This is a genomic window from Marinobacterium alkalitolerans, from assembly GCF_017776525.1.
In the GTDB taxonomy this organism is placed as follows: Bacteria; Pseudomonadota; Gammaproteobacteria; order Pseudomonadales; family Balneatricaceae; genus Marinobacterium; species Marinobacterium alkalitolerans.
Window position 1 is genome coordinate 1 of sequence record NZ_JACVEW010000010.1, and the last position, 57,671, is coordinate 57,671.

Here is a 57,671-nt window from a genome sequence, read left to right on the forward strand (position 1 = left end):
CCTCCTCCACTAAAGCCACAAAAAAGGGACCCTCAAATGAGGATCCCTTTATGATCGAAAACTATGGGACAGCAGTGAGCCTTGAGCTCCTTTTTTTGTGGCCGTTATGCAAAGTCGGCCGGGGATTCGAAATACAGCTTATCGCCATGAACAGGGTGGTTCACAGCCAGTTGTTCGGCATGCAGCATCATTCTGGGGTAGCGATGTGCACTTGCCGCTGGAGCGTAAAAACGGTCACCCAGAATGGGGTGGCCCAGCGCCATCATATGAACACGCAACTGGTGTGAACGCCCTGTAATCGGGGTTAGCAGCATCAGGCTGGTATTTTCATCCTCATCGCGCTCAATGCACTGCCAAAGGGTGAGAGCTGGCTTGCCCTTGTCGTGATCGACCATCTGTCTGGGTCGACGCTCCCAGTCACAGCGCAAGGGCAGCTCAACACTCCCTTGGTCATCAATCGGCAGGCCGTGCACCCGAGCACGGTAACGCTTTTCGGTGTCGCGGTTCTGAAATTGAAGGCTCAGGTTGCGGTGGCTGTCGGCATTCAGGGCCAGAACCATAAGGCCAGATGTGGCCTGATCGAGTCGGTGAACGATACGCGCGGTGGGATACTGCTCCTGCACACGACGCCAGAGGCAGTCCTGCTTCTCAGGGCCTCGCCCGGGAACGGAGAGCAGACCGGCCGGTTTGCTTACAACCACCAGTTGGTCATCCGCGAATATGATTTCAGGCATTGGCACGTTCCAGCAACAGCATGGACTCGACATGGGCGGTTTGCGGGAACATGTCCATGATACCGAACTTGCTGATGTGATAGCCGCGCTCAAGCAGTGGTGAGAGATCGGCTACCAGCGCAGACGGGTTGCATGAGATATACAGGATGCGCTTGGCACCGTAACGGGCCAGCTGGTGGACGGTTTCGCGCGCGCCGGTGCGGGGAGGGTCCAGCAGGATGAGGTCAAAGCCTTCCCGGAACCAGGGGGCATGTACAAAGCTTTCGGACAGGTCGGCGCGATAGAACTGGGCGTTTTTCAGTCCCGCTGTTGCAGCATTATCACGCGCACGCGCCACCATCGCCTCTGAACCTTCGACCCCTACGGCTTGCCGGGCAAGCTGTGCCAACGGCAGGGTAAAATTGCCCAGTCCGGAAAACAGGTCAAGCACGCGGTCCTCGGGCCCGGGGGCAAGCCAGGCAAGGGCCTGATTAACCATTTTGCGGTTGATATCGCCGTTAACCTGTATGAAGTCAGTGCTGGCAAAGCGCAGTGCAAGAGACTGCTCAGGCAGGGTATAGATGGCAGATGGATCACCCGTTTGCCCCTGTTCCGCGGCGATTTCCAATTGAAGGCCCAGCTGGTCCGCGACCTGCTCAAGGCGCTTTATAAGCGTTTCATCGGGGCGGCGTGTACATCTCAGTCGCAGATAACCGCCAGAGTCCCCCCGGCTGATATCGATATGTGTCAGTCGTCTGATATCGGCCTGGCCCTTGAGCGCTTCGCGCATCAGCCGAAATACAGGCTGCAGCTCCGGCTGCATTACCGGGCAGGTATCGATATCAAGCAGCTTTTTGCTGCCGCGGCGCCTGAATCCGATCAACACCTGGCCATCACGCTGGCGCTGATTGATGCCGATCCGGGCTGCACGGCGATAGCCGGCGCTCTCGCCAATAATGGGCGGGTAAACCTTGTCTGGCTGTGTGTCGGCGAAACGTTTCAATTGGTCCAGCACCTGCTGTTCCTTGTGCTGACGCTGCGCGTCTACATTCAGGTGCTGCAGATCGCAGCCGCCGCACTCGCCATAATGGGCGCACAGAGGCGGGACTCTGTCCGTACTGTCGTTATGGCGCGTTATCACGCGTGCAGTGTTGTAGCGTTTATGCACCTCTTCAAGGCGCACGTCGACCTGCTCCCCGGGTAAGGCATCCGGTATGAAAGTGGTTTTGCCGTCAATCAGGCCGACTCCTCGACCTTCATGACTGAGGCGGTCAATCAGCACGCTGTGCTGGCTATCGGCTCCCTGACTGGTTTTCTGCCTGCGAGCAGGGCCACCAAATCGAATTCGTGTCTTTCGCATAGGATATGTTTGCCTTAATGGTTGTAACCGGTCATCAGGGGACGCATGTAAGCGGGTAAGGCGTTATTGTACTGAGTTTTCAGCTCCTTGTAGATGTGTGGCCGCTTGACTCGCGCCTGAATTAAAACCGGATACCTGTCATAATTTGCGCCATATCACTGACCTGAATTTTGATGGATGAACGTGAAATGTCTCAGGAACACCCCTTTGCGCCCTTTGTGCGCATACTGGGAAAAGGAAAAAACGGCAGTCGCTCGTTAACACGGGATGAGGCAAGGACTGCCATGGGCATGATTCTGGATGAGCAGGTCGAGCCTGAGCAGCTGGGAGCCTTTCTGATGTTGATCAGGATGAAGGAGGAGGCGCCCGAAGAGCTGCAGGGTTTTGCAGAAGCGGTCCGGGAACGGTTGCGGATACCCGCGGGCATCGAGGTCAGTCTGGACTGGTCATCCTATGCCGGCAAGAAGCGTCGTTTGCCCTGGTTCCTGCTGGCAGCACTGGCTCTGGCCAATCAGGGAGTACGCATATTCATGCACGGGGCGCGAGGGCATACCCCGGGCCGGATCTACACTGAAGATGTGCTGGCAGAGTTTGGCATACTGCCTGAACGTGATTGGCAGGGCGTAGAGCGCTCACTCGAAGCGCGTCACTTTGCGTTCATGTCGATTGACACCCTGGTGCCCCGGCTGGGAAACATTATCCAGTTGAGGCCGGTTCTGGGCCTGCGCTCACCGGTTCATACCCTGTGTCGGCTTTTGAATCCGCTTGCTGCCGCTTGCTGTATCGACGGTGTTTTTCATCCTCCCTACGCCCCCATGCATCAGAAAACAGCGCAGCTGCTGGGCACCCGTTACAGCCTTACAATTCGTGGTGATGGCGGGGAAGCCGAGATGAAGCCAGATTCGGATACCGAGTTGCACTGGGTGCGGGGAGCCAACCTGGATCATGAGTACTGGCCTCGCCTGTATAATCAGCGGATGGTGCGTGAGGAACAGCTGGGCCCTGCCGACCTGCGCCGTTTCTGGCGTGGTGAAATCGATCATGCCTATGGGGAAGGGGCTGTCATCAGCACGCTTGCAGCGGCCTTGAGACTGTTGTCACAAGAAGATCATGCCAGGTCTACAACCGAGTGGATTGACCAGGCCCGCGAATGCTGGAATGCGCGGGACATTGATCGATACTGACTAATATCCGATCAATTTACTCAAGAATAATTTGGGTGTATGCTGACGCCACAGCCCAACGATGCACAAAGGTAGTTTATGACCATTACTGTAACCAAACCTGCCGAGCGCTATCTGGCAGAATTGCTTGAAAAACAGAATGTCGAAGGTATTGCAGTACGTCTTTTCGTGACCCAGCCGGGGACAGCCTATGCGGAAACCTGTCTGGCTTACTGTCGTCCGGAAGAGGTCAACCCGGAAGACGAAATCATGGATCTGGAGCTGCTCCGATTCTATATCGAGCGCAACAGCCTTCCGTATCTGGAAGAAGCTCATGTCGACTTCGCGGAAGACCGTATGGGTGGACAGCTGACGATCAAGGCACCTAACGCGAAAGTACCCAAGGTGTCGCCGGACAGCCCCATGGATGAGCAGATCAATTATGTACTCTATGCGGATATCAACCCGGGTCTGGCGTCACATGGTGGTGAAGTCAAGCTTGAAGAGTTGATTGAAGAAGAGGATGGCGCCATCGCAGTCCTGCGTTTTGGTGGCGGCTGTCAGGGGTGCAGTGCCGTTGATATGACACTCAAGGATGGTGTCGAGAAAACACTGATTGAGCGTGTGCCTGGCCTCAAGGCTGTGCGCGACGCAACCGACCACAGCGTTCGCGACAACGCCTACTTCAAGTAATCTATACTGTTCTGCAACGGGGAAGATTTTTACTTCCCCGTCCTTTCTACACGGACAGCCATCATTAAATTGGTCTTAAGTGGTTGTATTCACCGTAAAGATCCCCATTGAATGATTAACCGTTTTTTACCAAGTAGCGCCAACCCCTATGGCGCCCTGCAAAGAGGCACTCATCATGGATCAATTTGAAGCAAACGATGACGCGGTGACCGTCGAGCTTCCCGTACTGCCCCTGAGGGATGTGGTTGTGTATCCCAATATGGTGATCCCGCTGTTCGTGGGTCGTGAAAAGTCGATCCATGCCCTTGAGTTGGCAATGGCAGGTGACAAGCAGATTCTACTGGTGGCACAAAAGAGTGCATCCGAGGATGAACCTCGGGCAGGCGACCTCTTTGGTATCGGCTGCGTTGCCAATGTGTTGCAGATGCTCAAGCTGCCCGATGGCACCGTGAAAGTGCTGGTTGAAGGTGAATACCGCGCCAGTGTGGAACAGTTGAACGAAGAGCCGGAGCATTTCAGTGCTCAGGTGAAAGTGCTGCCGGTGGATACTGTCAGCAGTGCAGAGGCAGAGGTCTACCGCAAAACGGCACTGGATCAGTTCGAGCGCTTTGCTCAGGTTAACAAGAAGATCCCGACGGAAGTGCACAGCTCACTTCAGGGAATCGATGATATCGGGCGCCTGGCTGACACCATTGCGGCGCATATGGCGCTCAAGCTGGAAGAGAAGCAATCCATCCTGGAAATGCTGGGAGCACGCCAGCGTCTTGAGCACTTGATGTCGCTGATGGAAGCCGAGATTGATCTGGTGGAAGTCGAAAAGCGCATCCGTGGCCGCGTCAAAAAGCAGATGGAAAAAAGCCAGCGTGAGTACTATCTGAATGAGCAGATGAAAGCCATTCAGAAAGAGCTGGGTGACATGGATGAGACCGGTGCTTCCGATATCGAAGAGCTGAAAAACCGGATCGAAGCATCCGGCATGCCCAAGGAAGCGCTGGACAAGACCCTGAGCGAATACAACAAGCTCAAGATGATGTCGCCCATGAGCGCCGAAGCAACGGTTGTACGCGGTTATATCGACTGGATGCTGCAGATTCCCTGGACCAAGCGCTCCCGTGTACGCCTGGATATGCGCCATGCGGAGAAAATCCTCAATGAGGATCACTATGGCCTTGAAGAGGTCAAGGACCGCATTCTGGAGTATCTGGCGGTTCAGAAGCGCGTGAAGAAAATCAAGGGCCCGATTCTGTGTCTGGTCGGGCCTCCGGGCGTCGGCAAGACATCTCTGGGGCGCTCCATTGCGCGCGCTACTAACCGCAAATACGTCCGTATGGCGCTGGGTGGCGTGCGTGATGAGGCCGAGATTCGCGGCCATCGTCGTACATACATCGGTTCCATGCCGGGTAAACTGATCCAGAAGATGTCACGTGTGGGGGTTAAAAACCCGCTGTTCCTGCTCGACGAGATCGACAAGATGGGTATGGACCACCGTGGCGATCCGGCTTCTGCGCTGCTGGAAGTACTGGATCCGGAGCAGAACAGCACGTTCAATGATCACTATCTGGAAGTGGACTACGACCTGTCCGACGTGATGTTCGTGTGCACTTCAAACTCCATGAATATTCCGGGCCCATTGCTGGATCGCATGGAGATCATTCGTATCCCCGGCTATACCGAGGACGAGAAGCTCAACATCGCCAAGCGCTACCTGATTCCGAAGCAGCTCAAGAACAACGGCATCAAGCCCAAGGAGCTGGAAATTACGGATGAAGCGGTGCTGGGGCTGGTGCGCTATTACACCCGTGAGGCCGGTGTGCGTGGGCTGGAGCGTGAGATCGCAAAGGTTGCGCGTAAAGTCGTGCGTGAGCTGGCACTGGAGAAGAAGGGCTACACCGTCAAGGTAACCGGTGAAGAGCTCGAAGACTACAGCGGCGTGAAGAAATATAAATTCGGCATGGCCGAGGAAGAGGACCAGGTGGGTCAGGTGACCGGTCTGGCCTGGACATCCGTGGGCGGGGATATCCTCACCATCGAATCGGCTGTCGTGCCCGGCAAGGGGCGTCAGATCAACACCGGTTCACTCGGTGATGTGATGAAAGAGTCCATCCAGGCTGCCATGACCGTGGTGCGTAATCGAGCACGTCTGCTGGGTATTCAGCCTGATTTCCATGAGAAGCGTGATATTCATATTCACGTACCTGAGGGGGCAACACCCAAGGATGGTCCCAGTGCCGGTATCGGCATGTGTACGGCGGTCGTATCGGCATTGACCGGTATTCCGGTTCGTGCCGATGTGGCGATGACGGGCGAAATTACCCTGCGTGGACAGGTTCTGGCCATCGGCGGGTTGAAAGAAAAGCTGCTTGCGGCACACCGTGGCGGTATTCGCACTGTGGTGATTCCGGAGGAAAATACCCGCGATCTCAAGGAAATTCCCGACAATATCAAGGCAGATCTTGATATCCGTCCGGTCAAGTGGATCGATGAAGTGCTGGACATTGCACTGACTCATCAGCCAAAACCCTTGACAGATGATGAAATTGAGGCTGCTGCAAAAGAGAAAAACGGCAGCCGCAGCGAGCCAGGTCAACTGAGCACGCATTAACGCAAAGCCCCAGCATAAAAGGGCTGCAGCCAGTTGACACCTGTTTCGGGCAGTTGGTATAAAGTTGCAGACTATGCGCTGGGCAATGACAACGGATAGAAAAAGACAACGATTCTAAAAGGGGAACAATGTGAATAAATCTGAACTGATCGACGCGATTGCTGCATCTGCCGATATCCCGAAAGCAGCGGCCGGTCGTGCGCTGGATGCCACACTGGAATCTGTCACTGAAGCGCTGCAGCGTGGTGAATCAGTCGCACTGGTTGGTTTCGGCACCTTTGCCACTAAAGAGCGTGCGGCTCGAACCGGCCGTAACCCGCAGACTGGCAAGCCGATCGAAATCGCAGCCGCTACTCTGCCGACTTTCAAGCCTGGCAAGGCTCTGAAAGACGCGGTAAACAAGTAATCGGATCTGAAGTCCTGATTGCGACGGAGCGGTAGTTCAGTTGGTTAGAATACCTGCCTGTCACGCAGGGGGTCGCGGGTTCGAGTCCCGTCCGTTCCGCCAACTTTCGATCATGTCCGAATCACTTTCGGACCTCTAAAATGATCTGAAAAAGCGCATTCGGTCCGAATGCGCTTTTTTTATAAATCAGAGTGTACGCCTACAATGCTTCAAACCATCAGGGAAAATTCACAGGGGATCATTGCCAAGGTGATCGTCGGCCTGATCATCGTGACGTTCGCGCTGTTTGGTGTTGAGTCACTGATTGGTCTGGCTAACAGCGAAAAGGCGCCGGCTGAAGTGAATGGTGAAGAGATCAGCGCCGTTGACCTGCAGCGAGAGACCGAATTGCAGCGCCGCCAGATTCTGGCTCAGATGGGTGAAAATGCCGATCCAGCCGCTATTGATGAAAACCTGCTGCGCCGTCAGGTGCTGGATGCACTGGTCAGCCAGGAAATCCGCCTGCAGTCGGCTGAAGAGCAGGGGCTGTATCTGTCCGAGTCCATGATTGATCAAATGATTGTTGCCACGCCCGAATTTCAGGTGGATGGCCAGTTTGATCCGGCACAGTTCGAATCAGCCCTGCGTGCCGTTGGCATGACACCGCTGATGTATCGCGAGCTGCTGCGCAAGGAACAACTGATTGGTCAGGAGCGCATGGCCTATCAGTTGTCAGCTTTCTCAACGCCGACTCAGGTCCGTCAACTGCTGGCACTGGATCGTCAAACACGTGACATCGCCTGGGTGCAGCTCTCACTGGAAGAGGTTGAGGCAGGGCTGGAGATCAGCGACGCGGATGTCAAGGCTCGCTACGATGAGGATATGGAACGCTTCATGACAGAGCCACAGGTGGTCCTGTCATACATCGAGCTGAACCAGAATGACTTTGCGGATGCCGAGGCGGTTGATGAAGCCGATGTGCGTGCAGCTTACGAGCAGGAGCTGGTGAGGTTTGAGGCTGACGAAGAGCGTTCCGCCGCACACATTCTGCTGGAAGCCGGCGAAGGCGATGAGGCAGAGTTGCGTCAGCAGGCTGAATCTCTGCGTGAGCGCATTTTGTCCGGCGAGCTGACCTTTGCAGAGGCTGCCCGGGAATACTCGGCAGACCCGGGTTCTGCCCCTCAGGGCGGGGAGCTTGGGTATAACGCCCGAGGTGTGTTTGTCGGACCCTTTGAAGATGCGCTCTTCTCGATGGAAGCGGGTGAGCTGTCTGAGCCGGTGCGTACCGAGTTTGGTTACCATCTGATCAAGCTGAAAGATATCCGTGCAACCGAGCCGCCCAGCTTTGCAGAGCGTGAAAATGAAATTCGCGCCGAGCTGGCCAGTGAGCAGGCTGAAGCCAATTATGTGGCGGCACTTGAGCAACTGGCTGACTTGAGCTTTTCCTCTGCGGACTTGGAAGTGCCCTCTGAAGAGTTGGGTCTGGAGATTCAGCAGACTGAGCCTTTCTCCAGGGCAGGTGGCAATTCTGAGCTCACATCCAATGCCAAGATCCTGCGCGCTGCCTTCAGTGCTGAGCTTCAGGATGAGGCGCTGAACAGTGAGCCGCTTGAGCTGAGCCGTGAGCGCGCCGTTGTTGTTCGCGTGAAAGAGCAGATTCCGTCGCGCCAGCTTGCCTTTGAAGAGGTGAAAGAGCGCCTTGAAGCTGAATTGCGTCGTGAGCGGGCCGCAGCAGCGCTGGAAGCGAAAGCGGATGAGCTGCTGACTGCGCTTGAGTCAGGCCAGGCCCTGAATGAAGTGTCAGCGCTTAACTGGTCAGAAGTGGCGAATATGGGCCGCGAAGCCGAAAGCGCACCGCTGGAAATCAATCGCTATGCGTTTGAGCTGCCTCGCCCCGAGGGTGAAGCATCCAGCTTTGGCCGCGTGAGTCTGCGCAATGGTGATCTTGCCATTGTAGAGCTCAAGGCGGTGCATGCCGCTGATGTCAGCGATCTGGATGACAACCTGGTCAAGCAGATGGGGGGCTTTATCGCCAACCGCAATGGCCAGCTGACCTATCAGGCGCGTGTTGAAGCGCTTGAGGAAGCGGCCGAGGTCGAACGCAACTGATGCGTTGACCCTGCTGCCAGAAAAAAGACCGCCCATGCAGGCGGTCTTTTTTTATGTGGCTTTCAGTATAAGTTGCCGGCTAAAGGACGGCTGAGGCCTGGAGCAGCTTTTGTGTGTACTCGGCCTGAGGGGATTTGAACAGGGTTTCCGTGTCGCCTTCTTCAACCACCTGTCCATGGCGCATGACCATCACCCGGTGGCTCATGGCGCGTACGACGGCAAGGTCATGGCTGATGAACAGATAGCTGAAGCCATGGCGCTGCTGAAGGTCGCGCAGCAGCGTGATGATTTGCTTCTGCACGGTGCGGTCTAGTGCGGAGGTAGGCTCATCCAGAATGATCACGGATGGCTTGAGCGCCAGCGCACGCGCAATGGCAATCCGCTGGCGCTGCCCGCCCGAAAACTCGTGCGGGTAACGGTTTCGCATTGCCGGGCTCAGGCCGACTTCCTGTAATGCTTCGTCCACAATACGGGTTCGGTCTTCAGGGGATTCTATACCCTGTACTTCAAGCCCCTCGGCGATGATTTCCGCAATGCTCATGCGGGGGCTGAGGCTGCCAAACGGATCCTGAAATACGATCTGCAGTTCGCGCCGAAGCGGTCGCATCTGTTTCTGCTTGAGCGGATGCAGCGGCTGCTGTTTGAAATAGATATCACCGCGGCTGCTGATCAGTCGCAGTATCGCCAGTGCAAGTGTGCTCTTGCCAGAGCCGGACTCTCCTACGATGCCCAGCGTTTCGCCCGGTGACAGCTGCAGGTCGATTTCGTTAACCGCCTTGTGGTATCCCGTGACGCGCTGTAACAGCCCCTTGCGCTGAGCAAACCAGACCTTGAGTGCGTGCGTCTCGAGTATGGTCGAGCCGGCATCCGTTACCGGCGGGGGAGAGCCTTCGGGCTCCGCGGCCAGCAACTTGCGGGTGTAGGGATGTTGCGGCTGATCGAACAGCGCCAGGCAGTGGCCAGACTCCACGATCTTGCCCTCATGCATGACGTAGACACGATCAGCAACCCGCCTGACAATATTCAGGTCATGCGAGATCATCAGGATCGCCATGCCCAGTCGCTCCTGCAGGGACTGCAGCAGCTCCAGTATCTGCTGCTGGACCGTGACGTCCAGCGCGGTTGTCGGTTCATCCGCAATCAGCAGTTCCGGCTCATTGGCCAGTGCCATGGCAATCATGACCCGCTGGCGTTGACCACCCGAGAGCTGATGCGGGTAGTGGGAAAGGCGTTCTTCCGGGCTGTCGATCCCTACCAGTTCAAGCAGTTCGATGGCACGGTTTCGGCACGACTCGCGGTCAAGCCCCAGATGCAAACGCAGTGTTTCGCTGATTTGCTTTTCAAGCGTGTGGAGGGGGTTAAGCGAGGTCATCGGCTCCTGAAACACGTAACCCACCTTGTGCCCACGGACCTTCCGTAACTCTGATTCCGGTGCTGATAGCAGATTCTGGCCGGCGTACCGAACGTCTCCCTCAGGATACTCAACCTGGTGAGCGGGCAGGAGTTTCAATAACGACAGGGCAGTCACAGACTTGCCGGAGCCTGACTCGCCAACGATTGCCAGTGTCTCGCCCGTATTGATGTCGAAACTGACATGGCTGACAACCGGTTCAGGGTTGCCAACAAAACGAACCGAAAGGTCACGAACGGAAATGAGCGTCTTCGACATGGTTATAGTTTCCTTGGGTCGAAGGCATCACGGACGGCTTCACCAATGAAGATCAGCAGGGTCAGCATGATGGACAGTGTCAGGAATGCAGTAATGCCGAGCCAGGGCGCGTGCAGGTTTTCCTTGCCTTGTGCGACCAGTTCACCGAGCGACGGTGAGCCCGGTGGCAGGCCAAAGCCAAGAAAATCCAGTGCGGTCAGTGTGACGATTGCGCCATTGAATACAAAGGGCATGAATGTCAGGGTGGCCACCATGGCATTTGGCAGTACATGGCGGTACATGATGCGTCCATCCGAAAGCCCCAGTGCGCGGGCGGCCCGAACATATTCGAGGTTGCGGCCGCGCAGGAACTCTGCACGGACTACATCCACCAGGTTCATCCACGAAAACAGCAACATAATCCCCAGTAGCCACCAGAAATTGGGCTTGATCAGGCTGGCCAGAATAATGAGCAGAAACAGTACGGGCAGGCCTGACCAGATTTCGATGAAGCGCTGAAACAGCAGGTCGATTTTGCCACCGTAATAGCCCTGTACGGCACCGGCGCAGACACCAATCACGGAGCTGGCCAGCGTCAGTACAACGGCAAACAGCACCGACAGCCTGAAGCCGTAGATCACCCGTGCCATGACATCCCGCCCCTGGTCGTCGGTACCGAGCCAATTGGTTGACGTGGGCGGGGAGGGTGCCGGCTGGTCCAGCTCGTAATTGATGGTGTCATAGCTGAAGCGGATCAGCGGCCAGAGCATCCAGCCGCCGTCATCCGTGATCAGCTCCTGCAGATAAGGGTCGCGGTAATCAGCGGGCAGTTCGAACTCCCCTCCGAAGTCGGCCTCGGTGTATTCAGCCAATACGGGCCAGTAATACTGCTGTTGATGCTGCACCAGAATGGGCTGGTCATTGGCGATCAGCTCGGCAATCAGGCTGAGTGCGAACAGAATGGAAAAAATCCATAGCGACCAGTAACCGCGGCGATTGCGTTTGAAACTGTGCCAGCGTCGCTGCTGTAGAGGTGTCATGGCCACAGTTACACCTCCCGGCTCTCGAAGTCGATGCGCGGATCGACCAGAGTGTAGGTGATATCGCTGACCAGCTTCAGCAACAGCCCCACCAGTGTGAAGATGTAGAGTGTGCCGAAGATAACCGGGTAATCACGGTTGATGACAGCCTCGTAGCCCAAAAGTCCCAGTCCATCCAGCGAGAAGATCACTTCAATCAGCATGGAGCCGGTGAAGAAAATGCCGATCAGTGCAGCGGGCATGCCCGCGATAATCAGCAGCATGGCGTTGCGGAACACGTGACGGTACAGCACGGCATTTTCACTCAAGCCCTTGGCGCGAGCGGTCAATACATATTGTTTGTGGATTTCATCCAGAAAGGAGTTTTTGGTCAGCATGGTCAGGGTGGCAAAGCTCGACACCACGGATGCCAGAACCGGCAGTGTAATATGCCAGAAATAGTCACCCACCTGTTGCCACCAGGTCATCTGGTCAAAGTCGGGTGATGTCAGGCCGCGAAGGGGGAACCATTCAAAATAGGTGCCACCGGCGAACAGTACGATCAGCAGGATGGCGAACAGAAAGTTGGGAATGGCATAGCCGACGATTATCAGGCTGCTGCTCCAGACATCAAAGGGTGTGCCGTCACGCACGGCTTTGCGAATCCCCAGTGGGACGGACACCAGATAGGTGAGCAGAGTGGTCCAGAGTCCGAGTGAAATGGACACCGGCAGTTTCTCGATAATCAGGTCGACCACCTGCTTGTCACTGTAAAAGCTTTTGCCGAAGTCGAACTGCAGATAGTTGCCGAGCATCTGCAAAAACCGTTCATGGGCCGGTTTGTCAAACCCGTACAGTTGCTCGATCTCTTTAACCAGCGCGGGGTCCAGCCCCTGGGCACCCCTGTAACCGCTTTCTCCCGTGGCTGTGGTGTCGCTCTGAGGGCCGCTGCCCATGCGGTTGGTTGCACCCACGCCCATGCCTTCCAGATGAGCGATCGTCTGCTCGACAGGGCCGCCGGGGGCAAACTGCACCAACACAAAATTGAGCAGCAGTATGCCAAGCAGAGTTGGCACAATCAGTAGCAGACGGCGCAGTATATAGGCTGCCATCAGGGTTGGGCCCACCAGGTATCCAGCCCGATATCATATTTGGGGCTGGTGTCAGGGTGCTGCAGATGGTGCCAGTAGGCGATGCGCCAGGCGCTGATGTGGTAATGCGGAATCACGTAGTGGTTCCACTGCAGTACACGGTCCAGCGCGCGGGCACGCAGTACCAGTTGTTCACGGTCCGGTGCTGCAATCAGCTGCTCCACCAGATGGTCAACAGCCGGGTTGTGAATGCCGATCAGGTTGCGGCTGCCCGGCCTGTCGGCGCTGTCGGAGTGCCAGTAGTCGCGCTGCTCGTTACCGGGAGAGCTGGACTGGCCAAAGCCGTACACGATCATGTCAAAATTGAACTGGCGCAACAGGTTGATGTACTGGGACACGTCGACGATGCGGATATCTGCTTCGATGCCCAGGCGCTCAAGATTCCGGATAAAGGGAGAAACAACCCGCTCAAATTCCTTCTGTACCAGCAGAATTTCAAACCTGAAGGGCTCGCCGTTGGCATTGACCAGAGTGCCGTTTTCAAGCGTCCAGCCATCCTGTTGCAGCAGGCGCAGGGCCTGGCGCAGCTGGCGTCGATTGCGGCCACTGCCGTCGGTTTCCGGTGCACGGTAAACCTGGGTAAAGACCTCCGGTGGTACTTGACCGCGAACGGGCTCCAGAATCTCCAGTTCTTCAGGTGTTGGCAGGCTGTCCGCCGCCATTTCGGAGTTGGAGAAGTAGCTGTGCGTGCGCTTGTAGGCGTTATAGAACAGGTTCTTGTTGGTCCATTCAAAATCAAAGGCGTATGTCAGAGCCTGGCGGGTCTTGGGCGATGCAAACAGCGGCTTGCGGGTGTTCATGATAAACCCTTGCATGCCCCTCGGGTTCTGATGCTCAATCTCCTCGGTGATAATACGGCCATCGTCAAACGGAGTGCCGGTATAGCCGGTCGCCCAGGCTTTGGAGGAGTGCTCACTGCGGTAATCGTATTCGCCGGCCTTAAACGCTTCGAGTGCGACAGTACTGTCACGGTAATAATCGATCTGTCGGCGGTCGAAATTATGTCGGCCCCGGTTTACGGGCAGATTCTGTGCCCAGTAATCATCACGTCGCTGGTAGACAATGGTGCGGCCGGGATCAATGCGCTCAACCGTATAGGGACCTGAGCCTACCGGTACCTCCAGTGAGGGCGTGCTGAAGTCACGATCCTTCCAGTAATGCTTGGGCAGGATGGGGACTTCGCCCACGATCAGAGGCAGTTCACGGTTGGTAGTATTCTTGAACTCAAAGCGAACCCGAGCGCGGCTGATGACCTTTACCTGCTCAATGCCGGCATAGTAACTCTTGAAGAAAGGGCTGCCCTGCTCAAGCAGAAGCTCAAAGGTGAAGGCCACGTCTTCAGCCGTTACGGGTTCACCGTCACTGAATCGGGCTTCCGGGTGTAGTTCAAACTCGACCCACTGCCGGCTCTCGTCCAGCGTGACTGACTGTGCCAGCAGTCCATAGAGGGAGAAGGGTTCATCCAGGGCGCGTGCCAGCAGAGAGTCGTACAGCAGTCCGGTTCCCTCGGCAGCCGTACCCTTGATGATGAATGGGTTGAGACTGTCGAAAGTGCCTATTGAAGCCTCACGCAGCGCACCTCCCTTGGGAGCATCCGGGTTAACGTAATCGAAGTGCTGGAAGTCGGGGCCGTACTTCAGCTCCCCATGCATGGCAATGCCATGGCTGGGGTGTTCGGTGGCGGATGCACTGCCGGTCAGCAGTATCAGCATCAGAGGGAGGGCTCGATGTACAAGCTGCTTAAGTGATCGCACCAGTGTCTCCTTTGCGTGCCGCGTCCAGATAAATGCGGTCGTTTGACCCCAAGTCAGGCTCGGGGTTCATGCTTGTGAGCGAGTGTTTGCAGTTTCTCGTGAATATGGCGTCGCTTCATGCCCTGACGGCGCAGCTCCTCGTAGTGATGCGTCAGCAGCGTTTCAAGTTCAAGCTGTCCTGCCGCCAGCTGCTTGATCAGATCCTGATCCATCCAGCGCTGAATCTTGCGGAACAATACCCACTTGAACGCGATGGCCAGCACCACTGAGATCACGATGATGGTAATGCTGAGCGTATCCATCCTAACCGGCCTCTGCAATATCGACATACAGTGTCAGTGGCTGCCCCGGCCGCAGCAGGTCGTCGGCACTCAGGCTGTTCCACTCCAGGATCTCACTAACCTTTACCCCAAAGCGGCTGGCAATGACGGACAGGGAGTCACCCTTGCGTATCCGGTAGCCCACCTTGCGTACCATCGCCTGACGAGACTGTGCCTTGGGCAGCGATACCGCAGGCGTTACCGGAGCATTAGCCCCAAGGACCAGCAGTGATTGGCCCGCCCTTAACGTATCGCCGGGTGCCATCTGGTTCCAGCGAGCCAGACTGCGCACGCTGACGCCATACCGGCGTGCAATGCTCCAGAAGCTCTCACCGGATGCAACCTGATGATAGCGCTTGTTGGTACTGCTCTCTTCAAGTCGCTGGCGCTTGGCCTGTTTCCGCTGCGAGGCCGTAAGCGCGTAGGCTTCGGCCGGCTTGGCAGGCTGTGGGACCAGTAGCGCCTGACCGACACGAATCAGATTGCTCTTCAAACGGTTGCCTTCTCGGATCACGCCGGTAGAGCTGCCAAAGCGCTGTGCGATGGTGCTGAGCGTATCCCCGGGCTTAACCGTATAGCGGTGCCAGCTCACGCGCTGGTCAGCCGGCATGGCGTCCAGACTGGCCTGCAGTGTCTCGGCCTTGTGAACGGGCACCAGCAACTCATGCGGGCCCTTGGGGTCGGTCGCCCAGCGGTTGAAGCCCGGATTAAGGCGGTACAGCTCATCCAGATCCATCCTGGCCAGACTTGCCACCTCGGCCAGATCGATCTGGCCACCGGTTTTGACCCGGGCAAAATAGGGCTTGTTCGGAATAGGGGTCAGTTCAAGCCCCAGTTGGTCAGCATCACGGACCAGACGGGAGACAGCCAGCAGCTTGGGTACATAGGCTTCAGTTTCGCGGGGCAGGTCGAGCGACCAGAAATCGGTCGGTTTGCCTTGCTCGCGATTACGGCGTATGGCCCGACTGACCGTGCCGCCACCGGCGTTGTACGCGGCCAGTGCCAGCAACCAGTCGCCATCAAACCGCTGGTGCAGCTGCTCAAGGTAAGTCAGGGCCGCATCAGTCGACGCCAGGATGTCGCGACGGCCGTCATACCACCAGCTTGAACGCAGGCCAAAGTGACGTGCGGTGCCGGGAATGAACTGCCAGGGGCCGGACGCACGACCGTGCGAGTAGGCAAAGGGATCATAAGCGCTCTCTACAACCGGCAGCAGCGCGATCTCGGCCGGCATGCCACGATCGAGAACAGCGTTAATGATGTGGTGATAATAAGGCAGTGCACGCTCGCTTACGCGCAGCAGGTATGAAGGGTGACGCTTGTACCACTTGAGCTGGGTTTGAACACGGGGGTGGTCCAGATCGAGCGGCAGCGCCATATGCTGCCGTGTCAGTGTCCAGAGGTCAGCAGGCGGCAGGCTGGAAGATGACTCTTCCGCCTGCTGCTGTTGACGAGACGTTGTGGATGCGACTTTTGAAGGTGAAGCGGACGGTTGAGCGGTAGTAGCGGCTGTTTTTACATTACCGGTTTGACAGCCCGCAAGCGTGATTCCCATCGCCGTGACAAGCAACAGGCCTGAAAAAGATCGCATCAAAACAGAATCCCGAAATAACCTTAAAAAACATGATTCTATGGACCCTGTCCAAGGCGGTCAATCAGAACTGGTTTTTCCACTCACGCAGCGCGGCCATGACCTCTACTTCCGAGCTCAGGGCGTTGCCGGAAAAGTGTTCGGCGGCAGCCGCCACGGAGTCCTGTGCCGTTCGCATGAAGGGGTTGATCGTTTTTTCCTGCCCAATGGTGGAGGGGAGGGTCGGCTTGTCTGCGTTACGCAGGCTGTGGCAGTTTTCCTGCACGGCAGTGATGGCCTGGTTTTTGGGCTCGACAGTGGCGGCGAACCTCAGGTTGGCGAGTGAGTACTCGTGGGTGCAGTAGACCTCCGTGGTGTCAGGCAGGCCGGCAAAGTATTTCATGGCATCCAGCATTTGCCGGGCCGTGCCTTCAAACAAACGGCCGCACCCCGCGAGGAACAGCGTATCCCCGCAGAAGAGTTGGCCGCTTCCCTCGGGCTGAAAATAACTGATATGGTCACGGGTATGGGCGGGAACCGCCTGTATGTGTAATGTCAGGCCGAACAGCTCCAGAGTATCGCCTTGCTTCAGCGGATGCGTGATGCCGTCAAACGGAGAGCTGTCCGGGCCGTAAACGGGGATGTCGAACTGCTTGAGCAGGTCGGCTACGCCACCGGTGTGGTCAGCGTGATGGTGTGTGATCAGAATGGCGTCCAGCTTGAGCTGATGTGATGTGAGCCACTCCAGAACCGGTGCGGCATCGCCCGGGTCGACAACCACGGCACGGTCGGGGGCTGTCTGCTCGGTCAGGGCCCAGATGTAATTATCACTGAAAGCCGGAATCGGAGTTACCGTAAACATGTCATATTCCTGTATAGACGGGTTATGGGTGTCGCGCTCGGTTCAGGGCACTTTAAGTCTACTGTATACTAAGTCCCGATAGGACTTACAGATTTTGGGGCGGGTGATGAAGTTCAGTGCACAGATGCCACAACATGAGTTGGCCCCTCTTCTCAGCGAGTGGTTTGACTCGCCGCTGGGCATGGAGCTGGTCCAGCATGAACGTGAGCTGGCAGAAGACGTACTGCCGACTCTGTTTGGCTACCACCTGCTTCAGGTCGGTTACGATTGTCGCCAGACACTTTTCGATGCCAGTCCTGTGTCGCGCAAGGTGATGCTGATTCCCAGTATGCAACTGGGGGCGGGTCCTTTTACGGTCCTTGCAGAACATGATGAGCTGCCGGTACTCAGTAACGAGATTGATGTGGTCATTCTGCATCACGCGCTGGACTTTGCGGCCAGCCCTCATCAGGTGTTGCGAGAGGCATCGCGGGTTTTGCGCCCCGGTGGACACCTGCTCAGCTTCAGCTTCAACCCTGCCAGTTACTGGGGGCTGAGGCGACTGATGCGAAAACCTTCATCACCGGTATGGTCCAGCCACTTCATTCGCCTTGGGCGGCTGCATGACTGGCTTAGCCTGCTGGAGATGACCGAGCTGAAGACGCGTTCTGTCTGTCACCATCTGCCGATGGGCAACCCCAAATGGCGTCGCCGATTGCGCTGCTTTGAAACGCTGAGCCGGCGAGTGCCGATCCACAGCGGGGCCGCGATGATGGTGCTGGCACGCAAGGATGTGGCCGGCATGACGCCGATCCGACCCGAGTGGAAGCGCCGTCGCCTGCTCAGCATGCCCGTTCCCGAGCCCAAGCCCACAGCCAGAGGATAAAGATTGAAACCTGTTGAGATATATACTGACGGTGCCTGCAAGGGAAACCCCGGTCCCGGAGGCTGGGGAGCCTTGCTGCGTTATGGAGAGCACGAAAAGGAGCTGTATGGGGGCGAGCCCGACACGACCAACAACCGCATGGAGTTGCAGGCAGCCATTCAGGCACTGGCGAGCCTGAACCGTGCGTGCAAGGTTGTGTTGACCACAGACTCCCAGTATCTGCGTCAGGGCATTATGCAATGGCTGGCCGGATGGAAGCGAAATGGCTGGAAAACCGCTGCCAAACAGCCGGTCAAGAATATTGATCTCTGGCAGGCGCTGGATGAGCAGGTGGCACGGCATGAGATCGAATGGCGCTGGGTGAAAGGGCACAGTGGCCATCCCGGTAATGAGCGCGCCGACCAGTTGGCAAACCGCGGTGTAGAAGAGTTTGGAAAGGCATGAGCATGCGACAGATTGTACTGGATACCGAGACAACCGGTATTGACCCCGAAGCCGGTCATAACATCATAGAGATCGGCTGCGTGGAGATGGTTCGGCGCAAGCTGACCGGCAACAACTACCACCGCTATATCAAGCCGGACCGAGAGGTTGAAGCTGAAGCCATAGAAGTACACGGTATTACCAATGAATATCTGGCCGACAAGCCCAGGTTTGCCGAGTTGGCGGCCGAATTTCTGGATTACATTCGGGGCGCGGAGCTGATCATTCATAACGCGGCGTTTGACGTCGGCTTTATGAATACCGAGCTGGCACGCAACGGAGTCGCCGAGCGCATCGAGGATATCTGCCAGGTTACCGATACCCTGGACATGGCGCGCAAGAAATACCCCGGGCAGCGTAACAGCCTCGATGCCCTCTGCCGACGTTATGGCATCGACAACTCCCACCGTGAGTTGCACGGGGCGTTGCTTGACTCGGAAATTCTGGCGGATGTGTACCTCGCACTGACAGGTGGGCAGACGTCACTCCAGCTGGGGCAGTCAGGCCAGTCAGGTGAAGACAATGCCGAGCAGATCCGACGTATTGAGACCGCCCACCTGAACCTTCCGGTGCTCAAGCCGTCGGCTGATGAGTTGGACGCGCATGAGCGTTTTCTGGATATGCTGGATGGCAGTGGTGGAGCGGTTTGGCGTCGCACTGCAGAAGACTCGCCGGCATGAACGACACTGCAGTGCCGGCATTTCAGCGATACTATCTTGCCAAGTCCGGGCGGTTGTTGGCCCTTGGGGGTGAGCTCACCCCAAGATTGCGACAGCTCAATGCCCTGAGGTCCGCGGCTGAAGCAGAAATTGAAGTGGATCAGGGGATTGGTCTGCTGGTGCTGCCCGAGACAGCCCCTGTACCGGAAGAAGAGGTGACCCTGCGCAGCCTGTTGGCGCAGGCAAAAGACGAGCAGGAATATGCACGCCACTCCCGCGCCGCCCAGTTGGCCACCTGGCATGACCAGCATCGCTATTGTGGTCGCTGCGGTTCGACCATGCGTGACCATGCGCAGGATCTGGCGCGTCAGTGTGCCAGCTGTGGCCTGATACAGTACCCCAGAATTTCCCCCTGCATCATTGTGCTGGTCAGGCGGGGCGAGCAGTGCCTGCTGGCCCGTGCTCCGCACTTTGCGCCCGGGCGTTTCAGCACACTTGCAGGCTTCATTGAAGCCGGAGAAAGTGCCGAGCAGGCGGTTGCGCGAGAAATCATGGAGGAGGTGAGCATTGAAGTGGAGAATATTCGCTTCTTTGCCAGCCAGTCATGGCCTTTTCCGCACCAGTTGATGCTTGGTTTCTTTGCGGACTACAAGGCCGGTGACGTTCAGCCGGACGGGATCGAAATTGAAGCCGCCGGCTGGTTCAGTCTGGACAACCTGCCTGATCTGCCTCCTCCATTCAGCATTTCACGGCAGCTGATTGATCACTTCTTCGCGGGTCTGCAGGTCAGCGACTGAACAGCTTGCCGAGCCGGGTCGCCAGCATCACATTCCCTTCCGCTCTCAGTCTGCCCTTGAGATAGGCGCTCATGCCGTCCAGGTCACCGTTAATGACATCTGTCAGCGTGGTCTGGTCCAGATGCAGCACCAGACTGGGGTCCTCGTGGGTGCCCAGCTGGCTATCGCAGCCTGCAGGCGATACGTGGACGTAAAAGGACTCTGCATCGGTGAGGCTGAACTGAATGACAGCATCGAGCCCGCCGGCATTATCCGGATTAAATTTCTGCGGCATCTTGTGCACGATCCGTTCGATGCTGAGGGGGTCTGTCATGCGTTAATATCCTGTCGTTTGCGCTCATGATTATTGATACTTATATGGTACAGTAGCCGGATTCTTAAGCGAATACACCGGGTTATCGGAGACTGAATTTGACAGCCTTTGTTGCGGACTATGGCCTGTTTCTGGCCAAAGTAATTACCTTGGTAGCCGGCGTTCTGATATGCATGGCTGGAATTGCAGCGCTGGTCGAGCGCCGTAAAGAGCATCGATCCGAAGGACAGATCGAGGTGAAAAGCCTCAATGACCGATACGATGAGGTCAAAACCGACATCGAGGCGGCCGTTGTTGACGAAGCTCTGGCCAAACAGCACGAGAAGGCGCGACGCAAGCAGGAAAAGGCAGATGCCAAGGCTCTGAAGAAAACGCTTAAGCAGGGCAAGGCCCCTGAGAAGCAGCGCAAGCGTGTGTTTGTGCTGGATTTTGATGGCGATATTCATGCCTCTGACGTAGACCGCTTGCGAGAAGAAGTGACCGGCGTACTGATGATTGCTGATCAGGACGATGAGGTGGTGCTCAAGCTGGAAAGCGGCGGCGGCCTGGTCCATGCCTATGGGCTGGCAAGCTCACAACTGGAGCGCTTTCGTAAACGCAATATTCACCTGACGGTCTGTGTCGACAAGGTGGCCGCCAGTGGTGGCTATATGATGGCGTGTATAGCAGACCGCCTCGTCGCCGCCCCCTTCGCGCTGATTGGCTCGATCGGTGTGATTGCCCAGTTGCCGAACTTTCACCGACTGCTGAAAAAGCACGATGTTGATTATGAGGTGCTGACAGCCGGTGAGTACAAGCGCACCCTGACCGTTTTTGGCGAGAACACCGACAAGGGTCGCCAGAAGTTTATTGATGAGCTGGAAGACACGCACTTGCTGTTCAAGCAGTTTGTGTCCGAGCACCGTCCCGACCTTGATCTGGAAAAGGTCGCAACCGGCGAAGTCTGGTTTGGTCAGCGCGCACTGGAGCACAAGTTGATTGATGAGGTCAGCACCAGCGATGACTATCTGTTTGATCTCTGCAAGGAACATGACGTGTTTGAAGTGAGTTATGAGATCAAGCAAAGCCTGCAGCAGCGCCTGGGTCATCTGGCTGCTTCCGCGACCGATGGTGTCTTGACGCGCGCCTGGCAGCGCGTACTGAACAGTCGATTCCTGTCACGTTGAGGGCAATCAGTAAAACCTTCAGGGTTTGATTATAAGGTTAAGGGCGATGGAACAGCAGATGTACGACCCAGTCGATACCGCAAGCCGTATACTCCGGGCGGCCGAAAAGCTCTTTGCCGAGCAGGGGTTCAAGGAAACGACCATGCGTCAGATTACGACCGAGGCGCAGGTGAACCTGGCTGCAGTCAACTATCACTTCGGTTCCAAGTCCGGTCTTATACACGCGGTTGCCAGTCATACGCTGGATCCTTTGTGTGCCGATGTGGAAGCCGGGCTGGTGGCGCATGGTCACAAGGAGCCCTTGTCACTCGAACCTCTGCTGAAGTTGCTGACTCGTGCGCTGATTGGTGTTCATCGCAATAATCACTATGCCCTCTCGGTTCTGATGCGCTGTCTGGAGCAAGCCTATCGTCCCAGTCAGATGGAGCTCCAGGCGTTTCTGTTGGAGACCTACGGCGGGCGCCTGAACCTGTTTCTGCATCACCTCAAGGCTGGCAGTGGCGTGCACGATGACCGTGAGTTTTTCTGGCGCCTGCATTTCCTGCTGGGCTCAGTGGTCTTCACCCTGTCCAACCTTCATGCGCTGGTGGCAATGGATACACCGGGAGAGAGCGCTGAGGCCGAAATCGAACCCATTCTGCAGCGCCTGGTGCCTGTACTGACCGCAGGTATGCAGGCACCGCTGAGAAATCAGAGTCTTAGCTGATGATCGAGCTGCGCATCTCTATCAGGCGTCAGCAGCTCGATCTGTTGGACGCAGATCGAGTGCTGGCGTCCTATCCCGTATCAACGGCACTGGCGGGGGCCGGTGAGCGCAATGGCAGTGGCTGTACGCCGCGTGGCCGCCACTACATTCGTGCCTGCATCGGCAGAGGTCAGCCTTCGGGAACTGTTTACGTGGGCCGCCGTCCTACCGGTGAGACCTATACCTCTGAACTGGCACAGCAATACCCGAAGCGTGACTGGATCCTGACACGAATTCTCTGGTTGTGCGGCCTTGAGCCGGGCGTTAACCGTGGGGGTAAGGTCGATACCCAGCGCCGTTATATCTATATTCATGGAACACCGGATACGGAACCCATGGGTGTTCCCCGTTCCCACGGCTGCATCCGCATGCGCAATGCCGACCTGATTGCGTTGTTTGATCAGGTGGATGCGGGGACACATGTAATGATCGAGGAGTGAGATCATGACCACAGGTGTTTTAATGCTCGACCTGGCTGGTACTGAACTGTCCCGCCAGGAACAGGAGTGCTTGCAGACCCCTGAAGTCGGGGGGCTGATCCTTTTCAGTCGAAACTTCAGCTCTCCCGATCAGCTGTCCGAGCTGATGCAGTCCATACGCGAGACCCGTCAGGACCTGCTGGTAGCCGTTGATCATGAAGGCGGGCGGGTACAGCGTTTTCGTGATGGCTTTACGCACTTGCCTCCCATGGCATCACTGGGGCGTGTATGGGAGCAGAATCCCGGTCAGGCCGTTGCCTGGGCACATGAGCTGGGCTGGCTGCTGGCGACAGAGCTGCGCCGTTTCGATATCGACTTCAGCTTCGCGCCTGTGCTGGATCTGGACTGGGGCAATAGCAGTGTGATTGGTGATCGCGCTTTCTCTGCTTCGGCCAGGGCGGTGACCGAACTGTCCGGTGGCGTGATGGCCGGTATGCATGAGGCCGGTATGGCTGCCACGGGCAAGCATTTCCCCGGCCACGGCTGGGTGCAGGCTGATTCTCACCTGGAGTTGCCGGTGGATACCCGCACCTTTGCAGCGATCGAACAGGATGACCTTCAGCCTTTCGCTGCGCTGATAGGGCGCGGTCTCGATGCGGTCATGCCGGCGCATGTGATCTACAAGGAAGCCTGCTCTGCTCCGGCCGGCTTTTCACGTTTCTGGCTGCAGCAGGTGTTGCGACAGCGCCTGCATTTCGACGGTGTGATTTTCAGCGATGATCTGTCGATGGAAGGCGCCGGCTATGCCGGAGACTTCCGTCAACGTTGTGATCTGGCGCTGGATGCCGGCTGTGACATGGTGCTCGTATGCAATGACCCCGCTGCCGCGGCGGACGTTCTGGAACATTTGCAAGAGAGGAATATCAGGGCTGGTGAACGGCTGCAGAGAATGCGGGGCAGAGGGGCGGCCAGTGATGACAATGAGCGGTTGTTGGAGGCGCAGCAGTTGGCTCATCAGCTGACAGGGGAGAGCTAATGTTGGAGGAACTGCTCACGCCAGTGGTGGCACCTATCATCTCGCACTGGCCCGGGCTTCAGCCCTACCGTTTGCAGTTGGCCATCGGGTTTCTGGTAGCACTGGTCTGGCTGTTGACGGTCCTGTTCAACTGGATAACGAGCCGGCTGATACAGCATCTGAGCCGCCGTGGTTCAGCCATGAATGGTCAGGTTCTCAAGGCTATTCGCACCCCGCTTCGGTTAATGATCTGGCTGCTGGGTATTTCTCTGCTGATCGAGATCCTCAGTCACAGTGGGGTACCCGTCAGCAAGGCGGTAGGGGCTGAGTTGCGCCGTTTCGGCACCATTATCATTATTGGTTGGGCAGGTCTGCGACTGATTCGGGTTGCCGAAGAGTGGCTGATGAGCCCGGCCCGGGGTGGGCGCAAGCAGCTGGACAAGACGACGGCTGATGCCCTGGGCAAGTTGTTCAGACTGATACTGCTGATACTGGTTGGCCTTACGCTGCTGCAATCGGCAGGCGTCAGTATTTCAGGCATTCTGGCCTTTGGTGGCGTGGGCGGTATTGCTGTTGGCTTTGCGGCCCGAGACCTGCTGGCCAACTTTTTCGGTGGCCTGATGATCTACATGGACCGTCCGTTCAGGGTGGGCGACTGGGTTCGTTCGCCCGACAAGGAGATCGAAGGGACCGTTGAACATATTGGCTGGCGTCTGACGCGCATAAGAACCTTTGACCAGCGTCCGCTGTACGTGCCCAATGCGACCTTTACCAATATTGCCGTGGAGAACCCGTCACGCATGTTCAATCGGCGTATTTTTGAGCATGTGGGGGTACGCTATTCCGATGTTGGGCGCGTGAAGGAGATTGTGGATCAGATTCGAGAGATGCTCCTGGCGCATGAAGAGATCGATACGCATCAGACCATGATTGTGCACCTGAATCGCTTTGGGCCCTCATCGATGGATATCATGGTGTACACCTTTACCAAGACTACACAATGGGTGAAATACCACGCCATAAAACAGGATGTGATGCTCAGAATTGCCGATATCATTGAGCAGAATGGGGCTGAGTTTGCGTTTCCGACCCAGACGATACATCTGGCCGGTCAGGATGAAGAGCCTGCCTTTGCCGGCTACCCGGGACCCGGAGAAGGTCATAACCCCTCATGAGCAGCAGATCAGACAAAGAGCAGCGGCAATGGCTTAAGGGGCTTTCTGTTTCATCGAGCCGTTGGATTCAGGTATCGGTTGCCGCGGGGGTGGGCTCGGGTGTCCTGTTGATTCTCCAGGCGCACCTGCTCGCTTCGGTGGTCCACGATACGCTGTTCAATGATCAGGGCCTGCTGGATCAATGGCAACGCTTCGCATGGATGATAGTGATTCTCTTCCTGCGTGCTTTTCTGTCCGTGGTGCGGGAGTGGGCCGGGCAAATGGGGTCCACCCGTGTGCGCCAGGATCTGCGCCGGCAATTGCTGCACAAGCTGGAACGACTGGGGCCCGGTTTCACCTCCGGCGAGCGCAGTGGCCGCCTGGTCAGTGAGCTGATGGAGCAGGTGGAAGCACTGGACGGTTTCTTTGCCCGTTACCTGCCCCAGGTATCATTGGCAGCATTGCTGCCGCTGGTGTTTCTGGCCTTTGTGTTCCCTGTGAACTGGGCGGCCGGGCTGATTTTCCTGCTGACGGCGCCATTGATTCCCCTGTTTATGGCGCTGGTCGGTATCAAGGCGGCTGAGGCGAATCGGCGGAACTTTGAGGCTCTATCAACACTGGGGGCTCAATTTCTGGATATCGTGCAGGGTATAGTGACCCTTAAGCTCTTTGATCGCAGTCGAGAGCAGGCGGATGTTGTTGCCCGGGGTGCGGATGATTTCCGTGTACGGACGATGCAAGTGTTGCGCCTGGCCTTTCTCTCATCAGCGGTGCTTGAGTTCTTTGCGTCTATCTCGATTGCACTGGTGGCCGTGTATCTGGGCTTCAGCTTTCTGGGGCATCTGGATTTTGGCTACTGGGAAGCGCCTGTAACCCTGTATCAGGGGCTGTTTATTCTGCTGTTGGCCCCTGAGTTTTATCTGCCGCTTCGGGAGCTGGGTACCCATTATCACGCCAAACAGGAAGCCGTTGCAGCAGCCGATCGACTGCGTAACTTGCTTGACCAGACATCTCTTGCCCTGCCGGCAGAGGGCTGTGGGCTGGAAGGGCCGGTCAAATCGCTGGAAGTCTGTGCCGGTCAGCTGCACTACCCCGGTCGTGACAAGCCTGTATTGACCGATGTGAATCTGTCATTGGAACCGGGTCGGCTGGTGGCACTGGTAGGTCGCAGTGGCGCAGGCAAATCTTCGCTGCTGCAGGTACTGCTGGGCTTCAGAGCACTCACCCACGGGGAGGTACGCGTGAACGGCAAGCCCTTGCAGGCTATTGGCACCAGCGCATGGCTTGAACGAGTTGCGTGGGTCAGCCAGCAGGCCAGTCTGATACCGGGCAGCCTGCGGGAAAATCTCTTAATCGCTGCACCCAATGCCAGTGAGTATGCGTTGTATACCGCACTGGAGCAGGCCAACGCGCTGGAGTTTGTGCAGCGTCTGCCGGATGGGCTGGATACCCAGGTCGGGGAGCGGGGTGTAGGGCTTTCCGGCGGCCAGATACAGCGCCTTGCGTTGGCGCGGGCGTTTCTAAAGGATGCGCCGGTGCTCTTGCTGGATGAGCCTACCGCCAATCTGGACCGGGAAAGCGAGCAGCTGGTGCTGGCGGCACTGGAGTCCTTGTGTCAGGGGCGCCTGGTGCTGATGCTGACGCACCGCCGTGCTTCCATGCTGAAGGCAGATCAGGTGCTCAGGCTTGAGTCGGGTCGGCTCGTTGAGGACCGTCAGGCGGAGGTGCATTGATGCAGGTACTGGTGCCTTTTATTCGGCTGATGCGGGCACATCTTGGCTGGGTTCTGCTGGGCATGGTAGCAGGACTGCTGACACTGCTGGCCAGTATCGGGCTGCTGACGCTGTCAGGCTGGTTTATATCCGCAACCGCTCTGGCCGGTGTAACCCTGGCAGGCGCGCAGGCGTTCAATTATTTCACCCCGGGTGCCGGCGTGCGGGGATTTGCCATCCTGCGTACTGCGGGGCGATACGCAGAGCGTATCACGACCCACGAGGCGACCTTCAGACTGCTGGCACAACTCAGGGTCTGGTTCTATCGCCGCCTCGAACCGCTGGGGCCTGCTCGCCTGCAGCGTTATCGCTCAGCGGATCTGCTTAATCGGCTGGTGGCGGATGTGGATGCGCTGGATAACCTGTATTTGCGGGTGCTGGCGCCCACGCTGATAGCGGCGCTGGTCGGTGTGGCGGGTACGGCGTTTATCGCGTTTTTCAGCCTGCCGATGGCTGTCATTGTACTGCTCGCATTGGTACTGGCAGGTGTGGGTCTGCCGTGGTTGTCGCATCGGGCAGGTCGGCGTCTTGGCGAGCGTCAGATCGAATTGACGCGACAGTTGCGCATAGAGCTGACAGGGCTGGTGCAGGGTCTGGCCGACCTCGCAATCTACGGTGGGGTGGAACGTGTGGTGGCGCAGGCAGCACAGGTTGAGCGGCGTCTCTACTCGGTTCAGCGGCGGATGGCGCTTATCAGTGGTGCAACTGCGGGCCTGATGACCTTAATCAGCGGCGTCTGTGCCGTGTTGGTTTTGATGCTGGGCGTATTGCTGGTGCAAGCGGCCCAGCTGGCTCCTGCGCAGTTGGCCATGCTGGTGCTCTGCGTGCTGGCCCTGTTTGAGGCGGTTGCACCGCTGCCGCTGGCTTATCAATATCTTGGCAAGACTTTGAAAGCAGCCGAGCGTTTGACAGAAATAGCCAATGCCGAGCCGGATATTGTCTACCCGGATACGCCGCTCACAGCGCCTGAGCCGGGCCGGCTGACGTTTGAAGCGGTGTCTTTTCGTTATACGGATGAAGGGCCCTGGGCACTGACTGCGTTTGACGTGGACGTGGCTCCGGGCGAGTCGATACTGGTACTGGGTCATACAGGCAGTGGCAAGAGTACACTGCTGAACCTTCTGGCACGTTTTCATACTCCCACTCAGGGGCGTGTTTTGCTGGGTGGCCTGCCGGTTGATCAGTATCCCGAATCTCAGTTACGTGCACACTTGGCTACGCTGTCACAGCCGGTTGAGCTTTTTGCCGGCAGTCTTGCGGATAATCTACGCATTGCAGCCCCTGAAGCCTCTGATGCGGCCATGCTGGACGTGCTCAAGCAGGTAGAGCTGGAGCAGGATCTGGGTGAGGCGCCACTGGCCTATGCCGTGGGTGAGTCGGGCAGCCGACTGTCCGGTGGGCAGCGCAAGCGGGTCGCTCTGGCGCGTGCGCTGCTCTGTGAGGCCCCGGTTTTATGGCTGGATGAACCGACGGAAGGGCTGGATGCTGAAACGGAGCGCCGTGTTATGGGGCGCGTGCTGGAGCACTGTTCAGGCTCAGGCCAGACGCTGGTCATGATCAGTCATCATTTGCAGATGGCTGATCAGTTTGACCGTGTCCTGGTGCTTGATGCCGGCAGGCTGGTTGAGCAGGGGGCTCCGAAAGAGCTGGCCGCCCGGTCGGGCAGCCGTTTCGCCGAACTGAATCAGTTGTAATTACTCCACTGGCCGCACATGCAGCAGAATACCCATTTTCGGATGGTCGATGTAGTGGGTTTCTTCCGAGCGCATGCGGCGTGACTGTTCAAGCTGCCAACGGTGTGGCTGAACAGGCGCAGTTGTGACTTCAGCAGAGCCCTCACTGGCGTCAGGTGCCTCAACAGCAGCTGGCTGGGGGGTATAACCGCTGCTCAGCGCTATCGAGTTGAGCTGGAGCAGCGGCTGAGCGTGCAGGTAGCGCTGTTTATAGATGCGCAGTGTACCGTTGAGTTCATAGTCTTCAAAGCTGGCGTTCACCCGGATGCTGGGACTTGAAGAAGGCCCCGTGATCGGCTGCAGCCAGCCCTTGTGATAGAGCAGGGCGTAATTGGCACTGCGGGAAAGGGCAGCGGCATCTCCCCCCAGCACCAGATCACCTGTCGGCAACTGCTCAAAGCGCTGCAGCGGGTATCCATCCCAGGGGGCAAGAGAAAGGCTGCCTGCGGTATCGACCGGCGCCAGATCAGGCCAGTATTCGCCGCCATCATCCGAGTTCAGATTGGCAAATACGACCATCTCGACCTTGTACAGGTCAGCAGCCTGAATGGATGCGCTGCAGGCAATCAGCCCGGCCGCCAGCAGGCCGCGATAAATAGATCTTTTCATGGTTCAGCGATTCTCCTTGGCAGACAGTTGGCTCAGCAGGGCCTCTACGGCATTAAAGCGTGATGCCGGCTTTTCCATGGGCTGAGTAAACCTGAGTATGTTGGCACCGTCCAGTTTGTAATGTTGTGGCTGGCGTTGAATCATGTTGATCAGCACCAGTGGGTCAACCGATGGTTCCGCCTCGAACTCGATGCGTCCACCCTTGTCGCCGGCATCCAGTTTCACGATGCCCAGCGCTTCAGCCTTGAGCTTGATCTGGGTAAGGCGCATGAGGTTTCGTGTGGCCTCCGGCAGGAGGCCGAAACGGTCAATCATTTCGACCTGGAGTTCATCCAGTGCTTCGGCATCCCTGGCGTTGGCAATGCGCTTGTACATGATCAGGCGATTATGTACGTCGGGTAGATAATCGTCCGGTATCAGCGCCGGCAGGTGCAGATTCACCTCGGTGCCGTGATGCAGAGGCTTGTCGGCGTCCGGCGTCTTGCCTTCCTTGATCGACTCTATGGCCTGATCCAGCATTTCCATGTAAAGGCTGAAGCCGACACTCTGCATCTGGCCGCTTTGCTCTTCACCCAGCAGTTCGCCAGCCCCTCGAATCTCAAGGTCGTGAGTAGCGAGGGTGAAACCGGCGCCCAGCGTGCTGGACTGGCCGATCGCCTCAAGGCGCTTCTGTGCATCGGTGGTGAGCAGTTTCACCGGCGGTGTCAGAAGGTAGGCATAGGCCTGATGGTGAGACCGGCCGACACGGCCGCGCAGCTGGTGCAGCTGAGCCAGACCGAACTTGTCGGCACGGTCGATGATGATGGTGTTGGCACTTGGAACGTCGATGCCCGTTTCGATAATGGTGGTACAGACCAGCACATTAAAGCGCTTGTGATAAAAATCACTCATCACCTGTTCAAGTTCTCGCTCACGCATTTGACCATGACCGATCGCAACGCGTGCTTCCGGAACCAGCTCGCTGATCGATTCGGCCACGCGATCGATACTCTTGACCTCATTGTGAAGGTAATACACCTGCCCGCCTCGCAGCAGCTCACGCAAGATCGCTTCCTTGACCATCGGTGTTTCATGCTGGCGGACAAAGGTTTTGACAGACAGGCGGCGCGCGGGCGGCGTGGCAATGATCGACAGATCACGAATACCCGACATGGCCATGTTAAGTGTGCGTGGAATGGGGGTGGCGGTGAGGGTCAGGATGTCGACCTCGGAACGCAGGCTCTTCAGGCGCTCTTTCTGCTGTACGCCAAAGCGGTGCTCTTCATCGATAATCACGAGCCCCAGGTGCTTGAAGTTGATATCGCCCTGCAGCAGCTTGTGGGTCCCAATCAGAATATCGACCTTGCCGGCATCCACGTCGGCCAGTGTCTGCTGCTGTGCCTTGGCGCTTTTGAAGCGAGAAATCAGCTCGATAGAAACCGGCCAGTCGGCAAAACGGTCGCGGAAGTTGTCAAAATGCTGCTGTGCCAGCAGGGTTGTGGGCACCAGTACGGCAACCTGCTTGCCGCTTTGAACGGCAATAAAGGCCGCCCGCATGGCCACTTCGGTCTTGCCAAAGCCCACATCACCACAGACAAGTCGATCCATGGGAGTAGGGGCGCGCATGTCACTCACAACGGCGTTGATCGCGTTGGCCTGATCCGGCGTTTCTTCAAAAGGAAAGCTGGCCGCAAATTGCTGGTATTCATCCTCGTCAAAGCCGAAGCTGAAGCCTTTGCGAGCGGCACGTCGTGCATAGATGTCGAGCAGTTCGGCAGCGGAATCGCGGACTTTCTCGGCCGCCTTGCGGCGAGCCTTGGACCATTGCTCGGTCCCCAGCCGGTGCAGCGGAGCCGACTCGTCGCTGGCACCCGAGTAGCGACCGATCAGGTGCAGAGAGGAAACCGGCACATACAATTTGGCTTCGCCGGCATACTCAAGCACCAGAAATTCATTACTCTGGCCATCCAGATCGATGGTCTGCATGCCCTGATAGCGGCCTACGCCGTGATCAATATGTACCACCGGTGCGCCGATGGTGAGTTCCGACAGGTGGCGAATCGCCTGGTCAGCATCAAGCTGCTCTTTCTCACGGCGACGGCGTTGGAACACCTGGCGGCCAAAGAGTTGGGTTTCCGTCACAACCTGCAGGCTGCCGGACAGGCTCAACCCCTGTTCCAGTGGAAAGGTCGTGATCGCCAGGTCGGGCTGTTTGCTTGAAAACTCGGCCCAGTCATGACACTCGGCAAGTTCAACGCCTGCCTTGCGGGCATGCTCCAGCAGTGCTTCACGCCGACCGGCTGATTCAGCGCACAGAAGCACAGGTGTTTGCTCACGCTGATGGTAAGCGACCAGTGCGCTAAGCGGCTCCTGGCGATTGTCGGACGTGAGGTCGGGTGGTGCTTCACAGGGCAGGTTGTCACGCCCCGGGCGCACCTCTTCCTCTTCGGTGGAAACGCGCAGTACCGGGCGCGCATTCAGTTCAGTAAATAGCTCGTCGGTGCTGACAAAAAGCTCGCGTGGCGGAAGAACCGGTCGTCTGAGGTCATGATTGTGCTCATCGAAGCGCTGTTGAACATCACTGCTGAAATGATCTGCCGCTTCCTTCAGGGCCTTGTCATGCACCACCAGCGTGCTTTCGGGCAGGTAGTCCAGCAAAGTGGTCATCTGTTCAAAGAACAACGGGGCGTAGTACTCGATGCCGGGTGGGGTGAGTCCACTGGATACATCCTGGTAGACCGGGCACTGGGTATGGTCGACATCAAAGCGCTCCCGCCAGCGCTGTTTGAACTGTGTAATGGCATGCTGGTGGAACGGGAATTCACGGGCAGGCAGCAGGCGGATTCGTTCAATCTTTTCGATTGAGCGCTGAGTCTCGGGATCGAAGGTGCGGATGCTGTCGATCTCATCATCGAACAGATCAATCCTCAGCGGGAAGTCACTGCCCATCGGGAACAGGTCGATGATGGCACCGCGGATGGCAAATTCACCATGCTCATATACGGTATCAACCGCTGAATAACCGGCATCGGTGAAACGTTGCCGCATGGCGATTGTGTCGAGGGTCTGTCCCTGTTCAAGGAAAAGCGCATTGGCGGTGACAAAACTGACCGGTGCTACACGGTGCAGGAGGGTGCTGATCGGGACAATGAGCACGCCTTTCTGCTGCTCGGGCAGCTGGTGCAGAATGCGAATGCGGTCGGAGATAATGTCCTGGTGCGGCGAGAAACTGTCGTAGGGCAGTATCTCCCAGTCAGGCAGCAAGTTGACCGAGAGTGATTCAGGGGCATAAAAGCGCACTTCATTAAGAAGGCGTTCTGCACTTTCCATATCCTGGCTGATCAGCAGGATCATGCCGTCATGGTGCTGACTGATCTGCTCAATCAGCAGGCCGGTGGCACTGCCCTGTACCCGTCCCAAACGTTTGATGTCGCCCGGGCCGTGCGGGATCGGAACCTTGATTGCTGCGGTCAACTGCTACTCCTCGATCCTTGTTTGCAAAGGGGTATTGTACCTGCAGTCCCTGCAATACGCAGCCGGATAGCAGGCAAGGGACCAAAGTATACGTTTGCGGGTTTGCTCCGGATGCCCGAAAAGAGGATAATGCGCGCACCCAAATTGAGCGATGACAATTTCGGAGTTACCCCGTGAGCCAAGAACTGATTTTTGCAGACTGGAAAGCCCGCGAAGCAATCGCAGAAGCGATGGTGCCCCTGGTTGGCCGTCTGTACCGTGACCGCAATGTCGAAATTTCCGTATACGGTCGTCTGATCGTCAAGCGTTCCGTGATCGACATTATCAAAGCCCACCGCTTCGTGCGTCAGGTTGAAGGTGAAGAGATCTCTGTCGTTGATACCTTCCCGGTGCTGGAAGCCGTGGCCGAGATGGATGTGACCAATTCTCACATCGATATTGGCAAGCTGGCGGTCAAATTCCGCAGCGAAGGCGACGGCCGTACTCTGCAGGCGTTCCTGCAGGAAGAGCTGGCGGATGCATCTACCGAGCCGGCAGAAGCTCACGAAAATACCGATGTTGTCCTGTATGGCTTCGGCCGTATCGGTCGCCTGCTGGCGCGTCTGATGATGGATCGTGCCGGTAGCGGACATTCTCTGCGTCTGCGTGCCATCGTCGTGCGTAAGGGCAATGCCAAGAACGATCTGGAAAAGCGTGCCAGCCTGCTGCGTCGTGACTCTGTTCACGGCTCCTTCAAGGGCACCATCCAGATTGACGAAGAAAACAATGCGATCATCGCAAACGGCAATTACATCCAGGTTATCTTCGCCGACAGCCCGGATCAGGTTGATTACACAGAGTACGGCATCAAGAATGCACTGGTAATCGATAACACCGGCAAGTGGCGTGACGAAGAGGGTCTGTCCCTGCACCTGAAATCCAAAGGTGTTGCACGTGCGCTGCTGACGGCACCGGGCAAGGGCGTCAAGAATATCGTAATGGGTGTTAACCATAACGATATCTCTGATGATGATCGTGTCCTGTCGGCTGCATCCTGCACCACCAACGCCATCGTACCGGTACTGAAAGCGGTCAATGATCACTTCGGTGTTCAGAATGGTCACGTTGAGACAGTTCACTCCTACACCAACGACCAGAATCTGATCGACAACTACCACAAGGGTGATCGTCGCGGTCGTGCGGCTGCGCTGAACATGGTGCTGACCGAAACCGGTGCTGCCAAGGCTGTTGCCAAGGCGCTGCCGGAGCTGGAAGGCAAGCTGACCGGTAACGCAATCCGTGTACCGACTCCGAATGTCTCCATGGCCATCCTGAACCTGAACCTGGCTAAAGAGACTGACAAGGAAGAGCTGAACGCCTACCTGCGTGATGCGGCGCTGCATTCCGAGCTGCAGAAACAGATCGACTACAGCAATTCGCCTGAAGCCGTATCTTCCGACTTTGTTGGTTCACGTGCAGCGGGTGTGGTTGATGCGCTGGCAACCATCGTCGATGGCAACCGTTGCGTACTCTACGTTTGGTATGACAACGAATTCGGTTACAGCTGCCAGGTAATTCGCATGGCTCAGCATCTGGCCAAGTGTGCACTGGACGCTTTCCCGAAAGCCAAGCACTGAGCTTGAGCTCGAAAAAGGCCGCTTTTCAGCGGCCTTTTTTGTTTGTGTAATTCCATATTTTATATAGGCATATAACTATTCCTAAAAAATCTATATCAGGCATTACATTTGAAGGGTATCAGCCTTAAGTAAAACAGCGGCTTGTAGCAAACCCGTGCGTGACTCGGTTATACTTGCAGGGATTTTTTGGTGGGAATTTCTCGGTACGTCCGGAGGCTTACAAGTCCTTGTTTCAGCAGGGGCTTACTCGGTAAAACGCGTGCGGCCGGATGTCATGTGAGAACCTCCTGAATTTTTTTGCAAGTTGGGTGAGACGAATGATCAAGATCAATAAAGGTCTGGATCTGCCTATTGCGGGCGCGCCTGAACAGGTTATCAGCGATGGTAATCCTGTGCGCACCGTGGCGCTTCTCGGTGAGGACTATGTGGGCATGAAGCCGACAATGCTGGTCCGGGAAGGGGATCGAGTAAAACTCGGTCAGGCGATCTTTGCCGATAAGAAGACAGAAGGGGTCCAGTACACGGCACCTGGTGCGGGCACTGTCAAGGCAGTGAACCGTGGTGAGCGTCGTGTCCTGCAGTCAGTGGTCATTGAGCTGGATGAGCAGGAAGAAGCCGTTGAATTCGACAGCTACTCCTCATCTGAGCTGAGCCAGTTGTCGCGTGAGCAGGTTGAGAAAAACCTGGTGGCGTCCGGCCTGTGGACGTCATTCCGCACACGCCCGTTCAGCCGTGTCCCGCAGTTGGGTACAACACCCAGTTCCATCTTCGTGACCGCGATGGACACCAATCCGCTGGCCGCCGATCCTGCTTTGATCATCAAGGAGCAGTCTGAAGCCTTCCAGAATGGTCTGAAACTGCTTACCCGCCTGGAGGCCAAGAACGTATTCCTGTGCAAGGCTGCCGGTGCTGATGTGCCGTCTGTTGATGGCGTTAAGGTCGAAGAGTTTGCGGGCAAGCATCCGGCCGGCAATCCGGGTACTCACATCCACTTCCTTGATCCGGTGTCTCAGGAGAAAACAGCCTGGGTGATCGGCTACCAGGACGTGATCGCGTTCGGCAAGCTGTTTGAAACAGGTCGCCTTCCGGTAGAACGCGTGGTGGCACTGGCCGGTCCGCAGGTAAACAAGCCGCGTATCGTCCGCACTCGTGTGGGTGCCAGCACCGAGGAGCTGACCGCAAGTGAACTCAAGTCCGGCAAGAACCGTGTTATCAGCGGCTCTGTCTGGTCTGGACGCAAGGCGATCGGGCCGCATGCATTCGTCAGCCGTTATGCCAATCAGCTGAGCGTTCTGCTCGAAGGTGACAGCCGTGACTTCATGGGCTGGATCGCGCCGGGTACCAACAAGTTCTCTGTACTGAACATGTTTGCATCCGTGTTTGCGCCGGGCAAGAAGTTCGATTTCACCACCACCACGAACGGATCTGAGCGGGCCATGATTCCCGTAGGTCAGTTCGAGGCGTTGATGCCGCTGGATATCCTGCCGACACAGTTGCTGCGTGCACTGGTGACCGGCGATATCGTGACCGCGATGCAGCTTGGTTGTCTGGAGCTGGATGAAGAGGACCTGGCCCTGTGCACCTTCGCGTGCCCGGGCAAGTATGAATACGGTCCGATTCTTCGCGACAACCTGACGCGCATCGAGAAAGAGGCGTAAGAGAGGCTGGTCATGAGTTTGAGAACCGTTCTGGATAAAATGGAGCCGCATTTCCATAAAGGCGGCAAGTACGAAAACTGGTATGCACTGTATGAAGCAGTCGATACCATTTTCTATACCCCGGGTCATGTGACCAAGAGTGCAGCCCACGTGCGCGATGGCGTTGACCTAAAGCGCATCATGATTCTGGTGTGGCTGTGTACCTTCCCGGCAATCTTCTTCGGCATGTATAACGTTGGCCTGCAGGCCAACACCGCCATGGCCGAACTGGGATTGACTGAATCAACCGGCTGGCGTGGTGCCATTGCTGCCTCTCTGACCGGATTCAGCCCGGACAGTATCTGGGATAACATCATCCATGGTGCTGTCTATTGGCTGCCAATCTACATCACGACCTTCGTTGTGGGCGGCTTCTGGGAAGTTCTGTTCGCCATGAAGCGTGGTCATGAAGTCAACGAAGGCTTCTTTGTGACCTCTGTGCTGTTCTCCCTGATTCTGCCGCCGACCATTCCGCTGTGGCAGGTTGCTCTGGGTATCAGCTTTGGTGTGGTCATTGGTAAGGAAGTATTCGGTGGTACCGGCAAGAACTTCCTCAACCCCGCTCTGACCGGTCGTGCATTCCTGTTCTTCGCCTACCCGGCGCAGATGTCAGGTGATGCCATCTGGACCGCGGTTGACGGCTTCTCTGGTGCAACTCCGCTGGGCCTTGCCGCCATGGGGGGTGTTGAAGCGATTCTGAATGCCAACCTGACCTGGTTCGACGCCTTCATCGGCACCATCCAGGGTTCTGTTGGTGAAACCTCGACGCTTGCCATCCTGATCGGTGGTGCCGTCATCGTGTTCGCGCGTATTGCCGCCTGGCGCATCGTGGCCGGTGTTTTCCTGGGCATGGTTGCCATGTCGACGCTGTTCAATATGATCGGCTCTGACACCAACCCGATGTTTGCGCTGCCGTTCTACTGGCACCTGGTGCTGGGCGGTTTCGCTTTCGGCATGTTCTTTATGGCAACGGACCCCGTGTCTGCATCCATGACCAATACCGGCAAGTGGGTATTCGGTGCCCTGATTGGTGTCATGGTTGTCCTGATTCGTGTGGCTAACCCGGCGTTCCCGGAAGGTATGATGCTGGCCATTCTGTTTGCCAACCTGTTTGCACCGCTGATTGACAACTTCGTTGTCCAGGCGAACATCAAGCGGAGGATGAAGCGTAATGTCGTCTAATAACGATACTATGGGCAAAACCCTGCTTGTCACCATCCTGCTGTGCGTTGTCTGCTCAGTAGTGGTGTCAGCGGCTGCGGTTATTCTCAAGCCGAAGCAGGTGGCCAACAAGGAACTGGACCGCAAGAGCAACATTCTTGCGGCTGCGGGCATTTCCGACCCGAGCAAGAGCGTGGATGAGCTGTTCAAGCAGATCACGACCAAATATGTTGATCTGAATACCGGCAAATTCGTTGATGTGCCTGCAGGCTACGATGATGCGAAGGCGGCGAAAGACCCGCAGCAGAACGTACGCTTGAGCCGTCAGGAAGACCAGGCGGGTATCAAGACCATTGCTCAGATCAAGCCGGTTTACCTGGTACAGGGTGACAACGGCAGCGTCGAGAAAGTGGTGCTTCCGGTTCACGGCAAGGGGCTTTGGTCTACCATGTACGGGTTTCTGGCGCTTGAAGGCGACCTGAACACCGTTGTGGGTCTGGGCTTCTTCTCCCACGGTGAAACCCCGGGCCTCGGTGGCGAGGTTGATAACCCCGCCTGGAAGGCGCTTTGGCCGGGCAAGGAAGTCTACGGTGAGGATAAGACCGACCCGCAGATTCGCCTGATCAAGGGTAGTGTGGATGCATCTACATCGAACGCCGAGCACAAGATCGACGGTCTGTCCGGTGCCACGCTGACCAGTAATGGTGTCACCAACCTGGTCCAGTTCTGGATGGGCGAGAATGGCTATGCGCCGTTCCTGAACAACCTGCGTGCAGGGGAGGCTTAATCCATGTCCAAGACTAAAGACGTTCTGGTAACGCCAATCTTCAAGAACAACCCGATCGCACTGCAGATCCTGGGTGTGTGTTCTGCTCTGGCGGTTACCTCCAACATGGCGACTGCGTTGGTCATGACGCTGGCAGTTATTGCCGTAACCGCGTTTTCCAACTTCTTCGTGTCGCTGATTCGTAACCACATTCCGGGCAACATCCGAATCATCGTTCAGATGACCATCATTGCCTCACTGGTAATCGTGGTTGACCAGATCCTGAAGGCCTTTGCCTACGAGATCTCCAAGCAGCTGTCGGTATTCGTTGGTTTGATCATTACCAACTGTATCGTAATGGGCCGTGCGGAAGCCTTCGCGATGAAGAACCCGCCGATCCCCAGCTTCATGGACGGTATCGGTAACGGCCTGGGCTACGGTGCAGTCCTGATGTTTGTTGCATTCTTCCGTGAACTGTTTGGCTCCGGCTCTCTGTTTGGTGTCGAGATCCTGCCGCTGGTGAACAACGGTGGCTGGTACCAGGGTAACGGTCTGATGCTGCTGCCGCCGAGTGCATTCTTCCTGATCGGTATCTTCATCTGGATTATCCGTACCTGGAAGCCTGAGCAGGTTGAGAAGCCTGACTTCGAGATGGCACCGAATACCAAAAAGGAGGCTGTGTAAATCATGGAACAGCTGATCAGCCTTGCTGTTAAGGCGATTTTCGTTGAAAACATGGCGCTGGCCTTCTTCCTGGGGATGTGTACGTTCCTGGCGATCTCCAAAAAGGTCCAGACAGCGATTGGTCTGGGTATTGCCGTTATCGTGGTGCTGGTTATCACGGTTCCGGTCAATAACCTGATCTTCAACTATCTGTTGCGCGAAGGAGCGCTGGCCTGGGCCGGTTATCCTGAAGTAGACCTGAGCTTCCTGGGTTACATCTCGTACATCGGCGTTATCGCGGCGATCGTACAGATTCTGGAGATGTTCCTGGATAAGTTCGTACCTGCTCTGTACAACGCGCTGGGTGTGTTCCTGCCGCTGATCACCGTGAACTGCGCCATCATGGGTGCTGCACTGTTCATGGTAGAGCGTGACTACACCTTCGGTGAGAGTGTTGTATACGGTGCGGGTGCCGGTATCGGCTGGGCGCTGGCAATTGCGGCCCTGGCAGGTATTCGTGAGAAGCTCAAGTACAGTGACGTGCCGCACGGTCTGCGTGGCCTGGGGATCACTTTCATCACTGTGGGTCTGATGTCTCTTGGCTTCATGTCGTTCTCCGGTGTTCAGCTGTAACCCGGTCGACAAGAACTGCCTAAAGGATAGGATAAACTGATGAATACAGAAGTCATTATCCTCGGCGTTGTGATGTTTACGGCAGTAGTGCTTGCACTGGTTGCCGTGATTCTCGCAGCCCGAGCCAAGATGGTCAGCTCCGGCAACGTGACCATCGAGATCAACGATGATCCGGAAAAGTCGATCACGGTACCGGCGGGCGGCAAGCTGCTGCAGACCCTGGCCGACAAGGGAATCTTCCTGGCGTCTGCCTGTGGTGGCGGTGGTACCTGCGCCCAGTGTAAGTGCCAGGTCTTTGAAGGCGGCGGTTCCATGCTGCCGACCGAGGAATCCCATTTCACCCTGCGTGAAGGCAAGGAAGGCTGGCGTCTGTCCTGCCAGGTTTCCGTCAAGCAGGACATGAAAATTCATGTCGAAGACGATGTGTTTGGCGTGAAGAAGTGGGAGTGCACCGTCGAGTCTAACCCGAACGTTGCGACCTTCATCAAGGAACTCACGCTGAAACTGCCGGAAGGCGAAAACGTGGACTTCCGTGCTGGTGGTTATGTTCAGCTGGAAGCGCCGCCGCACGAAGTGCACTACAAGGATTTTGATATCCAGGAAGAGTTCCGTGGTGACTGGGACAAGTTCGACATGTGGCAGTTTGTGTCCAAGGTCGATGAGCCGGTTATCCGTGCTTACTCCATGGCCAACTATCCGGAAGAGAAGGGTATTGTTAAATTCAATATCCGTATCGCGTCTCCGCCTCCGGGTAGCCAGGGTATTCCGCCGGGTCAGATGTCCTCGTATGTGTTCAGCCTGAAGCCGGGTGACACCATTACCGTATACGGACCCTTCGGTGAGTTCTTCGCCAAGGAAACTGACAACGAGATGGTCTTTGTGGGCGGTGGTGCCGGCATGGCGCCGATGCGTTCACACATCTTCGATCAGCTCAAGCGTCTGAATTCCAAGCGCAAGATCTCTTTCTGGTACGGTGCTCGCTCCGTCCGTGAGGCCTTCTATGTGGAAGAGTTCGATAAGCTGGCAGAAGAGAACGAAAACTTTACCTGGCATCTGGCGCTGTCTGATCCGCTGCCTGAAGATAACTGGACCGGTTACACCGGGTTCATCCATAACGTGCTGTACGAAGAGTATCTGAAGGACCACGAGGCGCCCGAAGATTGTGAGTACTACATGTGTGGACCGCCCATGATGAACGCATCCGTTATCAAGATGCTGGAAGATCTGGGTGTTGAACCTGAGAATATCCTGCTGGATGACTTCGGTGGCTGATATTGATGGCTAATCAGATACGTCTGACTAAATGGCTGGCAGCTCTGCTGCTGGCCGTTTTTGTTTTTGGAGGGGTGTCCGGTTGTACCGAAACGCCTCGCGCGAAAGTGCAGGGTATTCAGGGACTGACCATGGGTACCAGCTTCAGCATGAAGTGGGTCAGTGTCAGCGATACCGAGGTTGAGGCGATCAGGAAGGAAGCCGGGCGACTGTTGAGCGACATCAACCAGAAAATGTCGACTTACATTGAAGACTCGGAGCTTTCTCGTTTGAACCGCACCCCTGCGGCGGAACCTTTTGTTGTCAGTGCAGAATTGATGCAGGTACTGGCAGAGGCGCAGCGTATCAGTCGCCTGACGGATGGTGCCTTTGACGTGACTGTAGGCCCCCTGGTAAATGCCTGGGGCTTCGGGCCTGAGGGGCGTATCACGCATGCGCCGGCTGACACCCATATTGACGCTCTGAAAGCCCGTGTCGGGTATGGCTTTGTGCAACTGGATGAACCTTCTCATCAGGTGATCCGAGAAGGGGATCAGTACATTGACCTTTCAGCCATCGCCAAGGGTTACGGGGTGGATGCGCTGGCAGAGCTGCTTGAAGCACGGGGGATTGAAAACTACCTGGTCGAGATCGGTGGTGAACTGCGTGCGAAGGGCCATAAGCCTGATGAAGCACCCTGGAAGCTTGCCATCGAGACACCGCGTGCCGGTGAGCGTGCGGTTCAGGAAATTATCTCGATCACGTCCGGTGCGGTGGCCACGTCTGGCGATTACAGGAACTACTTCGAGGAAAATGGTGTCCGTTTCTCACACACCATTGATCCGCGCACGGCGCGTCCGATACGGCATCGCCTTGCATCGGTGACCGTGATTCGACCGACCTGCGCCGAGGCGGATGCATTGGCAACTGCCCTGATGGTGATGGGTGAGGAAGAGGGGTACAATTTCGCTATTGAGCATGAAGTTGATGCGTTTTTCCTGGTGAAGTCCGGGGATGGATTTGAAACACGCCATACCCCCGGGTTTTCACAGTATATGAATGATTAGAGGAGGGGCTATGGATACCATGATCCTGACCTTTGCCGCACTGGTACTGATTATCCTGGCCATGTCGGTGGGCGTGCTGCTGGGCCGCAAGCCGATCAAGGGCTCGTGCGGTGGCATGAGCGCGCTTGGCATGGATACCGTGTGCGATATTTGTGGCGGCAATCCCAGCAAGTGTGATGAAGAACAGCAGCGTAGTGCCGAGGGTAGTGGATCTGCTGCCGAGTTGGCATACGAGGTTAAATCTAAAGGTTAATATCAATAGCGTGTCGTAACGGACACCATTGGGCTCGCCGATTTTGGATAGTGTAAGCCCGGTAGTGATGGTGAACGACTAAGGGGAAATTGAATGGCGGTTTATGACTATGACGTGGTAGTAATTGGTTCCGGTCCTGCAGGTGAGGGGGCGGCCATCAACGCAGCCAAGCAGGGGCGTCGCGTCGCCATCGTCGAGGAGCAGGACACTGTGGGGGGCAACTGTACTCACAAGGGTACTATCCCCTCCAAGGCATTGCGTCATTCCGTCAAACAGATCATCGAATTCAACACCAACCCGATGTTCCGTGATATCGGTGAACCGCGCTGGTTCTCCTTTCCCAAGGTACTCAAGCGCGCTGAAAAGGTGATCTCCAACCAGGTGATGCTGCGCACCAATTTTTATGCGCGCAATCGCGTTGATGTCTTCTTTGGCCGTGCCCAGTTTACTCAGCAGGGTGAGGTCGTGGTCGTCGGTGCCAAGTCGGGCCGTGAGACGCTCAGAGCGAAAAACTTCGTGATTGCGACCGGCTCAAGCCCCTGGTGCCCGCCGGATATCGATTTCAATCACCCGCGTATCTACAACTCGGATACCATTCTGAAGCTCAGCCACACGCCGCGTACACTCGTGATTTTCGGTGCGGGTGTTATCGGCTGCGAATATGCCTCCATCTTCAGTGGTCTCGGGGTCAAGGTAGACCTGATCGACATGCGTGACCGACTGCTGTCCTTCCTGGATGACGAAATCTCCGATGCGCTGAGTTACCACCTGCGCAACAATGCCGTGAAGATCCGTCACAACGAAGAATATGAGTCGGTAACCGGTGATGACCACGGGGTTACCATCTGTCTGAAGTCAGGCAAGAAGCTCCGAGCCGATGCCTTCCTCTGGTGTAACGGCCGCTCCGGCAATACCCAGTCACTGGGGCTGGAGAACATTGGTCTGGATGTGAACAGTCGCGGTCAGCTGCAGGTAGATGAGCATTACCGTACCCAGGCGGAAGGTGTTTACGCCGTGGGTGATGTCATCGGCTGGCCAAGTCTTGCTTCCGCTGCACTGGACCAGGGGCGTTCTGCCTCCGCGGACATGCTCAAGGCGGATGATTTCCGTTATATCAACGATGTGCCGACCGGCATTTACACCATTCCGGAAATCAGCTCGATTGGTAAGACCGAAGAAGAGTTGACCTCGGAATGTGTGCCCTATGAAGTCGGTCAGGCCTTCTTCAAGGATACGGCGCGTGCACAGATTTCCGGTGAGCCGGTGGGCATGCTGAAGATTCTGTTCCACCGTGAAACCCTGCAGATTCTGGGTATTCACTGCTTTGGTGACCAGGCTTCCGAGATCATTCATATCGGTCAGGCGATCATGCGTCAGGAAGGTGAGGCCAATACGCTCAAGTATTTCATCAATACGACCTTCAACTATCCGACCATGGCGGAAGCCTACCGAGTGGCAGCGATTTCGGGCCTTAACCGTATCGCAAACCTGTAACAGATTACAGGTTGAATAAAAAAGCCGGACTTCAGTCCGGCTTTTTTTGTTTCGGTTCTTTGGGAAGGTACACGTCATCTTCGATGAATTTGCCTCTTACGCGCAGTGTGCGCTCAATCCAGCGGTTATAGAGCTTCCAGAGAAGAAACCCCGGTAGCATCATCAGCATGATCCCCAGCATCAGGCCCGCGCCTGCATGTGAATCGGGTACCAGTGTCACGGCCCAGTCCAGCACGCCCAGTTCGCGCCCAAGGAAAAACCATGCAACCAAGCCGGCAAAACCGATGCCGGTTGCAAACAGATAGAGGCGGGGAAAAGGGGTATCGAGAGGCTTGTTACTCATTGGTGAGATCCAGTGCCTGTTGTCTTTTGCGTGCCTGTGCATCGAGTATCAATCTGGCAAGCTGTGTTCTGCAGCTCTCCGGCATATCCAGGAATTCAGCGCCGATCTCATATCCTGCTGCATCGGGCAGGGCCTGGCAGCGTCTGACACGGGCGTACAGCAGCATGCCCAGGCGCGTTTCAGTGAAGACAAGCTTCAAGGCCAGCAGCTGTTCAGGCTCCAGTGCATCGGGGCAGGTAAAATTCAGTCCACCCTCACTCAAGTTGATAAACTGGGACTGTCCCTGCTCGAGATTAAAGCTGTCGGCAGCCAGCGTGCTGGCAATCAGTTCAATCTTGCGATTCAGCATATTGAAGCAGGCTTCAATGGCCGGCTGGTCTTCTCCGAGTCTGTGGAGGTAGTGACTGGCTTCAGCCTCAATGTCACGCAGTTGAGACTGGAGCAGGAAATAGGGCGAAACGGCAAACTGATCAGGTCTTGGGGATTGTTTGACCTGTGATTCAGCCACGCTTTGATATTCGATGACCACCGGATGATCGATACGGTAATACTGCCGTCTTTCGGTCACGGATGAACTCCTCGTCTCTGTTTGGAAGCACTGCGAACAGTATACGCAACAAAGGTGCAATTCTGTTAGAGCTATGGCCCCAACTGTGGTTTAATCCTGCTCCATGTTCAGACCTCTATCGCTTTTTGTCGGGCTTCGGTATACCGCGGCCAAACGTGGCAATCATTTCATTTCATTTATTTCACTGGTGTCGATTCTGGGCCTCATGCTGGGCGTGGCGGCGCTTATTCTCGTCCTGTCCGTCATGAATGGCTTCGATCGCGAGCTTCGACAGCGGATCCTGGGTATGGTCCCTCATGCGACTTTGAGCGGCTATGGCGATCAGGGGCTGTCCGACTGGCGTGAATTGCGCAAGGGCGTGCTGGATGGTCGGGGAGTGCAGGGTGCTGCCCCTTACATACAGGCTCAGGGCATGTTGACCAGCCGGGGCCGCGTTCAGGGTGGTCTGGTCAACGGGATCGACCCGGTATTTGAACCTGAAGTGTCGATTCTGGAACGTCACATGGATATCGGGCAGCTGTCAGACCTGCAGGCCGGAGAATACCGTATTGTTCTCGGCGAGCTGCTGGCGCGTTTTCTGGGCGTCAGTGTGGGTGACAAGGTAACACTGGTACTGCCGGAAGCCTCGATTAGTGTTGCAGGTGTCGTGCCACGGCTGAAGCGCTTTGAGGTCAGCGGAATTTTCTCGGTGGGCGCCGAGCTGGATGCGAATCTGGCATATATACACATCGACGATGCTGCGCGCATCAAGCGAATGACACCGGGGAGTGTCGATGGATTGAGGCTCAAGTTTGCAGATCTCTTCGATGCGCCCCGTTTGGCACGCGAAGTGGCCGCTGCCCAGTCCAGCTCGCTGTATGTGAGTGACTGGACGCGCACCCATGGCAACCTGTTCCAGGCAATTCAGATGGAAAAGCGCATGATTGCGCTGCTGCTTCTGCTGATTGTGTTTGTCGCGGCCTTCAATATTGTTTCTACGCTGGTCATGGTGGTGACTGACAAGCAATCTGATATCGCCATTCTGAGAACCATGGGGGCGACACCGGGGGCGATCCTGAGGGTCTTTATGGTTCAGGGTATTCTGATCGGTCTTATCGGAACGGGCCTGGGGGTTGCGCTGGGTATCACGCTTGCGCTGACGGTAACGGATCTGGTGGCCTGGGTTGAGCGGGCGCTTGGAATACAGTTCTTGTCGGCTGATGTATATTTCATCAGCTACTTGCCATCTGAACTGGTCTGGTCAGATGTGGCCATGATCACCGCTGCTGCTTTTGTCATCAGTTTCGTTGCGACGCTTTATCCCGCCTGGAGGGCGTCACGCACCCAACCTGCGGAGGCCTTGCGTTATGAGTGATGCCGTATTGCATGCACGCGCGTTAACCAAAGCGTTTCGAGAAGGTGGCCAGAGTGTCGATATTCTCAAGGGTGTGGATATTGAGGTGCAGGCGGGTGAGCGGCTTGCCATACTGGGCAGCTCCGGCAGTGGCAAAAGCACTCTGCTGAATATTCTGGGCGGTCTTGACCGGCCTGATGCAGGGGAAGTCCTGGTCTCAGGGCAGTCGCTGTACGGTATCAGCGAGGGCAAGCGCTGCCGTCTGCGTAACCAGACGCTGGGGTTCGTGTATCAGTTCCACCACCTGCTGCATGAATTCAGTGCGCTGGAAAACGTGGCCATGCCGCAATTACTGGCGGGTGTAGAGCCTCGACAGGCGGCGGCGCGTGCTGAAGCCCTGCTGAATGATGTGGGTCTGTCACACCGTTTGAGCCATAAGCCTTCAAAGCTGAGTGGGGGAGAGCGTCAGCGGGTCGCAATAGCGCGTGCGCTGGTAAACGAGCCTGCCTGTGTGTTGATGGATGAGCCTACCGGCAATCTTGATCGACATACGGCTGCCGATGTACAAGGTTGCATGGACAGCCTGAATGCGCGCTTGAAAACCGCATTTATTGTCGTCACGCACGACCTCTCGCTGGCCCGTGAAATGGACCATACGCTTGAGCTGGTGGACGGGGTGTTGCGCGAAGTCTGATTCGCTACTTTTTGCGCTTCAGCCGCAGCTCAACGCGTTTACGCCAGCTTCTGTTCACGTGCCAGATCCAGAAGCGGCTGATGGTAAGGTATCCCAGCGTGCCGAAGATGACGGCACAGATAATGCTTCCGGTGATCAGGGGCCACCAGATTGCCGATATTTCCGCTTGTATGGTGTCCAGTGACCACTCGTCCACATGTCCCAGTGAGCTTTCCATTCCCAATACCCAAAGCCCGATTCGGTAGCAGGCGTAAAAAATAGGGGGTATGGTCAAGGGGTTGGTAATCCAGACAAGCCCGACGGAAATGGGCAAGTTGCTGGAGAGCCAGACCGCAAGCACAGCAGCCACAATCATCTGCCCGGGAATGGGCATAAAGGCACACATGATGCCGACCAGAAATGCACGCGCGACGGATTTGCGGGTCAGATACCAGAGGTTGGGATCGTGCAGATGCCGCCCCAGCCAGCTCAAGTGGCGATGACTGCGAAGGGCACGCTCGTCAGGCATGTATTTGCGGATCAGCTTGCGCGGCATCGGAAGTGACTGAAATCAGTATCAAAAGGTGGCGTCATTATGCCGCCTGAATGTAGTTAAGCCAACCGTAAGGATCAAGGATGATCGCTTATTTGGCCGGGATCAGCATCCCGGCATTTTTACCCGACCTGTACTGGGTGCTCTGGTTCATGCTGGCCGCCTGTACAGGTTTGCTGCTGCCTTGGCTCAGGCGGCATATGGCATTTTTGCTGCCTGGACTGCTGGTCGCATCTTTGTTTGGTACATGGCAGCTTTATCACCGTCTGGATCTTGCCCAGCTTGATGTCACGCTGACAGGGACAGTGGCTGATATTCCCGAGCAGCGGTCGGGTCGTCTCGTTTTGCTGCTGGATCTTGAGCGGATTGATTCAGCCTTGCCTGCTGCCCAACGTCTCAGACGCGTGAAACTGAGCTACTACGATCCCGAATTCACGCTGGGGTCCGGCGACCGGGTTGAGCTTGTTGCACGCTTGAGAAGCCCCCGGGGACTGCTGAACCCGGATGCCTTTGATATTGAAAGGCGTTATTTGACACAGGGGGTTGATGCACGTGGCTATGTGCGTGAGCTGATCAGCATCCAGTCCGAGGGTTCAAGCTGGCGTCAATGGCTGCATGACCGGCTTCAGGCAGAATTTGAGCCGGGCGCAGCGGCCACGCTTGCCGCCGTAGTCTTGGGTGTTCGACATCACTTCAGCGATGAGCAGTGGCAAGGCCTGCGTGTGACGGGTACGGCCCACCTCATGGTCGTGAGCGGTTTGCATATTGCAGTCTGTGGCGGTCTTGGCTGGCTGCTGGGGCAGGGCGTCGCTGCTTTTGCAGGACGTTTTATCAAGGTGCGAAGTGCCTTGCGCTATGCGCCGCTGATCCTGGCGTTCGGGCTTGCAACCGGTTATGCATGGCTTGCCGGTTGGGGGCTGCCGGTGCAGCGGGCCTGGCTCATGCTGATAATCTTCCTGTTGGGCAGTTGGCGCCTGCTGGAGTTAACCGCCTGGCAGCGCTGGCGCATGGCACTGACTTTGGTGTTGACCTTGCAGCCTTTGGCCATTTTGGAGGCCGGCACCTGGTTATCCTTTGCTGCGGTTGCCTTGATCATTACCGCCACCGCGGGTCATCAGGGCCGCAGTCTCAACTGGTCGCGTATTCCGGCGGGCTGGGTACGGGTCCAGTTGGCACTGTTTGTTGGTATGCTGCCTTTAATGGTGCTCTATTTTCAGCAGTTCAATCCTCTGGCTATTCCGGTCAATCTTATTGCAGTACCGCTGGTATCGGCAGCCATCTGGTGCCTGCCCCTGTGGTTGCCGCTTGCGCTGATGTGGGAATTACCGCTTCGCCTGCTTGAGGTCGCAATCACAGTGTTCTGGCAGGCCCTTTCCTGGGCCGCAAGTGTACCCGGCCTGGTGGTGCCGGTTATCAAGCCGGAGTGGAATCTGCTGATTCCTGCTGTATTGCTGGTGATCCCGGTTTTGCTGCCGCTTGGATGGCTATACCGATTACTCTGTATGGCTGCTTTCCTGCCGCTGATCTGGGCGCTTCCGAAAAGGCCGGATGATGGCGAGTACAACGTTTGGTTGTTCGATGTAGGGCAGGGGCAGGCCATATTCGTCGAAACCTCAAGTGAAACGCTGCTGTTCGATACAGGGCCCGGTTATCGGGGAGGTGGCTCGGCGGTGCCCTATGCTGTGCTGCCTTATATGAAAGCGCGCAATATTGATCGGCTGGATACGCTGGTGCTGAGTCATGACGACCTGGACCACAGTGGGGGCTACAGCACGCTGAAACAGGCGGTGGTCATTGACCAGTTGTTGGCGGGAGAGCCTGAACAGCGTGCAGACAGCGAGCACTGTGGCGGGGTTGGATGGCGCCGCAGTGGGGTCAACTTCACGATGATGACTGCCAATGAGGATCGGGATCCCCAGAGGCCCTCCAATGAGCGCTCCTGCGTGATGAGCGTCAGTAATGGGGTTTGCAGCCTGCTGGTGACTGGCGATCTGGGGTTCAGCGGCGAGTACCGGCTCCTTTCTGCCGGGCGGATAGAGCCTCATACCTGGCTGGTGGCCGGTCATCATGGCAGCCGGGACTCAACAACGGCTGCACTGCTTAAGCATGTTCAGCCACAATATGTCCTGGTCAGTGCCGGTTATGCCAACCGGTTTGGTCACCCGCATCAGGCCGTAATTGAACGCATTGAGGGGCAGGGGGTGGCATGGTCTAACACCGCTCGGGCCGGTGCCATCAAGCTTTCGGCCACTGCCGATGACTGTTCTCTTCAGCAGCTCAGGGTATCGAAAAAGCGTTACTGGACAGCCGGTTAACGCGCTATTCCTGCCATGGGGGCTGTGCTAAAGTTAGCCGCATCAACAGGAGGTGATTGCAGGTGTTTGAGATTCTTTTTGCGGGTGGCTGGTTGATGCTGCCTATCCTGGCGTGTTCCATTCTGGCCATGGCCATCTGTGCCAATCGTCTTCTCGTGCTCCGGCCTCAGCTGGTCACGCCGGCGGGCCTGCTGGCGGAAGTCTGGGAACTGACCAAAAGTGGCACCATGACATCGGAGCGACTCAAATCGATTCGCAACAGCAGTCCGCTGGGCCGGATCATCGTGGCAGGACTCAACAACTCCCGTCATGGGCGTGACATCATGAAGGAAAGCATTCAGGAAGAGGCTTCTCATGTCATTCACGACCTTGAGCGATTCCTTAACCCGCTCGGGACGGTGGCTGCGATTACGCCCTTGCTGGGCCTTTTGGGCACAGTGATCGGCATGATCAAGGTGTTTATGGAAATCATGGCGCAGGGTACAGGCAATGCCGGCATTCTCGCAGGTGGTATCTCGGAAGCACTCATTACGACGGCAGCAGGCTTGTCGGTCGCCATCCCGGCACTGGTGATGCACCGGTACTTCCAGCGCCGTATCGACACGCTTGTCCTGACCATGGAGCAGGAGTCGATCAAGCTTGTCGAAGCCATTCACGGTGACCGCGAAGTCGATATTCGCTGATACGGGAGCAGTTTGTGAAATTTCAGCGCCAGCGACGTGAAGATATCAGTATCAACATGACCCCTTTGATCGATGTGGTCTTTCTGCTGCTGATTTTCTTTATGATCACGACCACCTTTACCCGTGAGTCCCACCTCAGCATCAGCTTGCCGGAAGCGGCTCAGACCAATGCTCCTCAGGATGAGCCGGAGGTGATTGAAGTGCTGATCGGTGCTGATGGACAGTACTCGATTAATGATGCGCCACTGGTAAACACTGAGCCACTTACGCTCAAGCGCGGGATTCTCAAAGTGGTGGGTGATACCCGGGACATTCCCTTTATCATCACTGCAGACGCCAAGGCCGAGCATCAGGAGGTCGTACGTGTGATGGATGTGGCCGGTGAGCTCGGTTTTTCAGCCTTGAGCATTACGACACAGCAGGCTGAAACCCCGTGAGCTCACTGGAAAGGGCCTGGTACTCTCGGGCGCGGTGGTTGCTTGTGCTGCGCCCGCTCTCTTCATTGTTTACCGCTCTGGTCAATCGGCGCCGGCAGAAGTTGCGGCGCTACCGTGTGATAAGCCGCGATATCCCCGTTCCGGTTGTCATTGTGGGCAACATCAGCGTGGGCGGCACCGGCAAAACGCCTTTGGTGATCGCGCTGATAGAGCATCTGCGTGAAGCCGGATACACACCGGGCGTGATCAGTCGTGGCTATGGTGCGCGGGCTGATGCCTACCCTTTTGCCGTTAGGGCCGACACACCTGCAGAGCAGGGGGGAGATGAGCCCTGTCTGATCGTCAGGCGCACCGGGGTGCCTCTCTATATCGATCCTGATCGTGTCAGTGCGGCCAAGGCGCTGCTGGCAGCACATCCCTGCGATGTACTGATCAGCGACGACGGCCTTCAGCATTATGCTTTGCCACGGGATATCGAACTTGCGGTGATTGACGGTGCGCGCGGACTGGGGAATGGGCGCTGTTTACCTGAAGGCCCCTTGCGTGAGCCTCCCGAGCGCCTTGCCTGTGTGGACTGGGTGGTGATCAATGGTGCCGCCAGTCCTGAAGGGCTGCCTGACTTGAAGCGTACGCCGGTCTTAATGCAACTGGAGCCCGGAGTGCTTTGGAAGCTGCAGGGCGATGCGCGAGTGGCGGCCGGGGAGTGGCAGGGTTCCAGGCAAGTGCATGCTGTCGCCGGAATCGGCCATCCCGCACGATTTTTTGATACGCTAAGAGCCCTGGGCTTTGATCCTGTAGAGCACCCGTTTCCCGATCATGCCGGTTATACGCCAGAGCAGCTGACGTTTGACGATCCGTTGCCAGTGATCATGACCGAAAAGGATGCCGTGAAATGTCAGGACAGCGCGCCCGAAGATACCTGGGTGCTCCCGGTAGAAGCCAGGCTTGATCCGGCGTTTATAGATACGTTTCTGAACCAATTAGCCGAATGCTCGGCGCAAATGATGGACAATCACAATGGATCCAAAGTTACTTGATATTCTGGTTTGCCCGGTTTCCAAGGCACCACTGGAATGGAACAAGGAAACCAATGAACTGATCTGCCGTGCCAGCGGTTTGGCTTACCCGATCAGAGATGACATTCCGGTGATGCTGGAGTCTGAAGCGCGACAGCTGTCAGCAGATGAGCGGCTGAAGGAGCACAAATCGTCATGAGCTTCAGCGTCATCATTCCGGCGCGGTATGCTTCCAGCCGCTTTCCCGGCAAGCCGTTGGCCGACCTGAATGGCAAGCCGATGGTACAGCATGTATACGAAAGAGCGTGCGAGAGTGAGGCCACCCGCGTGGTGATCGCAACGGATGATCAGCGGATTGCCGATGCAGCGAGAGGGTTCGGGGCTGAAGTATGTATGACGTCTCCTGACCACCCTTCAGGCACGGATCGACTGCAGGAGGTGGTAAAGACGCTCGGGTTTTATAATGACGATATCGTCGTCAACGTACAGGGCGACGAGCCCATGGTGCCGCCCAGGATCATCAATCAGGTGGCGCATAACCTGATGGCGCTGCCGGACGCCGGCATTGCGACCCTGTCTGAACCGATTGAAACGGTAGAAGCCCTGCTGAACCCCAACGTGGTCAAGGTGGTATCTGATTACCGGGGAATGGCCATGTACTTCAGCCGCGCACCGATTCCCTGGCCCAGAGACGCTTTCATGCAGGCAGATGGGCAGTCCACCATGCCGACAGGCTTTGACTGGCAACGGCACATCGGGCTGTATGCGTACAGGGTCAAAATGCTCAATGACTTTGTGCGCTGGGATCCTGCTCCGCTGGAGCAAACCGAGTGCCTGGAGCAGCTGCGTGCGCTCTGGAACGGTGTCGGTATTCACGTTGCCGCGGCTGATGAAACGCCGCCGGCGGGCGTCGACACCCCAGAAGATCTGGCCCGTATCGCAAGGTTGATGGCTGAGCAATGAGACACACAGATGTAAACTCCAAGCCTACCCGCATCCTGTTCGTATGCCTCGGGAATATATGCCGTTCACCGACTGCACATGGCGTGTTCGAGCGCATGCTTGAGCAGCGGGGCCTGGATGGGCATTACGAGATCGATTCCGCCGGTACGGCAGCCTACCATGTCGGCAAGGCGCCTGACCCGCGCACACGTGCGGCGGCGCTGCGCCGAGGCTACTCCCTTGAGCACTTGAGGGCACGTGCGGTTCAGGATGAGGACTTCAATCACTACGACTTCATTCTGGCGATGGATGAAGCCAATTTGCGTGACCTGAGGGTGCGTTGTCCCGGTCATTATGCCGGTCATCTCGGGTTGTTTTTGGCTTTCGCACAAACTGCCCGCGTCAAGGAAGTCCCCGACCCGTATTACACTTCGGGTGAAGCCGGGTTTGAAGAAGTTCTGGATCTGGTCGAGTCAGCAAGTGAAGGATTGATCCGGTATCTGGAGCAGGAGCGACAGGCTTGATCTCGAAACCGGCAGCTGTCCAGACGGGTGTCAGTCTCAAGGGGATGAACACCCTTGGGCTTGAATCCGAAGCGGAATACTTTGCGCATGTGACAGCAGTGGATCAACTGTCGCCACTGCTGGCCTGGGCCGAACAGGCGAAACAGCCGGTGCTGGTACTGGGAGGTGGCAGCAACCTGGTGTTGGGGCGGCAGGTTCCCGGACTCGTACTCCACATTGCCATCCCGGGCTGGCAGGTCATCCGTGAAGAGGGGGGGCATGTCTGGCTGAGGGTAGGTGCCGGTGAAAACTGGCACGAAACCGTTCGTCGGACGCTTGAGGCCGGCTTGTCGGGCCTTGAAAACCTTGCGTTGATTCCCGGAACCGTTGGGGCGGCACCCGTACAGAATATTGGTGCTTATGGCGTGGAAGTAGGGGAGCGTCTGCATCAGGTTGAAGTGTTTGACACCGTTGAAGGGGCTGTTCGTTGGCTGGCGCGGGATGAGTGCCGTTTCGGGTATCGAGACAGTCTGTTCAAGCAGGAGCCTGCCGGCCGCTACATCATCACCGCTGTTGAGTTTCTATTGAGCCGCACTCCCGAGTTGCGTCTTGATTATGGGGGTGTCAGGGAAGCGCTGGGAACAAATGAGGCGCCGACTCCGATGGGTGTATTTGATGCGATCTGCCGTATTCGGCGCAGCAAGCTGCCGGACCCGTCCGAGATCGGGAATGCCGGCAGTTTTTTTCAAAACCCGATTGTCAGTCAGGCACATTACGAACAGCTCAAGTCCAGCTACCCCGAGCTTGTGGCCTTTCCGGCAGGGCGTCAGTGGAAGTTGGCGGCGGGTTGGCTGATTGACCGCTGTGGTCTCAAAGGCGATCGCGTCGGGGATGTGGGAACCTACCCCAGACAGGCGCTGGTATTGGTCAATTGGGGACATGCGTGCCGTGACGATATTCTGGCATATGCAGGCAAGATTCAGGCCTGTGTGAAGGAAAAGTTCCAGGTTGAGTTAGAGCCAGAGCCGCGATTCTATCCCTGAAGCACTCCTCGTTCAGATAGATACGAAAAAGCCGCACACCCATTCAGGTGTGCGGCTTTTTTATGTGCCTGCCGGGCAAGGCCCGGCAGGCGGAGGATTAGCTGGCGTCTGAGCCTGCTTCCTGTTGACGACGACGAACTTCGCGCGGGTCGTTAGGAGCACGACGGCTGCGGCGGCGTGGTCGACGTGCAGGTGCTTCCTGCTGAGCATCAGCCTCAGGCGTGGCTGTTTCAGTTTCAGCTGCTTCCTGAGCGGTTGTGCCCTGCTGATCGCCGTCACTGTTTTGGTCAGGCTGCTCACCTTCCTGTTTCGGCGAGGGCTTTGCTGCTTCAGGCGTTGCCTTGGCAGTCTCCTGTTGAACATCCTGCTGACTTTCCTTGGCAGTATCGGCCTTGGCGGCAGGCTGGGCTTCATTGGGTGCCGGCTGCGCTTCAGCTTTGGCAGAAGGCCCCTCTTTATCGGAGGGCTTTTCCTGGGCTGAAGACGCTTCTTTGGCTGAAGGCTCTTCCTGCGCTGAGGGCACCTCTTTAGCTGAAGGTTCTTCAGCAGCGTTACCGGCAGCAGCCTTGTCGCTTTCACGCGCTTTTTCGCGGGCCGGCTTGCGGCTGCGACGGCTGCGCTTGGGTTTTTCCTGCGACTTGGGCTGCGCGGCGTCAGCCTCAGAGGCATCGGTCTTTTCTGCCGGTTCCGCAGTCTGCTCAGAGGCTTCGGCCTTGACGTCAGTCGCTTCTGCTGCAACCTGTTCAGCTTTCTCAGCTTTCTCAGCTTTCTCAGCTTTCTCAGCTTTCTCAGCTTTCTCAGCTTTCTCAGCTTTCTCAGCTTTCTCGGATTTCTCAGCTTTCTCGGATTTTGCTGTATCTGCGGTGGGCTGAGTCTCAGAGGCCGCTTCAGCCGTTGCCTCTTTCTGAGCAGGAGTATCTGCAGATTCAGCAGCTGCTACCGGCTCCTCGGACTTGCTGGTCTGGTTTTCACCTTCGGCTGCGGGCGCAATCGCCTCCAGCGTGTCGTTGGTGATGGTTTCCTTCTCCAGCAGTGCCTGGATTTCCTTTTCAGCTTCCTTGTCACGCAGGTCATCCGGCAGCGGGGTGCGCTTGGCAGTGCGCTCTTCGCTGTTGCGGCGACGACGGCCGCGGCCGCCACGGCTGCGGTTGGATTCCTGTTGGTCCTGATCGTTCCTGGAGCCCTTGTCGGCCGAGTTGCTGTCAGACGCTTCAGTGCTGCTTTGCTCGTTGGCGCTCTGTTGCTTGTCCGTGGTTTTGTCATCGCGGTTGCGACGACGACGACGGCGGCGACCGGAGGACTCCTTCTTCTCCTGATTATCAGCTTCACCGATGGCAGGAAGGTTCTGGTCGCGTTCGACCGTAATCACTTCGTCCTTGTCGCGACGTTCGTTGCGATCATTGCGACGGCGGCGATCGCTGCCATCACGACGGCGGCCGCGACGATCACGGTTGTTACGGTTGTCATTACGCTCACGGCCCTGACTGTTCTTGCCGTCTTTATCTGCTGATTTCTCACCGGACTTGGCGGGCGTCTTCTTCTCGTCTTCCTGTTTCGACGGCTCACCGCCGAACAGGCCGCGCAGCGCAGTCAGGATGCGCTCACCAAAGGAAGGCGCTGCTGTCGGCTGTGCAGGTGCCGGAGCTTTGGCTGGGCTGTTCTGCTCTGGCGGAGCCTCGGCAGGGGCTTCGGACTGGGGCGCCCGGGTTGGCGGAACAACCGCCTTAACGGCGGCCTGTTCACGTTTGGGGGCAGCCTGCTTGCTGGATTCGGGTTGCTCCGCTTCCTGTTCCGGCTGCAGCGTGTAGCTGGCATCCTGGATTGTGGTGACGGTATGGTCATCGCGCAGGCGTACCACCTCGTAATGAGGGGTCTCCATGTTCGGATTGGGCACGATAACGGCACGCACCTGGTGGCGCAGCTCGATGTTATGCACCTCGTTGCGCTTTTCATTCAACAGGTAGGTCGCAACGGTCACCGGCAGAATGGCACGAATCTGTGCAGTACGATCCTTGGCTGACTCTTCTTCGATCAGGCGCAGGATTGAGAGTGCCAGTGATTCGGTATCACGAATGCTGCCCTGGCCATGACAGCGCGGACAAACACTGCCGCGTGACTCCGCGAGGGACGGACGCAGGCGCTGGCGTGACATTTCCAGCAGACCAAAGCGAGAAATGCGGCCCATCTGTACCCGTGCACGATCCAGTTTGAGAGCGTCACGCAAGCGGTTTTCAACTTCACGCTGGTTCTTGATGGGGGTCATGTCGATAAAATCGATCACGATCAGGCCACCAATATCACGCAGGCGCAGCTGGCGTGCGATTTCATCGGCTGCTTCCAGGTTGGTCTGCAGCGCGGTTTCTTCAATATCGCCACCCCGTGTTGCGCGGGCCGAGTTGATGTCGATGGACACCAGTGCTTCAGTCGGGTCAATAACGATGGAGCCACCGGACGGGAGTTTGACCTCACGCTCAAAGGCTGTCTCGATCTGGCTTTCAATCTGGAAGCGGTTGAACAGCGGGGTTTGCTCCTTGTACAGCTTGATGCGGCTTTCATAGCTGGGCATCACCTGCTGCACGAACAGCAGAGCCTGTTCGTAGACGCTGGGGCTGTCGATCAGGACTTCACCGATATCGGCACGCAGGTAATCGCGGATGGCGCGAATGACCACGTTGCTTTCCTGGTACACCAGGAAGGGAGCGGGGCGTTCATTAACGGCCTTGATCGCGTCCCAGAGGGTGATCAGGTAGTCGAGGTCCCACTGCAGCTCTTCAGAACTGCGGCCGATGCCTGCAGTACGCACAATGGCGCCCATGCCATCAGGGATTTTGACACCTGAAAGCGCTTCCTTGAGCTGGGTACGGTCCTCGCCCTCAATGCGGCGGGAGATGCCACCGGCGCGGGGGTTGTTGGGCATCAGTACCAGATAGCGGCCTGCCAGGCTGATAAAGGTGGTTAACGCGGCGCCTTTGTTGCCACGCTCTTCCTTGTCGACCTGAACAATGACCTCAGTCCCTTCCTTGACCACTTCCTTGATATTGGGGCGCTGGCCACGCTCGGGCTGCTTGCAGAAATACTCACGGGAGATCTCTTTCAGCGGAAGAAAGCCATGGCGCTCGGCGCCAAAGTCGACAAAGGCGGCTTCAAGGCTGGGTTCGACACGGGTAATGCGTCCTTTGTAGATGTTTGCCTTTTTCTGTTCTCGGCTATCGGACTCGATATCAAGGTCGAACAGGCGCTGGCCATCAACCAGTGCCACGCGCAACTCTTCGGGTTGAGTTGCGTTGATGAGCATTCTTTTCATGTTATGTGCGTTCTCATAAACGCAACGCTTCTCGCCCTGGTCGTCAGGGTGGGAATACTCTGTCCAGTCTTTGGATGGGTGGCTAAATCGAAGACCACCGGTTGCTTCGCAACCGGCGAGCAACCCTAATCGTCAGTGAAGGAAACGCAGACCTATGTCGTTATTTTCGATGGCTGTGGCTGCTTTTGAAAGCAGGTTCCGGGTCAGCGTGCGTCTTCACCTCCAACTGAACCTTCTGTCGAACGAAGGTCGTGAAAGCGTTACGTGAAAAATTTGGTTTCACAGTCGTTATTTATGCCGCACGCCGGATCTTGCGCGGCCTCATGACCGGATAAATGGCAGGGCCGTCTGCAGGAATTGAAATTTAGTAAAGCCAACCGCCTGCGGCATCGGTAGAATATAACAGCTAACCCATAAGGCATCAATTGAGAGTCATTCTGTCTACATGACGCACAGTACACAGCAAAAAGCGCAACAGGTCCGCTTTGTAGAGGTGGACGCTGATCAGGAAGGCCAGAGGATCGATAACTTTTTACGTACCTGTTTGAAAGGTGCGCCCAAGAGCCTGATTTATCGAATCCTGCGCAAAGGTGAAATTCGCGTTAATAAAAAACGGGTTAAACCGGACTCCCGCCTTTGTGCCGGTGACATCATCCGCATTCCTCCGATCAGGATTCCGGAGAAAGGGGAGGCGGCGCCCGTTGGCGAAGGCCTGGCTCAGCATCTTGAGCAAGCCGTTTTGTACGAATCCGACAGCCTGATCATCATCAACAAGCCCTCAGGCCTCGCCGTGCACGGTGGAAGTGGTGTCAATCTGGGCATGAT

General features: G+C 56.8%; 53 protein-coding genes and 1 tRNA gene (1 of these 54 running past the window's edge). 38 read left to right on the forward strand and 16 right to left on the reverse strand.

The window, feature by feature from the left end; all coding sequences use genetic code 11:
• Positions 1-104: 104 nt before the first annotated feature.
• The gene (locus H9C73_RS07705) at positions 105-734 is read right to left on the reverse strand and encodes a pseudouridine synthase (protein ID WP_209287238.1); all 630 of its coding nucleotides are present in this window, start codon (positions 732-734) and stop codon (positions 105-107) included.
• Entirely contained in the window at positions 727-2,073 is a 1,347-nt protein-coding gene (rlmD, locus tag H9C73_RS07710; protein ID WP_209287239.1) for a 23S rRNA (uracil(1939)-C(5))-methyltransferase RlmD, read from the reverse strand. The genes H9C73_RS07705 and rlmD overlap by 8 nt, the downstream gene beginning before the upstream one ends.
• 173 nt (positions 2,074-2,246) lie before the next feature.
• Here rlmD and H9C73_RS07715 point away from each other — a divergent pair, with 173 nt between their 5' ends.
• The 6 genes from H9C73_RS07715 (at position 2,247) to H9C73_RS07740 (ending at position 9,025) form a co-directional block, all read left to right on the forward strand.
• Entirely contained in the window at positions 2,247-3,257 is a 1,011-nt protein-coding gene (locus H9C73_RS07715) for a glycosyl transferase family protein (RefSeq protein ID WP_236014155.1), read from the forward strand.
• 78 nt (positions 3,258-3,335) lie between these two features.
• A complete protein-coding gene (gene nfuA / locus H9C73_RS07720) occupies positions 3,336-3,929 on the forward strand; it encodes a Fe-S biogenesis protein NfuA (RefSeq protein WP_209287240.1) in 594 nt (197 codons plus the stop codon).
• A gap of 175 nt (positions 3,930-4,104) precedes the next feature.
• Entirely contained in the window at positions 4,105-6,531 is a 2,427-nt protein-coding gene (gene lon / locus H9C73_RS07725; protein WP_209287241.1) for an endopeptidase La, read from the forward strand.
• Positions 6,532-6,661: 130 nt separating this feature from the next.
• Positions 6,662-6,937 carry an HU family DNA-binding protein gene (locus H9C73_RS07730; RefSeq protein WP_209287242.1) on the forward strand — a complete coding sequence of 92 codons (276 nt, stop codon included), beginning with the start codon at positions 6,662-6,664 and terminating at the stop codon, positions 6,935-6,937.
• A gap of 25 nt (positions 6,938-6,962) precedes the next feature.
• Positions 6,963-7,039 (forward strand) — tRNA-Asp (locus tag H9C73_RS07735).
• 102 nt (positions 7,040-7,141) lie between these two features.
• Entirely contained in the window at positions 7,142-9,025 is a 1,884-nt protein-coding gene (locus H9C73_RS07740; protein ID WP_209287243.1) for a SurA N-terminal domain-containing protein, read from the forward strand.
• A 79-nt stretch (positions 9,026-9,104) separates the two neighbouring features.
• Here the strand turns inward: H9C73_RS07740 and H9C73_RS07745 are convergent, their stop codons facing one another.
• From H9C73_RS07745 to gloB, 7 genes are all read right to left on the reverse strand, one after another.
• Positions 9,105-10,694 carry an ABC transporter ATP-binding protein gene (locus tag H9C73_RS07745; protein ID WP_209287244.1) on the reverse strand — a complete coding sequence of 530 codons (1,590 nt, stop codon included), beginning with the start codon at positions 10,692-10,694 and terminating at the stop codon, positions 9,105-9,107.
• 2 nt (positions 10,695-10,696) lie between these two features.
• The gene (locus tag H9C73_RS07750; protein WP_236014156.1) at positions 10,697-11,713 is read right to left on the reverse strand and encodes an ABC transporter permease; all 1,017 of its coding nucleotides are present in this window, start codon (positions 11,711-11,713) and stop codon (positions 10,697-10,699) included.
• 8 nt (positions 11,714-11,721) lie between these two features.
• Entirely contained in the window at positions 11,722-12,804 is a 1,083-nt protein-coding gene (locus H9C73_RS07755) for a microcin C ABC transporter permease YejB (RefSeq protein WP_209287246.1), read from the reverse strand.
• The gene (locus H9C73_RS07760; protein ID WP_209287342.1) at positions 12,804-14,555 is read right to left on the reverse strand and encodes an extracellular solute-binding protein; all 1,752 of its coding nucleotides are present in this window, start codon (positions 14,553-14,555) and stop codon (positions 12,804-12,806) included. Before H9C73_RS07760 ends, H9C73_RS07755 begins: the two co-directional genes overlap by 1 nt.
• Positions 14,556-14,650: 95 nt before the next feature.
• Positions 14,651-14,899 (reverse strand): hypothetical protein, encoded by a 249-nt coding sequence (locus H9C73_RS07765; RefSeq protein WP_209287247.1) that lies wholly within the window; start codon positions 14,897-14,899, stop codon positions 14,651-14,653.
• A gap of 1 nt (position 14,900) precedes the next feature.
• Positions 14,901-16,508, reverse strand: coding sequence for a LysM peptidoglycan-binding domain-containing protein (locus H9C73_RS07770; RefSeq protein WP_209287248.1), 1,608 nt, complete (start codon positions 16,506-16,508; stop codon positions 14,901-14,903).
• Positions 16,509-16,572: 64 nt separating this feature from the next.
• Positions 16,573-17,349 (reverse strand): hydroxyacylglutathione hydrolase, encoded by a 777-nt coding sequence (gene gloB / locus H9C73_RS07775; protein ID WP_209287249.1) that lies wholly within the window; start codon positions 17,347-17,349, stop codon positions 16,573-16,575.
• A gap of 106 nt (positions 17,350-17,455) precedes the next feature.
• Here gloB and H9C73_RS07780 point away from each other — a divergent pair, with 106 nt between their 5' ends.
• Genes H9C73_RS07780 through nudC form a run of 4 tightly spaced genes read left to right on the forward strand, consistent with a single transcriptional unit; the run spans position 17,456 to position 20,153 of the window.
• Positions 17,456-18,214, forward strand: coding sequence for a class I SAM-dependent methyltransferase (locus H9C73_RS07780; protein ID WP_236014157.1), 759 nt, complete (start codon positions 17,456-17,458; stop codon positions 18,212-18,214).
• Positions 18,215-18,217: 3 nt separating this feature from the next.
• Positions 18,218-18,658, forward strand: coding sequence for a ribonuclease HI (gene rnhA, locus H9C73_RS07785; protein WP_209287250.1), 441 nt, complete (start codon positions 18,218-18,220; stop codon positions 18,656-18,658).
• A gap of 2 nt (positions 18,659-18,660) precedes the next feature.
• Positions 18,661-19,377, forward strand: coding sequence for a DNA polymerase III subunit epsilon (dnaQ, locus tag H9C73_RS07790; RefSeq protein WP_209287251.1), 717 nt, complete (start codon positions 18,661-18,663; stop codon positions 19,375-19,377).
• Positions 19,374-20,153 carry an NAD(+) diphosphatase gene (gene nudC, locus H9C73_RS07795; protein WP_209287252.1) on the forward strand — a complete coding sequence of 260 codons (780 nt, stop codon included), beginning with the start codon at positions 19,374-19,376 and terminating at the stop codon, positions 20,151-20,153. Before dnaQ ends, nudC begins: the two co-directional genes overlap by 4 nt.
• Here the strand turns inward: nudC and H9C73_RS07800 are convergent.
• Positions 20,143-20,466 (reverse strand): SCP2 sterol-binding domain-containing protein, encoded by a 324-nt coding sequence (locus H9C73_RS07800; RefSeq protein WP_209287253.1) that lies wholly within the window; start codon positions 20,464-20,466, stop codon positions 20,143-20,145. The two genes, nudC and H9C73_RS07800, sit on opposite strands and share 11 nt — an antisense overlap.
• 98 nt (positions 20,467-20,564) lie before the next feature.
• Here H9C73_RS07800 and sohB point away from each other — a divergent pair, with 98 nt between their 5' ends.
• From sohB to cydC, 7 genes are read left to right on the forward strand one after another with little or no spacing between them, the layout of a single operon-like run.
• On the forward strand, positions 20,565-21,632 hold the full coding sequence (gene sohB / locus H9C73_RS07805) for a protease SohB (protein WP_209287254.1): 1,068 nt from the start codon (positions 20,565-20,567) through the stop codon (positions 21,630-21,632).
• 46 nt (positions 21,633-21,678) lie between these two features.
• A complete protein-coding gene (locus H9C73_RS07810; protein WP_236014158.1) occupies positions 21,679-22,338 on the forward strand; it encodes a TetR/AcrR family transcriptional regulator in 660 nt (219 codons plus the stop codon).
• Positions 22,338-22,817 (forward strand): L,D-transpeptidase, encoded by a 480-nt coding sequence (locus H9C73_RS07815; protein WP_209287255.1) that lies wholly within the window; start codon positions 22,338-22,340, stop codon positions 22,815-22,817. The genes H9C73_RS07810 and H9C73_RS07815 overlap by 1 nt, the downstream gene beginning before the upstream one ends.
• Positions 22,818-22,821: 4 nt before the next feature.
• On the forward strand, positions 22,822-23,832 hold the full coding sequence (nagZ, locus tag H9C73_RS07820) for a beta-N-acetylhexosaminidase (RefSeq protein WP_236014159.1): 1,011 nt from the start codon (positions 22,822-22,824) through the stop codon (positions 23,830-23,832).
• Positions 23,832-24,986: a mechanosensitive ion channel family protein gene (locus H9C73_RS07825; protein WP_209287256.1), complete on the forward strand. Its 1,155-nt coding sequence runs from the start codon at positions 23,832-23,834 to the stop codon at positions 24,984-24,986. The genes nagZ and H9C73_RS07825 overlap by 1 nt, the downstream gene beginning before the upstream one ends.
• A complete protein-coding gene (gene cydD, locus H9C73_RS07830; protein ID WP_209287257.1) occupies positions 24,983-26,698 on the forward strand; it encodes a thiol reductant ABC exporter subunit CydD in 1,716 nt (571 codons plus the stop codon). Before H9C73_RS07825 ends, cydD begins: the two co-directional genes overlap by 4 nt.
• Entirely contained in the window at positions 26,698-28,431 is a 1,734-nt protein-coding gene (cydC, locus tag H9C73_RS07835) for a heme ABC transporter ATP-binding protein/permease CydC (RefSeq protein ID WP_209287258.1), read from the forward strand. Before cydD ends, cydC begins: the two co-directional genes overlap by 1 nt.
• On the opposite strand, the gene H9C73_RS07840 is transcribed toward cydC, so the two are convergent.
• Entirely contained in the window at positions 28,432-29,079 is a 648-nt protein-coding gene (locus H9C73_RS07840) for a CsiV family protein (RefSeq protein WP_209287259.1), read from the reverse strand. It lies immediately after the preceding gene.
• A gap of 3 nt (positions 29,080-29,082) precedes the next feature.
• The gene (mfd, locus tag H9C73_RS07845; protein ID WP_209287260.1) at positions 29,083-32,532 is read right to left on the reverse strand and encodes a transcription-repair coupling factor; all 3,450 of its coding nucleotides are present in this window, start codon (positions 32,530-32,532) and stop codon (positions 29,083-29,085) included.
• Positions 32,533-32,705: 173 nt separating this feature from the next.
• Here mfd and H9C73_RS07850 point away from each other — a divergent pair, with 173 nt between their 5' ends.
• The 10 genes from H9C73_RS07850 to sthA all read left to right on the forward strand — a co-directional run bounded on the left by H9C73_RS07850 (position 32,706) and on the right by sthA (position 43,133).
• On the forward strand, positions 32,706-34,148 hold the full coding sequence (locus H9C73_RS07850) for a glyceraldehyde-3-phosphate dehydrogenase (protein ID WP_209287261.1): 1,443 nt from the start codon (positions 32,706-32,708) through the stop codon (positions 34,146-34,148).
• A gap of 317 nt (positions 34,149-34,465) precedes the next feature.
• A complete protein-coding gene (locus H9C73_RS07855) occupies positions 34,466-35,806 on the forward strand; it encodes a Na(+)-translocating NADH-quinone reductase subunit A (protein ID WP_209287262.1) in 1,341 nt (446 codons plus the stop codon).
• A gap of 12 nt (positions 35,807-35,818) precedes the next feature.
• Positions 35,819-37,027 (forward strand): NADH:ubiquinone reductase (Na(+)-transporting) subunit B, encoded by a 1,209-nt coding sequence (locus tag H9C73_RS07860; protein WP_209287263.1) that lies wholly within the window; start codon positions 35,819-35,821, stop codon positions 37,025-37,027.
• Positions 37,017-37,793, forward strand: a complete 777-nt coding sequence (locus tag H9C73_RS07865; RefSeq protein WP_209287264.1) for a Na(+)-translocating NADH-quinone reductase subunit C — start codon at positions 37,017-37,019, stop codon at positions 37,791-37,793. Before H9C73_RS07860 ends, H9C73_RS07865 begins: the two co-directional genes overlap by 11 nt.
• Before the next feature lie 3 nt (positions 37,794-37,796).
• Entirely contained in the window at positions 37,797-38,456 is a 660-nt protein-coding gene (locus tag H9C73_RS07870) for an NADH:ubiquinone reductase (Na(+)-transporting) subunit D (protein WP_209287265.1), read from the forward strand.
• A gap of 3 nt (positions 38,457-38,459) precedes the next feature.
• On the forward strand, positions 38,460-39,068 hold the full coding sequence (nqrE, locus tag H9C73_RS07875; protein WP_209287266.1) for an NADH:ubiquinone reductase (Na(+)-transporting) subunit E: 609 nt from the start codon (positions 38,460-38,462) through the stop codon (positions 39,066-39,068).
• 39 nt (positions 39,069-39,107) lie between these two features.
• Complete coding sequence (gene nqrF / locus H9C73_RS07880; protein ID WP_209287267.1) at positions 39,108-40,340, forward strand: NADH:ubiquinone reductase (Na(+)-transporting) subunit F; 1,233 nt, start codon at positions 39,108-39,110, stop codon at positions 40,338-40,340.
• A 5-nt stretch (positions 40,341-40,345) separates the two neighbouring features.
• Positions 40,346-41,386 (forward strand): FAD:protein FMN transferase, encoded by a 1,041-nt coding sequence (locus H9C73_RS07885; RefSeq protein ID WP_209287268.1) that lies wholly within the window; start codon positions 40,346-40,348, stop codon positions 41,384-41,386.
• A gap of 10 nt (positions 41,387-41,396) precedes the next feature.
• Positions 41,397-41,639, forward strand: a complete 243-nt coding sequence (nqrM, locus tag H9C73_RS07890; RefSeq protein ID WP_209287269.1) for a (Na+)-NQR maturation NqrM — start codon at positions 41,397-41,399, stop codon at positions 41,637-41,639.
• 93 nt (positions 41,640-41,732) lie between these two features.
• Positions 41,733-43,133 carry a Si-specific NAD(P)(+) transhydrogenase gene (sthA, locus tag H9C73_RS07895; protein ID WP_209287270.1) on the forward strand — a complete coding sequence of 467 codons (1,401 nt, stop codon included), beginning with the start codon at positions 41,733-41,735 and terminating at the stop codon, positions 43,131-43,133.
• 31 nt (positions 43,134-43,164) lie between these two features.
• On the opposite strand, the gene H9C73_RS07900 is transcribed toward sthA, so the two are convergent.
• Complete coding sequence (locus H9C73_RS07900) at positions 43,165-43,476, reverse strand: hypothetical protein (protein ID WP_209287271.1); 312 nt, start codon at positions 43,474-43,476, stop codon at positions 43,165-43,167.
• A complete protein-coding gene (locus tag H9C73_RS16355; protein ID WP_209287272.1) occupies positions 43,469-44,044 on the reverse strand; it encodes a PilZ domain-containing protein in 576 nt (191 codons plus the stop codon). Before H9C73_RS16355 ends, H9C73_RS07900 begins: the two co-directional genes overlap by 8 nt.
• A 103-nt stretch (positions 44,045-44,147) precedes the next feature.
• On the opposite strand from H9C73_RS16355, the gene H9C73_RS07910 reads away from it, so the two are divergent.
• Positions 44,148-45,398, forward strand: a complete 1,251-nt coding sequence (locus H9C73_RS07910; RefSeq protein WP_209287273.1) for a lipoprotein-releasing ABC transporter permease subunit — start codon at positions 44,148-44,150, stop codon at positions 45,396-45,398.
• A complete protein-coding gene (locus tag H9C73_RS07915) occupies positions 45,391-46,071 on the forward strand; it encodes an ABC transporter ATP-binding protein (RefSeq protein WP_209287274.1) in 681 nt (226 codons plus the stop codon). The genes H9C73_RS07910 and H9C73_RS07915 overlap by 8 nt, the downstream gene beginning before the upstream one ends.
• Positions 46,072-46,075: 4 nt before the next feature.
• Here H9C73_RS07915 and H9C73_RS07920 read toward each other — a convergent pair whose 3' ends face one another.
• Entirely contained in the window at positions 46,076-46,606 is a 531-nt protein-coding gene (locus H9C73_RS07920) for a DUF2062 domain-containing protein (RefSeq protein ID WP_209287275.1), read from the reverse strand.
• 80 nt (positions 46,607-46,686) lie between these two features.
• Between H9C73_RS07920 and H9C73_RS07925 the strand changes: the two genes are divergently transcribed.
• The 8 genes from H9C73_RS07925 (at position 46,687) to murB (ending at position 53,542) form a co-directional block, all read left to right on the forward strand.
• A complete protein-coding gene (locus H9C73_RS07925; protein WP_209287276.1) occupies positions 46,687-48,918 on the forward strand; it encodes a DNA internalization-related competence protein ComEC/Rec2 in 2,232 nt (743 codons plus the stop codon).
• Positions 48,919-48,980: 62 nt separating this feature from the next.
• Positions 48,981-49,601, forward strand: coding sequence for a MotA/TolQ/ExbB proton channel family protein (locus H9C73_RS07930; protein ID WP_209287277.1), 621 nt, complete (start codon positions 48,981-48,983; stop codon positions 49,599-49,601).
• Between the two features lie 14 nt (positions 49,602-49,615).
• Positions 49,616-50,038 (forward strand): ExbD/TolR family protein, encoded by a 423-nt coding sequence (locus tag H9C73_RS07935; protein ID WP_209287278.1) that lies wholly within the window; start codon positions 49,616-49,618, stop codon positions 50,036-50,038.
• Positions 50,039-50,082: 44 nt separating this feature from the next.
• Positions 50,083-51,075: a tetraacyldisaccharide 4'-kinase gene (gene lpxK, locus H9C73_RS07940; RefSeq protein WP_328797953.1), complete on the forward strand. Its 993-nt coding sequence runs from the start codon at positions 50,083-50,085 to the stop codon at positions 51,073-51,075.
• Complete coding sequence (locus H9C73_RS07945) at positions 51,056-51,253, forward strand: Trm112 family protein (protein WP_209287280.1); 198 nt, start codon at positions 51,056-51,058, stop codon at positions 51,251-51,253. The genes lpxK and H9C73_RS07945 overlap by 20 nt, the downstream gene beginning before the upstream one ends.
• Positions 51,250-52,017, forward strand: a complete 768-nt coding sequence (gene kdsB, locus H9C73_RS07950) for a 3-deoxy-manno-octulosonate cytidylyltransferase (protein ID WP_209287281.1) — start codon at positions 51,250-51,252, stop codon at positions 52,015-52,017. Before H9C73_RS07945 ends, kdsB begins: the two co-directional genes overlap by 4 nt.
• A complete protein-coding gene (locus tag H9C73_RS07955) occupies positions 52,014-52,520 on the forward strand; it encodes a low molecular weight protein-tyrosine-phosphatase (RefSeq protein ID WP_209287282.1) in 507 nt (168 codons plus the stop codon). Before kdsB ends, H9C73_RS07955 begins: the two co-directional genes overlap by 4 nt.
• Positions 52,517-53,542: a UDP-N-acetylmuramate dehydrogenase gene (gene murB / locus H9C73_RS07960; protein ID WP_236014160.1), complete on the forward strand. Its 1,026-nt coding sequence runs from the start codon at positions 52,517-52,519 to the stop codon at positions 53,540-53,542. The genes H9C73_RS07955 and murB overlap by 4 nt, the downstream gene beginning before the upstream one ends.
• A gap of 97 nt (positions 53,543-53,639) precedes the next feature.
• Here murB and rne read toward each other — a convergent pair whose 3' ends face one another.
• Entirely contained in the window at positions 53,640-56,846 is a 3,207-nt protein-coding gene (gene rne, locus H9C73_RS07965; RefSeq protein WP_209287283.1) for a ribonuclease E, read from the reverse strand.
• Between the two features lie 445 nt (positions 56,847-57,291).
• On the opposite strand from rne, the gene rluC reads away from it, so the two are divergent.
• A protein-coding gene (rluC, locus tag H9C73_RS07970; RefSeq protein WP_209287284.1) for a 23S rRNA pseudouridine(955/2504/2580) synthase RluC crosses the window boundary here: on the forward strand, positions 57,292-57,671 show its start. The gene runs 598 nt beyond the window's last position; 380 of the gene's 978 nt are visible here — the first part of the coding sequence; it begins with the start codon at positions 57,292-57,294; its stop codon lies off the right edge, out of view.

What these genes read in the sequence shown, in the direction of transcription:
- lon (WP_209287241.1), top strand. Translation starts at nt 4,105, where the DNA reads ATGGATCAATTTGAAGCAAACGATGACGCGGTGACCGTCGAGCTTCCC.
- H9C73_RS07900 (WP_209287271.1), bottom strand. Translation starts at nt 43,476, where the DNA reads ATGAGTAACAAGCCTCTCGATACCCCTTTTCCCCGCCTCTATCTGTTT.
- H9C73_RS07800 (WP_209287253.1), bottom strand. Translation starts at nt 20,466, where the DNA reads ATGACAGACCCCCTCAGCATCGAACGGATCGTGCACAAGATGCCGCAG.
- nqrM (WP_209287269.1), top strand. Translation starts at nt 41,397, where the DNA reads ATGGATACCATGATCCTGACCTTTGCCGCACTGGTACTGATTATCCTG.
- rlmD (WP_209287239.1), bottom strand. Translation starts at nt 2,073, where the DNA reads ATGCGAAAGACACGAATTCGATTTGGTGGCCCTGCTCGCAGGCAGAAA.
- H9C73_RS07920 (WP_209287275.1), bottom strand. Translation starts at nt 46,606, where the DNA reads ATGCCGCGCAAGCTGATCCGCAAATACATGCCTGACGAGCGTGCCCTT.
- H9C73_RS07870 (WP_209287265.1), top strand. Translation starts at nt 37,797, where the DNA reads ATGTCCAAGACTAAAGACGTTCTGGTAACGCCAATCTTCAAGAACAAC.
- H9C73_RS07825 (WP_209287256.1), top strand. Translation starts at nt 23,832, where the DNA reads ATGTTGGAGGAACTGCTCACGCCAGTGGTGGCACCTATCATCTCGCAC.
- H9C73_RS07840 (WP_209287259.1), bottom strand. Translation starts at nt 29,079, where the DNA reads ATGAAAAGATCTATTTATCGCGGCCTGCTGGCGGCCGGGCTGATTGCC.
- H9C73_RS07945 (WP_209287280.1), top strand. Translation starts at nt 51,056, where the DNA reads ATGGATCCAAAGTTACTTGATATTCTGGTTTGCCCGGTTTCCAAGGCA.
- nqrE (WP_209287266.1), top strand. Translation starts at nt 38,460, where the DNA reads ATGGAACAGCTGATCAGCCTTGCTGTTAAGGCGATTTTCGTTGAAAAC.
- cydD (WP_209287257.1), top strand. Translation starts at nt 24,983, where the DNA reads ATGAGCAGCAGATCAGACAAAGAGCAGCGGCAATGGCTTAAGGGGCTT.
- H9C73_RS07745 (WP_209287244.1), bottom strand. Translation starts at nt 10,694, where the DNA reads ATGTCGAAGACGCTCATTTCCGTTCGTGACCTTTCGGTTCGTTTTGTT.
- cydC (WP_209287258.1), top strand. Translation starts at nt 26,698, where the DNA reads ATGCAGGTACTGGTGCCTTTTATTCGGCTGATGCGGGCACATCTTGGC.
- H9C73_RS07750 (WP_236014156.1), bottom strand. Translation starts at nt 11,713, where the DNA reads ATGACACCTCTACAGCAGCGACGCTGGCACAGTTTCAAACGCAATCGC.
- rne (WP_209287283.1), bottom strand. Translation starts at nt 56,846, where the DNA reads ATGAAAAGAATGCTCATCAACGCAACTCAACCCGAAGAGTTGCGCGTG.
- sthA (WP_209287270.1), top strand. Translation starts at nt 41,733, where the DNA reads ATGGCGGTTTATGACTATGACGTGGTAGTAATTGGTTCCGGTCCTGCA.
- H9C73_RS07740 (WP_209287243.1), top strand. Translation starts at nt 7,142, where the DNA reads ATGCTTCAAACCATCAGGGAAAATTCACAGGGGATCATTGCCAAGGTG.
- nagZ (WP_236014159.1), top strand. Translation starts at nt 22,822, where the DNA reads ATGACCACAGGTGTTTTAATGCTCGACCTGGCTGGTACTGAACTGTCC.
- H9C73_RS07855 (WP_209287262.1), top strand. Translation starts at nt 34,466, where the DNA reads ATGATCAAGATCAATAAAGGTCTGGATCTGCCTATTGCGGGCGCGCCT.
- nfuA (WP_209287240.1), top strand. Translation starts at nt 3,336, where the DNA reads ATGACCATTACTGTAACCAAACCTGCCGAGCGCTATCTGGCAGAATTG.
- H9C73_RS07810 (WP_236014158.1), top strand. Translation starts at nt 21,679, where the DNA reads ATGGAACAGCAGATGTACGACCCAGTCGATACCGCAAGCCGTATACTC.
- H9C73_RS07865 (WP_209287264.1), top strand. Translation starts at nt 37,017, where the DNA reads ATGTCGTCTAATAACGATACTATGGGCAAAACCCTGCTTGTCACCATC.
- H9C73_RS07860 (WP_209287263.1), top strand. Translation starts at nt 35,819, where the DNA reads ATGAGTTTGAGAACCGTTCTGGATAAAATGGAGCCGCATTTCCATAAA.
- H9C73_RS07815 (WP_209287255.1), top strand. Translation starts at nt 22,338, where the DNA reads ATGATCGAGCTGCGCATCTCTATCAGGCGTCAGCAGCTCGATCTGTTG.
- H9C73_RS07910 (WP_209287273.1), top strand. Translation starts at nt 44,148, where the DNA reads ATGTTCAGACCTCTATCGCTTTTTGTCGGGCTTCGGTATACCGCGGCC.
- kdsB (WP_209287281.1), top strand. Translation starts at nt 51,250, where the DNA reads ATGAGCTTCAGCGTCATCATTCCGGCGCGGTATGCTTCCAGCCGCTTT.
- H9C73_RS07715 (WP_236014155.1), top strand. Translation starts at nt 2,247, where the DNA reads ATGGATGAACGTGAAATGTCTCAGGAACACCCCTTTGCGCCCTTTGTG.
- H9C73_RS07770 (WP_209287248.1), bottom strand. Translation starts at nt 16,508, where the DNA reads ATGCGATCTTTTTCAGGCCTGTTGCTTGTCACGGCGATGGGAATCACG.
- H9C73_RS07955 (WP_209287282.1), top strand. Translation starts at nt 52,014, where the DNA reads ATGAGACACACAGATGTAAACTCCAAGCCTACCCGCATCCTGTTCGTA.
- H9C73_RS07755 (WP_209287246.1), bottom strand. Translation starts at nt 12,804, where the DNA reads ATGGCAGCCTATATACTGCGCCGTCTGCTACTGATTGTGCCAACTCTG.
- H9C73_RS07780 (WP_236014157.1), top strand. Translation starts at nt 17,456, where the DNA reads ATGAAGTTCAGTGCACAGATGCCACAACATGAGTTGGCCCCTCTTCTC.
- H9C73_RS07925 (WP_209287276.1), top strand. Translation starts at nt 46,687, where the DNA reads ATGATCGCTTATTTGGCCGGGATCAGCATCCCGGCATTTTTACCCGAC.
- H9C73_RS07765 (WP_209287247.1), bottom strand. Translation starts at nt 14,899, where the DNA reads ATGGATACGCTCAGCATTACCATCATCGTGATCTCAGTGGTGCTGGCC.
- nudC (WP_209287252.1), top strand. Translation starts at nt 19,374, where the DNA reads ATGAACGACACTGCAGTGCCGGCATTTCAGCGATACTATCTTGCCAAG.
- H9C73_RS07705 (WP_209287238.1), bottom strand. Translation starts at nt 734, where the DNA reads ATGCCTGAAATCATATTCGCGGATGACCAACTGGTGGTTGTAAGCAAA.
- H9C73_RS07760 (WP_209287342.1), bottom strand. Translation starts at nt 14,555, where the DNA reads ATGCTGATACTGCTGACCGGCAGTGCATCCGCCACCGAACACCCCAGC.
- nqrF (WP_209287267.1), top strand. Translation starts at nt 39,108, where the DNA reads ATGAATACAGAAGTCATTATCCTCGGCGTTGTGATGTTTACGGCAGTA.
- H9C73_RS07915 (WP_209287274.1), top strand. Translation starts at nt 45,391, where the DNA reads ATGAGTGATGCCGTATTGCATGCACGCGCGTTAACCAAAGCGTTTCGA.
- gloB (WP_209287249.1), bottom strand. Translation starts at nt 17,349, where the DNA reads ATGTTTACGGTAACTCCGATTCCGGCTTTCAGTGATAATTACATCTGG.
- H9C73_RS07885 (WP_209287268.1), top strand. Translation starts at nt 40,346, where the DNA reads ATGGCTAATCAGATACGTCTGACTAAATGGCTGGCAGCTCTGCTGCTG.
- dnaQ (WP_209287251.1), top strand. Translation starts at nt 18,661, where the DNA reads ATGCGACAGATTGTACTGGATACCGAGACAACCGGTATTGACCCCGAA.